This is a genomic window from Alicycliphilus sp. T452 (assembly GCF_054512775.1).
The window spans coordinates 112,400-168,165 of sequence record NZ_JBTNEH010000009.1; the positions used below are offsets into that span (position 1 = coordinate 112,400).

The 55,766-nt window shown below is 69.7% G+C and carries 48 protein-coding genes and 1 riboswitch (2 of these 49 running past the window's edge); of the genes, 16 read left to right on the top strand and 32 right to left on the bottom strand.

What is annotated here, in order from left to right:
• The 3 genes in view from ACX12L_RS10395 to ACX12L_RS10405 are tightly spaced (at most 39 nt apart) and all read right to left on the bottom strand, a layout consistent with a single transcriptional unit that may run on beyond the window.
• On the bottom strand, positions 1-505 hold the beginning of the coding sequence (locus tag ACX12L_RS10395) for an acyl-CoA dehydrogenase family protein (protein ID WP_459262468.1). 653 nt of this gene lie to the left of the window's left edge; the window shows 505 of its 1,158 coding nt (coding positions 1-505); it begins with the start codon at positions 503-505; its stop codon lies off the left edge, out of view.
• Positions 506-544: 39 nt separating this feature from the next.
• Complete coding sequence (locus ACX12L_RS10400) at positions 545-1,540, bottom strand: asparaginase (RefSeq protein ID WP_459262469.1); 996 nt, start codon at positions 1,538-1,540, stop codon at positions 545-547.
• Between the two features lie 7 nt (positions 1,541-1,547).
• Positions 1,548-2,540: a tripartite tricarboxylate transporter substrate binding protein gene (locus tag ACX12L_RS10405; protein ID WP_459262470.1), complete on the bottom strand. Its 993-nt coding sequence runs from the start codon at positions 2,538-2,540 to the stop codon at positions 1,548-1,550.
• Between the two features lie 132 nt (positions 2,541-2,672).
• Between ACX12L_RS10405 and ACX12L_RS10410 the strand changes: the two genes are divergently transcribed.
• A complete protein-coding gene (locus ACX12L_RS10410) occupies positions 2,673-3,554 on the top strand; it encodes a LysR family transcriptional regulator (RefSeq protein WP_459262471.1) in 882 nt (293 codons plus the stop codon).
• Positions 3,555-3,660: 106 nt separating this feature from the next.
• On the opposite strand, the gene ACX12L_RS10415 is transcribed toward ACX12L_RS10410, so the two are convergent.
• From ACX12L_RS10415 to argH, 4 genes are read right to left on the bottom strand one after another with little or no spacing between them, the layout of a single operon-like run.
• Positions 3,661-4,743 (bottom strand): metallophosphoesterase, encoded by a 1,083-nt coding sequence (locus ACX12L_RS10415; protein ID WP_459262472.1) that lies wholly within the window; start codon positions 4,741-4,743, stop codon positions 3,661-3,663.
• A 34-nt stretch (positions 4,744-4,777) separates the two neighbouring features.
• Positions 4,778-10,723, bottom strand: coding sequence for an alpha-2-macroglobulin family protein (locus tag ACX12L_RS10420; protein WP_459262531.1), 5,946 nt, complete (start codon positions 10,721-10,723; stop codon positions 4,778-4,780).
• 49 nt (positions 10,724-10,772) lie between these two features.
• Complete coding sequence (locus tag ACX12L_RS10425; RefSeq protein ID WP_459262473.1) at positions 10,773-11,747, bottom strand: Bug family tripartite tricarboxylate transporter substrate binding protein; 975 nt, start codon at positions 11,745-11,747, stop codon at positions 10,773-10,775.
• Positions 11,748-11,772: 25 nt separating this feature from the next.
• Entirely contained in the window at positions 11,773-13,233 is a 1,461-nt protein-coding gene (argH, locus tag ACX12L_RS10430) for an argininosuccinate lyase (protein WP_459262474.1), read from the bottom strand.
• Positions 13,234-13,283: 50 nt separating this feature from the next.
• Between argH and ACX12L_RS10435 the strand changes: the two genes are divergently transcribed.
• Together ACX12L_RS10435 and ACX12L_RS10440 are read left to right on the top strand one after the other, a co-directional pair.
• On the top strand, positions 13,284-14,348 hold the full coding sequence (locus ACX12L_RS10435) for a sensor histidine kinase (RefSeq protein WP_459262475.1): 1,065 nt from the start codon (positions 13,284-13,286) through the stop codon (positions 14,346-14,348).
• Positions 14,349-14,484: 136 nt separating this feature from the next.
• Positions 14,485-15,270 carry a MetQ/NlpA family ABC transporter substrate-binding protein gene (locus tag ACX12L_RS10440; RefSeq protein ID WP_459262476.1) on the top strand — a complete coding sequence of 262 codons (786 nt, stop codon included), beginning with the start codon at positions 14,485-14,487 and terminating at the stop codon, positions 15,268-15,270.
• 130 nt (positions 15,271-15,400) lie between these two features.
• On the opposite strand, the gene ACX12L_RS10445 is transcribed toward ACX12L_RS10440, so the two are convergent.
• The 4 genes from ACX12L_RS10445 to ACX12L_RS10460 all read right to left on the bottom strand — a co-directional run bounded on the left by ACX12L_RS10445 (position 15,401) and on the right by ACX12L_RS10460 (position 21,055).
• Positions 15,401-17,029, bottom strand: coding sequence for a SpoVR family protein (locus ACX12L_RS10445; protein ID WP_459262477.1), 1,629 nt, complete (start codon positions 17,027-17,029; stop codon positions 15,401-15,403).
• A complete protein-coding gene (locus ACX12L_RS10450; protein ID WP_459262478.1) occupies positions 17,026-18,294 on the bottom strand; it encodes a YeaH/YhbH family protein in 1,269 nt (422 codons plus the stop codon). The genes ACX12L_RS10445 and ACX12L_RS10450 overlap by 4 nt, the downstream gene beginning before the upstream one ends.
• A 45-nt stretch (positions 18,295-18,339) precedes the next feature.
• Positions 18,340-20,262 carry a PrkA family serine protein kinase gene (locus ACX12L_RS10455; protein ID WP_459262479.1) on the bottom strand — a complete coding sequence of 641 codons (1,923 nt, stop codon included), beginning with the start codon at positions 20,260-20,262 and terminating at the stop codon, positions 18,340-18,342.
• Positions 20,263-20,419: 157 nt separating this feature from the next.
• Positions 20,420-21,055: a LysE/ArgO family amino acid transporter gene (locus tag ACX12L_RS10460; protein WP_459262480.1), complete on the bottom strand. Its 636-nt coding sequence runs from the start codon at positions 21,053-21,055 to the stop codon at positions 20,420-20,422.
• A 70-nt stretch (positions 21,056-21,125) separates the two neighbouring features.
• On the opposite strand from ACX12L_RS10460, the gene ACX12L_RS10465 reads away from it, so the two are divergent.
• Positions 21,126-22,025, top strand: coding sequence for an HTH-type transcriptional regulator ArgP (locus tag ACX12L_RS10465; protein WP_459262481.1), 900 nt, complete (start codon positions 21,126-21,128; stop codon positions 22,023-22,025).
• A gap of 47 nt (positions 22,026-22,072) precedes the next feature.
• On the opposite strand, the gene ACX12L_RS10470 is transcribed toward ACX12L_RS10465, so the two are convergent.
• Complete coding sequence (locus ACX12L_RS10470) at positions 22,073-22,564, bottom strand: RrF2 family transcriptional regulator (RefSeq protein WP_459262482.1); 492 nt, start codon at positions 22,562-22,564, stop codon at positions 22,073-22,075.
• A 93-nt stretch (positions 22,565-22,657) separates the two neighbouring features.
• Here ACX12L_RS10470 and ytfE point away from each other — a divergent pair, with 93 nt between their 5' ends.
• Both ytfE and ACX12L_RS10480 read left to right on the top strand, forming a co-directional pair.
• Positions 22,658-23,380: an iron-sulfur cluster repair protein YtfE gene (ytfE, locus tag ACX12L_RS10475; protein WP_459262483.1), complete on the top strand. Its 723-nt coding sequence runs from the start codon at positions 22,658-22,660 to the stop codon at positions 23,378-23,380.
• A 2-nt stretch (positions 23,381-23,382) separates the two neighbouring features.
• On the top strand, positions 23,383-23,760 hold the full coding sequence (locus ACX12L_RS10480) for a group III truncated hemoglobin (protein WP_459262484.1): 378 nt from the start codon (positions 23,383-23,385) through the stop codon (positions 23,758-23,760).
• Here ACX12L_RS10480 and ACX12L_RS10485 read toward each other — a convergent pair.
• The 7 genes from ACX12L_RS10485 to ACX12L_RS10515 form a co-directional block, all read right to left on the bottom strand.
• Complete coding sequence (locus ACX12L_RS10485; RefSeq protein ID WP_459262485.1) at positions 23,748-23,984, bottom strand: DUF3820 family protein; 237 nt, start codon at positions 23,982-23,984, stop codon at positions 23,748-23,750. The genes ACX12L_RS10480 and ACX12L_RS10485 overlap by 13 nt on opposite strands.
• Positions 23,984-24,424: a CopD family protein gene (locus tag ACX12L_RS10490; protein ID WP_459262486.1), complete on the bottom strand. Its 441-nt coding sequence runs from the start codon at positions 24,422-24,424 to the stop codon at positions 23,984-23,986. Before ACX12L_RS10490 ends, ACX12L_RS10485 begins: the two co-directional genes overlap by 1 nt.
• Positions 24,425-24,426: 2 nt before the next feature.
• The gene (locus ACX12L_RS10495; RefSeq protein ID WP_459262487.1) at positions 24,427-25,428 is read right to left on the bottom strand and encodes an aldo/keto reductase; all 1,002 of its coding nucleotides are present in this window, start codon (positions 25,426-25,428) and stop codon (positions 24,427-24,429) included.
• A gap of 77 nt (positions 25,429-25,505) precedes the next feature.
• Positions 25,506-25,706, bottom strand: a complete 201-nt coding sequence (locus ACX12L_RS10500) for a SlyX family protein (protein ID WP_094437941.1) — start codon at positions 25,704-25,706, stop codon at positions 25,506-25,508.
• 1 nt (position 25,707) lies between these two features.
• Complete coding sequence (locus ACX12L_RS10505; RefSeq protein WP_459262488.1) at positions 25,708-26,901, bottom strand: aminotransferase-like domain-containing protein; 1,194 nt, start codon at positions 26,899-26,901, stop codon at positions 25,708-25,710.
• 236 nt (positions 26,902-27,137) lie between these two features.
• On the bottom strand, positions 27,138-28,124 hold the full coding sequence (locus ACX12L_RS10510) for a Bug family tripartite tricarboxylate transporter substrate binding protein (RefSeq protein WP_459262489.1): 987 nt from the start codon (positions 28,122-28,124) through the stop codon (positions 27,138-27,140).
• A 35-nt stretch (positions 28,125-28,159) separates the two neighbouring features.
• Positions 28,160-29,623, bottom strand: coding sequence for an amidase (locus ACX12L_RS10515; RefSeq protein WP_459262490.1), 1,464 nt, complete (start codon positions 29,621-29,623; stop codon positions 28,160-28,162).
• A gap of 110 nt (positions 29,624-29,733) precedes the next feature.
• On the opposite strand from ACX12L_RS10515, the gene ACX12L_RS10520 reads away from it, so the two are divergent.
• Both ACX12L_RS10520 and nth read left to right on the top strand, forming a co-directional pair.
• The gene (locus tag ACX12L_RS10520; protein WP_459262491.1) at positions 29,734-30,687 is read left to right on the top strand and encodes a LysR family transcriptional regulator; all 954 of its coding nucleotides are present in this window, start codon (positions 29,734-29,736) and stop codon (positions 30,685-30,687) included.
• Positions 30,684-31,322, top strand: a complete 639-nt coding sequence (gene nth / locus ACX12L_RS10525; RefSeq protein ID WP_459262492.1) for an endonuclease III — start codon at positions 30,684-30,686, stop codon at positions 31,320-31,322. The genes ACX12L_RS10520 and nth overlap by 4 nt, the downstream gene beginning before the upstream one ends.
• Before the next feature lie 91 nt (positions 31,323-31,413).
• Here the strand turns inward: nth and ACX12L_RS10530 are convergent, their stop codons facing one another.
• The 6 genes from ACX12L_RS10530 to cbiB form a co-directional block, all read right to left on the bottom strand.
• A complete protein-coding gene (locus ACX12L_RS10530) occupies positions 31,414-31,917 on the bottom strand; it encodes a macro domain-containing protein (RefSeq protein ID WP_459262493.1) in 504 nt (167 codons plus the stop codon).
• A 95-nt stretch (positions 31,918-32,012) separates the two neighbouring features.
• On the bottom strand, positions 32,013-33,074 hold the full coding sequence (gene cobT / locus ACX12L_RS10535; RefSeq protein ID WP_459262494.1) for a nicotinate-nucleotide--dimethylbenzimidazole phosphoribosyltransferase: 1,062 nt from the start codon (positions 33,072-33,074) through the stop codon (positions 32,013-32,015).
• A gap of 84 nt (positions 33,075-33,158) precedes the next feature.
• Positions 33,159-33,920, bottom strand: coding sequence for a 5,6-dimethylbenzimidazole synthase (gene bluB / locus ACX12L_RS10540; protein WP_459262495.1), 762 nt, complete (start codon positions 33,918-33,920; stop codon positions 33,159-33,161).
• Between the two features lie 48 nt (positions 33,921-33,968).
• Positions 33,969-34,161, bottom strand: a riboswitch (cobalamin riboswitch).
• A 21-nt stretch (positions 34,162-34,182) separates the two neighbouring features.
• Positions 34,183-35,673: a cobyric acid synthase gene (locus ACX12L_RS10545; RefSeq protein WP_459262496.1), complete on the bottom strand. Its 1,491-nt coding sequence runs from the start codon at positions 35,671-35,673 to the stop codon at positions 34,183-34,185.
• Positions 35,670-36,665 (bottom strand): aminotransferase class I/II-fold pyridoxal phosphate-dependent enzyme, encoded by a 996-nt coding sequence (locus ACX12L_RS10550; protein WP_459262497.1) that lies wholly within the window; start codon positions 36,663-36,665, stop codon positions 35,670-35,672. Before ACX12L_RS10550 ends, ACX12L_RS10545 begins: the two co-directional genes overlap by 4 nt.
• Positions 36,658-37,632, bottom strand: a complete 975-nt coding sequence (gene cbiB / locus ACX12L_RS10555) for an adenosylcobinamide-phosphate synthase CbiB (protein WP_459262498.1) — start codon at positions 37,630-37,632, stop codon at positions 36,658-36,660. Before cbiB ends, ACX12L_RS10550 begins: the two co-directional genes overlap by 8 nt.
• Positions 37,633-37,749: 117 nt before the next feature.
• On the opposite strand from cbiB, the gene ACX12L_RS10560 reads away from it, so the two are divergent.
• The 8 genes from ACX12L_RS10560 (at position 37,750) to ACX12L_RS10595 (ending at position 48,163) form a co-directional block, all read left to right on the top strand.
• Positions 37,750-38,310, top strand: coding sequence for a GspH/FimT family pseudopilin (locus ACX12L_RS10560; RefSeq protein WP_459262499.1), 561 nt, complete (start codon positions 37,750-37,752; stop codon positions 38,308-38,310).
• 16 nt (positions 38,311-38,326) lie between these two features.
• Complete coding sequence (locus tag ACX12L_RS10565; protein ID WP_459262500.1) at positions 38,327-38,902, top strand: GspH/FimT family pseudopilin; 576 nt, start codon at positions 38,327-38,329, stop codon at positions 38,900-38,902.
• Between the two features lie 5 nt (positions 38,903-38,907).
• Positions 38,908-39,522 (top strand): type IV pilus modification protein PilV, encoded by a 615-nt coding sequence (gene pilV, locus ACX12L_RS10570; RefSeq protein ID WP_459262501.1) that lies wholly within the window; start codon positions 38,908-38,910, stop codon positions 39,520-39,522.
• Between the two features lie 926 nt (positions 39,523-40,448).
• Positions 40,449-41,264, top strand: a complete 816-nt coding sequence (locus ACX12L_RS10575) for a pilus assembly PilX family protein (protein WP_459262502.1) — start codon at positions 40,449-40,451, stop codon at positions 41,262-41,264.
• Positions 41,265-41,316: 52 nt separating this feature from the next.
• Complete coding sequence (locus ACX12L_RS10580; protein ID WP_459262503.1) at positions 41,317-44,922, top strand: pilus assembly protein; 3,606 nt, start codon at positions 41,317-41,319, stop codon at positions 44,920-44,922.
• 34 nt (positions 44,923-44,956) lie between these two features.
• On the top strand, positions 44,957-45,385 hold the full coding sequence (locus tag ACX12L_RS10585) for a type IV pilin protein (protein WP_459262504.1): 429 nt from the start codon (positions 44,957-44,959) through the stop codon (positions 45,383-45,385).
• 31 nt (positions 45,386-45,416) lie between these two features.
• Entirely contained in the window at positions 45,417-46,529 is a 1,113-nt protein-coding gene (ribD, locus tag ACX12L_RS10590; protein ID WP_459262505.1) for a bifunctional diaminohydroxyphosphoribosylaminopyrimidine deaminase/5-amino-6-(5-phosphoribosylamino)uracil reductase RibD, read from the top strand.
• Between the two features lie 23 nt (positions 46,530-46,552).
• Positions 46,553-48,163, top strand: coding sequence for a phospholipase D family protein (locus ACX12L_RS10595; protein ID WP_459262506.1), 1,611 nt, complete (start codon positions 46,553-46,555; stop codon positions 48,161-48,163).
• On the opposite strand, the gene ACX12L_RS10600 is transcribed toward ACX12L_RS10595, so the two are convergent.
• The 7 genes from ACX12L_RS10600 to moaE form a co-directional block, all read right to left on the bottom strand.
• Positions 48,123-49,130 carry a tRNA dihydrouridine synthase gene (locus tag ACX12L_RS10600; protein WP_459262507.1) on the bottom strand — a complete coding sequence of 336 codons (1,008 nt, stop codon included), beginning with the start codon at positions 49,128-49,130 and terminating at the stop codon, positions 48,123-48,125. The genes ACX12L_RS10595 and ACX12L_RS10600 overlap by 41 nt on opposite strands.
• A 55-nt stretch (positions 49,131-49,185) precedes the next feature.
• Complete coding sequence (locus tag ACX12L_RS10605) at positions 49,186-50,325, bottom strand: methyltransferase (RefSeq protein WP_459262508.1); 1,140 nt, start codon at positions 50,323-50,325, stop codon at positions 49,186-49,188.
• A gap of 25 nt (positions 50,326-50,350) precedes the next feature.
• On the bottom strand, positions 50,351-50,872 hold the full coding sequence (locus ACX12L_RS10610; protein WP_459262509.1) for a GNAT family N-acetyltransferase: 522 nt from the start codon (positions 50,870-50,872) through the stop codon (positions 50,351-50,353).
• A 123-nt stretch (positions 50,873-50,995) separates the two neighbouring features.
• Positions 50,996-52,432: a coniferyl aldehyde dehydrogenase gene (locus ACX12L_RS10615; protein WP_459262510.1), complete on the bottom strand. Its 1,437-nt coding sequence runs from the start codon at positions 52,430-52,432 to the stop codon at positions 50,996-50,998.
• Positions 52,433-52,545: 113 nt separating this feature from the next.
• Complete coding sequence (locus ACX12L_RS10620) at positions 52,546-52,860, bottom strand: hypothetical protein (RefSeq protein WP_459262511.1); 315 nt, start codon at positions 52,858-52,860, stop codon at positions 52,546-52,548.
• A 63-nt stretch (positions 52,861-52,923) separates the two neighbouring features.
• Positions 52,924-55,527, bottom strand: coding sequence for an ATP-dependent chaperone ClpB (gene clpB, locus ACX12L_RS10625; protein WP_459262512.1), 2,604 nt, complete (start codon positions 55,525-55,527; stop codon positions 52,924-52,926).
• 67 nt (positions 55,528-55,594) lie between these two features.
• On the bottom strand, positions 55,595-55,766 hold the end of the coding sequence (gene moaE / locus ACX12L_RS10630) for a molybdopterin synthase catalytic subunit MoaE (protein WP_459262513.1). The gene runs 305 nt beyond the window's last position; the window shows 172 of its 477 coding nt (coding positions 306-477); its start codon lies off the right edge, out of view; the stop codon is at positions 55,595-55,597.

Here is a 55,766-nt window from a genome sequence, read left to right on the forward strand (position 1 = left end):
AGATCAGGAACAGGTCGGCTTCCAGGCCGTGCGAGGAGAACACCTTGGAGCCATTGATCACGTACTCGTCGCCTTCCTGGCGCGCCGTGGTCTTCAACTCGGTGACGGCCGAACCGGCCTCGGGCTCGCTCATGCCCAGGCAGATCAGCTTCTGGCCGGACAGCAGGCCTGGCAGGAAACGCGCCTTCTGCTCGGGCGTCGCGTACTCGACGAAGGTGCGGATCGGGCCGAAGTTGCCGACCTGCACGATGTCCGCGCTGCGCGGGCACGCCAGCGCCACCTGCTCGATCGCCAGCACCGCGTGCATCAGCGTGCCGCCCTGGCCGCCATCGGCTTGCGCAAACGCGATGCCCAGCAGGCCCTGCTCCGCGATCAGCTGGCCGGCCTCGTAATCCCACTCGTGCGAATGCGCGCGCCGCAGTGCCCCCGCGGCCAGCTTCTCGCGTGCGAAGCGCGCCACCGAATCGGCAAAGGCCCGTTGCTCTTCGCTCAGTTCAAAATCCATGTTGCAGTCCTGAAGGAAAGGCGCGTCGCCGCGCCGGGGTCATTGATCGAACAGCCTCGCCAGCTCGGGAGCGGGCACCGGCCCGCGCTGCAGCGCCAGCATCAGCACGATGCGCGCTTTCCAGGGCGAGAGGTCGCCGGCAAGCACGGCGCCGGCCTCGACCAGCCGCTGCGACGAGCCGGGGAAACCGTAGCCCGCGCGCGTGCCGCCACGGGGAATGCGCGTGGAGACGGCGACGGCGACGCCGCGCGCCAGCACGGCGCCGATCGCACCGGCCATCGCCTCGTTGACATGGCCGGAGGCGACGGCCTGCACGACGATGCCGCGGGCGCCCGCATCGGCGGCGGCCGTGATCAGCGCGCCGCTCGCACCGGGATACATCGAGACGATCTCGACCGGCGGCAGCGCGGAGGCCGCGAGCGGGATGTGCAGCCGGCGAGCCGGCGCGCGATGGAACGTGACCCTATCGTTCACCACCGAGCCGAGGTAGCCCCACTCGCCCGACTGGAAGGTCTCCACGTCGACGGTGTGGGTCTTGGTCGCCTCGCGCGCCGCGTTGACGTGCTCGTTGAGCGCGACCAGCACGCCCAGTCCGCGCGCCGCCGGAGCGCGGCAAATCTTCAATGCCGTGAGCAGGTTGCGCGGGCCATCGAAGTCCGGCGCCGACGCGTTGCGCTGCGCGCCGGTCACGACGACCGGTTTTTCGGTGCGCAGCACGAGATCGAGGAACCACGCCGTGTCCTCCAGCGTGCTGGTGCCGTGCGTGACGACGATGCCGGCGACGTCCTCGCGCGCGGCAAGCGACTGCGCGAGCGCCGACAGTCCCACCCACTCCCGGGGACCGATGTGCGGCGACGCGACGCGGCAGAAGTCGTGCACCTCGACCTCGCCCGGGTCGCCGTGGCCACGCAGCGTGCTCAGCAGCTCGTCGCCTGACAGCACCGGCATCGCCAGGCCGGTGGCCGGGTCGATGCGCGAGACGATCGTGCCGCCGGTCGTGATCAGCGCGCAGCGGTGCGGTTCGATGGGCGGCATAGGCGGCTCACTCCAGCGCGAAGCCGGCGGACTGCACCACCGCGCTCCAGGTCTGGATCTCCGAGTTGACGAACGAAGCGAACTCCTCCGGCGTGCCGCCGACCGGATCACCACCGAGCGACTGCAGTTGCTTCTTCACGTCGGGCAGCGCGAGGATGCGGTTGACTTCCCTGTTCAGCTTCTCGACGATCGCCTTGGGCGTCTTCGCCGGCGCGGCCAGGCCGTTCCACGACAGTACCCAGAATCTGGGCAGGCCGGCGTCCTCCATCGTCGGCACGTCCGGCATTTCCGGGCTGCGCTTCGGGCTGGCGATCGCGATCGCGCGAAGGCGTCCGCTTTCCAGATATGGCACCAGGCCCAGCGCCGTCATGAAGCCCATCGACACGTTCCCGGCCAGCAGGTCGTTGAGTGCCGGGCCCGCGCCCTTGTACGGGATGTGCACGATGTCGATGCCAGCGCGCATCTTCAGCATCTCGCCGGCCAGGTGCGGCGAGCCGCCGACGCCGGTGGACGCGTAATTGAGCTTGCCCGGCTCCGCCTTCGCCAGCGCGATCAACTCCTTGAGGTTCTTCGCCGGCAGCTTGGGGTTGACCACCAGCACGCTGGGCGCGGCCATGAACTGGACGATCGGCACCAGGTCGCGCTTCGTGTCGTACTTGAGGTTCTTGTAGACCGACATGTTGGTCGCGTTGGCGATCGTCTCCACCAGCAGCGTGTAGCCGTCGGGCGCGGCGCGCACCACCTGCTCGGTCCCGATGTTGGAGCCCGCGCCCGGCTTGTTGTCGACGACCACGGGCTGGCCCCAGGCCTGCGACAGCTTGGTCGCCACCACCCGCGCGACGATGTCGGTCGGGCCGCCGGGCGCGAAGCCAACCACGATGGTGATCGGGCGCGATGGATAGTTCGCCGCATCGTCAGCAGCGAGCGCCGGCAGGCCGGCCGCGCCAGCGAGCGCGCCCGCAAGGGCGGTGTTGAACGTTCTGCGGGTGGGATGCTTCATGGTGTCTCCTTGGTATATCGCGACGTCGTGCAGGCTTGCTTCGGGCCGGTTGGTGCGCGTCGAAAAAAATTCTAGTGACCCGGGTCACTTCACAAAAGCTATATTTCGGCAACTAGCAGTGAAGGAAAACTGATGAAGTTCTCGTTTTTCGACACCCTGGAAGCGGTGCTGCGCAGCGGCAGCCTGGCGGGCGCCGCGCGCCTGATGAACGTGACGCCCAGCGCGGTGAGCATGCAGATGAAGCAGCTGGAGGCCCATTTCGGCCGGCCGCTGTTCGACCGCGCCGGACTCACCGTGCGGCCGACGCCGCTCGCGCGCGAGATCGTCGAGGTGATGCGCGAGCCCATGCAGCGGGTCGAGGCGCTGCGCCGCCGGCACGGCGCGCAGGTCGACGGGCTGATGCGCCTGGGCGTCATCGAGACCATGCAGTCGGCGCTGCTGCCCGGGGTGGTCGCGTGGCTGCGCGCCCACCACCCGGCGCTGCAGGTGCGGCCGGTGCGCGGGCGCAGCGTGGAACTGCTGGAGTCGGTCAAGGCCGGCCGGGTAGACGCCGCGATCCTCGTGCAGCCGGCCACCGGCGCCTCGCGCGGGCTCGTGTGGTACCCGCTGCTGCGCAAGGAGCTGGTGCTGCTCGCACCACCGGACAGCAGCGAATCGCGGATCCCGGCGCTGTTCCGGACGCACGACTGGATCCGCTTCGACCCCGAGACCAACGCGGGCCGGCTGACGGCGCGCTGGATGCGCAAGCACGTCCCGGGCGCGCGCCCGGCGATGGACCTGCAGTCGGTGCAGGCCGTGGTGGCGATGGTCAGCGCGGGCCTGGGCGTGTCGATCGTGCAGCAGCCGGACGCGCACATGACGCAGCCGCTGCCGGTGCGCATCCTGCGGCTGGGGCGCGACGCTCCGTCCGTGCAGGTAGCGCTGATGGCGCGCCAAGCCGACGCGGGCAGCCGCAAGCTGGAGGTGCTGCGCGACGCGGTGGCGTCGGTGCCGGACCCGACCGCCGCCCGCTGATGCGCTTCGGGTGCCGTGCCGCGTTCACGGCAGCGGCCTGCCGCTGCAGCCAGTCGTGTGCCGCATGTCCTGCGCCGGGTGCGTGGTCGGCAGCCTCCGGAGAGAGCTAAGCCTGCGCATCGGCGGGCGTGCCAAAACCCTCCGTCGCCGCCTGCACGCCGTCGTCGAACACCAGCGTGCGCTCGGGCCAGCGCAGCGCCGCCAGCTTGAAGCGGCGCCCCGGCTCCTCGCCATTGCGGCGCGCCACCCAGCGCGCGCCCACCGAGTAGTCCACGCAGAACACATTGCCGTGCAGGCCGTGCCAGGACAGCGGCGGGGTGTGGCCGAACAGGTTTTCCGCCTGCGGTCCATGGGCCGCCGCGTCGCCCTCCAGCAGACGGCGCCAGTAATGGCCCACGACGACGGCCTGGGCGTCGGCGTATTCGTTCCACCAGGCCACGCGCTGCACGAAGCGCCATTTGCCGCCCGCGTAGAACGGGGTGCGGCATTCGCGCTCCACCCCGGCGGTCAGCACCTTCAGCGGGTTGACCATGGATTTGCCCAGCTCGCGCTCGCTGTGCGCGGGCAGGAACGGCGGGTGCCTGCCATGGTCTTCCAGGCTGTGTGGCCAGCGCCGGCGCTCGTCCTGCATGCGCCGGGCCACGTCGCTGGCCTGGGCCTGGCGGGCCGCCACGTCCTCGTAGTGGTCGTAGGCGCCGCGTACGATGCCGGCGGGCAGGCCGCGGGCCGTGGCGATCTGCGGCTCGCACCAGGCGGCATGCACCACGCGCAGGTCCTCGCGCTCCAGCGCGATCGGCAGCCGGCCCAACTGCGCCAGGATGGCCGGCGCCTCGTCCATGGGCATGCACGCGAACGGGGCGTACTTAGGCTCGTCGGACGCGCGGCGGCTGTCGAAGTACCAGCCCGAGCCGTCCTTGGCGTCCCCGCGCAGCAGGTTGATCTCGTGGTTGCCCAGCACCGCCAGGGCCTGCCCGCTGGCGAGCATGGGCATGAGCAGGCGCAGCACCGCGGGGCTGTCGGGGCCGCGGTCGCAGAAGTCGCCGACGAACACCAGGCGGCGCCCCTCGGGGTGCCTGCCCGCGCCGTCATAGCCCAGGTGCGCCAGCAGCTGCTCCAGGGCCGCAATCTCGCCGTGGATGTCTCCGACGATGTCGAGGGGGCCCGCGGGCAGGCGCTGGACGAGGCTCATGGATTCGGATGTTGGCATGGAAGTCGAGCGATTGTCAGGGCTGCACCACCTTCACCCGCGCGTTGGGCGCCTCGCCGAACATCTCGGGCGCGTAGAGCGCCTCCACGCGGCTCGGCGGAAGCTGGAACTCGCCCGCGTTGTTCAGGCGCAGCGTGTACTGCATCTTCACCGTGCCCTTGGGCAGGTATTCGTAGTAGCCGCGGAAGGACTCGAAGCCGCGTTCCTCGAACGCGGGCCAGCCCCAGCCCTCGCGCTTCTCGCCCTGGGTGGCGATCTCGGAGTCGCGCCCCAGGCCACCGCCCAGGATGGTGGCGCCGGCGGGCACCGGGTCGGTGATGGCCACCCAGGCCATGTCGGCCGCGCCCGTGACCTCCAGCGTCACGCGCAGCACGTCGCCGCGGCTGTAGGTGCCCGGGGGCAGGCTCTTGTCGGCCTGCTCGATGGGCGTGACGCTGCGGCGGATGCCGTAGCCGGCGTTCATGGGCGCCTGCAGCGCCACGGCGGCGACGGACTGCAGCGTGAGCCAGGGCTTGCCCGGCCCCTGGTGGGTGACCGTGAGCTGCCCACCGCCGCCCTCCGCGCCCCAGGGCAGGAACAGGGTGTTGTTCTTCCAGCCGCCGGGGGCCGCCGGCGCGCCGAACCAGGTCGTCTGGTGCATGGCGCCGCCGTCGTCGCCGGTGCCGGCACGCACCACCTTGCTCCAGTCCACGCTGGCCTGCCGGCCGCCCATGGCGGCGCGCGTGGTGCCGGCCACGGGCGCGGCCTCGTATCTGGCGCCGAACTGCGCCAGCGCCAGCGCGCCCCACAGGTTGGCGGTGGTGGTGCGCCAGGCGCCGCCCTGCTGGCGCGCGATGAAGCCGCTGGCCAGGCGGCCCATGTCGCCCTGCCAGGCGGGGTCGTCCATCACGGCCAGCATGAGGCGCGCGGCGTTCACGTCGCCGCCCTTCATCAGCCACCACCAGGCGTCGTCCTGCTCGGTGCTGAAGGCGAGCCTGCTGCCCTGGTAGGACAGGCGGGCGCGCAGGATCTGCGTGGCCTCCTGCAGGCGCTGCGCGCGCTGGGGCAGGTCGGGCATGCGCCGCAGGATGTTGAGCCAGTCGATCACCGCGTGCGTGGGCCACTGGCTTGGCGCGATGTTCAGGCTGGTGAGCCAGCGCGCCTGGGCCTTGCCGTAGCGCGACAGCGCCTCGATGGCGGCGAGCTTGCGCAGGTCCAGGTCCTTGCGCGGGCTCCAGAAGTCGCGCTCTATGCGCCCTTCGACGAAGGCGGCGAGGCCGCGCTCCAGCGGCTCGCGCGTCCCGGGCGGCAGCGCGAATTCGGGCGACAGGCGCGCCGCCTCGTGCGCGGCCGCGAGCAGGTAGGCGGTGAGCGTGTCGCTGCCGCGGTCGGCGCCGCCGGCCTGCGGCGGGAAGTAGTACGCCAGGCCGTCGGCATCCAGGTAGGTGGGCAGCCTCGCGACGACGGACTGCCACTGCCTGGCGTCGCCCATGCCGATGGCCTTGCTGGCCTGCTGCTCCAGGCAGGCATAGGAGTAGCGCGCCCACCAGTCGCGCACGCCGGGCAGGCCGTCGGCCAGCCCGGGCTGCAGCGCGAGCTTGAGGCCGCCGCGCCCGGGCAGCGCGCCCGCGGGCGGCGCCACGTCCACGCGATAGCTGCCATCGACCTGCACCAGCATGGCCTGCTGCACGGTGAGCGGCACCGCGGGAACCAGCCGCTGGCTGGCCTTGAGCGCGTCGCGCGCGCCCTGCGCGCCGCCGAGCGTGTCGCGCGCCTCTATCTCCCACAGCAGGGCCTGCGCGCGCGTCTGCCCGGGCTGCGCGGGCGCGGTGACGTTCCAGGCCAGCTCGCGGGCCTGGCCCGCGGGGATGTCCACGGTCTGCCTGTCGAGCGCAAGCAGCGTGGCGCGCGGCGCCACCTCCACCTTCATGGCCCGGGCCGTGGTGTTGCGCAGCGTGACCTGTGCGCGGAACTGGTCGCCCTCGCGCACGAGCGGCGGCAGGCCGCTGATGATCTGCAGGTCCTGCGTGGCGCGGATGCTGGCGCTGCCGGTGCCGAACAGGCCCGTGCCCGCGTCGGCCACGGCCACGATCTTGAAAGTGGTGAGCGCGTCGTTGAGCGGCACCGTCACCCTGGCCTGCCCCTGCGCGTCGAGCCTGACCGCGGGCTGCCACAGCAGCAGCGTGTCGAGCAGTTCGCGCGTGGGCGCGCGCCCGCCGCCGCCGCCCGCGGGCACGGCCTTCCTGCCGTAGTGGCGCCGGCCGACGATCTCCATCTGCGCGGTGGACGTGGCGACGCTCCAGGCGCGGCGCTGCAGCATGGCGTCGAGCAGATTCCAGCTGGTGTTGGGCATCAGCTCCAGCAGCGCCTGGTCCACGGCGGCCAGCGCCACCTCGGCGCCCGCGGCGGGCTTGCCGTCCGGCAGCGTGGCCTGGATGGTGACCTGGGCCTTGCCGCGCACGGGGTAGCTGTCCTTGTCGGCCTTGACCTGCACCGCGATGCGGTGCGCCTGGTCGCCCACGCGCAGCTCGGCCAGGCCCAGGCGGTAGGCGGGCCTGGACAGGTCCACCATGGCCGTGGGCGCCACGTACTCGCGGCCCTCGTACCAGAAGGCGTTCCACCATTCGCGCGGCGCCTTGAAGCCCCAGGTGAAGAAGCTGTACCAGGGCACCTCGCGCAGGCGCCCGCGCAGCGCCAGCACGCTCACGTACACGTTGGGCGCCCAGCCTTCCTCGACCTTGATCTGCACCGTGGGGTCCTGGCCGCTGAGCTGCACCACGCGCGTGCTGATCACGCCCTCGCGCTCCACGCTGACCAGGGCCGTCGCCTGGCGGAACGGCATGCGCACCTGCAGCCTGGCGGTCTCTCCGGGCTGGTAGCTCTTCTTCTCGGGCAGCAGGTCGATGCGGTCGTGGTCCTCGCCGCCGAACCAGAGTTCGCCGCGGCGCGTGACCCAGACGGAGGACGCGGCCTGCGCCTCGTTGCCGTCCTTGTCGCGCGCGCTCACGACCAGCTCCACCTCGCCGGGCTCGTCGAGCCTGGCGTCGCACAGCAGCAGGCCGCGGCCGTCGCTCTTGCCGGTGCAGACGGTGCCCAGGTCCTTCGTCTCGGTCTTGTTGTCGTAGCTGTAGAAGCCGCCCACCATGCGCTTTCGGCTCGTGGTGGTGGTGCGCGCGATGGCCTGCACGGCCAGCGGCACGCCCTCCTGCGGCTTGCCGTCCAGCGACAGGGCCAGCGCCTGCAGGCGCACGCGGGAGCCGCTGGAGACCCAGCCCTCGGCCTTGACGCCCGCCACCACGGCCGCGGGCCACAGCGTGTGCGTGCCGCGCAGGGTCTGCACCTCGCCGTTGGGGTCGGAGTAACTGGCCTCCAGCACCAGCTCCTGTGCCCTGGGTGCCTGGGGCACGTCGTCGATGGCGATGCGGCCCGCGCCGTCCTTGTCGAGCGTGAGCGGCAGCTTGTCGGCGATCACGCGCGTGTCCTGGCCCGCGGACTCCTCCTCGTCGTCGCCGCCGCTGTGGGCATCGCGCTTGCGCGGGGGCTGGAAGCTGAAGGCGTCGAAATCGGCGAACTGCAGCGATTTGGCCCGCACCATGGCCGACACGCGCACCGGCAGGCGCGCCGCGCCGCCGCCCGACACGTAGCTGACCTGCACGTCGGTGGGCACGCTGCGCGCGCGCACCAGGGGCTTGCCGTCCACGGGGGCGATGCGGCCCTCCAGCACGGGCAGGCGGAATTCCTCCACGCGGAAGCTGCCGGATTCGAAGGAGCGCGCGCCGTCCCCGCCCTCGCCCCCGCGCAGCTCCACCTGGTACAGGCCCAGCCTGGCGGCCGGCGGCACGGCGAATTCGCTCTCGGCGGAAAGCCCTCCCGTGGCCGTCTTGCGCCATTTCAAAGGCTGCGTGAACTGCTGGCCGCTGCCCACGTGGGTGATGGCCAGCTCGGCGGGGCGCGCATCGGGCAGCCCCAGGCCTCGGCCGGTCTGCGTGCGCAGCAGGTGCTTCATGGACAGGGTCTCGCCCGCGCGCAGCAGCGTGCGGTCGAAGATGGTGTGGGCCACCTCGTCGGGGCGCGGCGCGCTGCTGGTGGGCACGTTGAAGCGCCAGGGCTCTATGCCGCGCTGCCAGTCGCTCCAGGTGAATGCCAGTTCGTCCTGCGCGCGCGCGCTCACGAAGTAGGCGTTGCGCCATTCGTCCCCGCCGCCGCAGGCCGGCGGCTCGCTGGACAGGCCCTCGAACCGGGCCACGCCATCGTCGCCCGTGGTGGCCGTGGCCAGTGGCCTTCCGTCGCAGGCGGACACGCGCACCTGCGCGCCGGCCACGGGCCGGCCCTTGTCCAGCGTGGTCACCCAGGCCACGGCGTTCTCGCGCCCGAGCTTGAAATGCACGCCCAGGTTGGTGACCAGGGCGCTCGTGCGCACGTACATGGTGCGCGACGCGCCGTGGCGCTCGTCCAGCAGCGACCGGCCGAGCAGGGGCGAGGCGATCTCCACCACCGAGAACCCGGGCGGCAGCGGGATGCCCACGACCTCGAAGGGGCGCGGGTCGTCCTTGGCGGGCCGGGGCAGGTCGAGCTTCTTCACGCCGGCCTGCCCCTGGAGCAGCGAGAGCATGCGTGTCTGCACCCGGTCGCCGTCCCGCTCGTCGAGCGCCGCGGGCAGCGGGCCGCGCGCGTCGCGGCGGGCCTGGGCGCGGTCCACGGTGGCTTCGTCGTAGCGCTGCACCTTGCGCAGCCAGGCGATGATGTCGGCGTCGCTGTCGGGCCGCAGCGTGCTCACCTTGCCGCCCTGCGCGCCGGCGCCGGGCTGCAGGCCCTGCACGTCCAGGCCGGCCTCCACCCTGCGCAGCGTGACGGGCAGCAGCGCCGGGCCGTCGGACCCTTCGGCGAAGCGTTCCACCACGCCGAACGGCGCCGCGGCGAACTTGGCCAGCGGCGGCATGGCGCCGGTCGCCACCTTGAGCGGGAAGCTCTGCGCGTTGGCCAGGGGGCGGCCCGATGCGTCCTTGAAGCCCGAGGGCAGCTCCAGCGTGAACTGCGTCTGCGCCGCGAGCGGCGCGGCAAAGCGCACGCCGTTGACCAGCGCATCGCCCTCCTGCGACCCGTCGATCTCCGGCGCGAGCGTCTGGCCGCCCCCCTTCAGGCGTATGCCCTGCGCCAGCTTGCGCGCCACGGGCGCGTTGAAGGCCAGGTGCATGGGCCGCACGGGCAGGCAGTCCGAGCGGGCGTTCTCGCGCTCGCAGCCGAACTCGGCGCTGAAGGGCTGGCGCACCTTGTAGGCGAAGCGCCGCTCCGCCGCGTTGGCCACGCCGCTGGGCGTGGCCACGCCCCGGCCGTACACCAGCTGCATCTGGCTGCCCGCGCTCAGCCGGCGCCCGCAGGCCAGCGTGGCGTAGCGCAGCGGCTCCCTGGCCGCCGCCTTGTCCAGGTGCAGGGACTGCAGCAGCGCGGCGCGCGGCGCGCCTTCGACCAGGCGCACGGGCACGCGCTCGCCCACGCCGTCGGCCACGCACCACATGTGTTCGAGCAGGCTGGCCTGCGTGGCCGGGCCGTTGAGCTGCAGCACGAAGAACTGCTCCTCGTCGATCTCCTGCCAGGTGCCGGGCCGCACGCTCTGCACGAACGGGCCGCCGGTATTGAATTGATAGCTGCCACCACCCGCCAGCTGGGCGCCAGAGGCCGATTTGAATCCAGGTTTCACGCTGACCGTGCAGCGCACGCCGGGCGGCAGGTCCTGCGCGAACTCGTACACCCACTCGCGCTCGCCGGTCCAGCGGGCCTGGCCCATGGCGGCGTCGGCATCGCTGCAGGCCACCGTGAACGGCGCCGACGCCTGCGGGTCGCCCAGGCGCACGGCCGGGGCGTCGAACTTGGCCACCACCTGGCGCACGCGCGCCACCTCGCCCTGGGGCGACAGGCTGGTCACCACGAAGGCCTGCGCCACTCCTGCGGCCAGGAAAAGCAGGGCGGCGGCGGCCCTGCGCATGGAATGCGTGCTCGTCATGCGTCTCACGGAAAAATAGTGGGTGGCCGCATCACTGCGGCTTGAAGCCGCTGTCCTGGATGATGCGCTGCCACACCGCCGTATAGGCCCGCTCGCGCGCGGCCAGCTGCGCGGGCGTCATGAAGCCCACCGTGAGGCCCATGGCGGCGAGCTGCTCGCGCACCTGGGGCTGCGCCACGACGCGGGACAGCGCCTCGGCAAAGCGCGCGAGCACGGCCTCGGGCGTGCCCGCCGGGACGTAGAAGCCGTAGTACGGCGTGTCCTCGAAGCCGGGCAGGCCTAGCTCGGCGAAGGTGGGGACCTGGGGCAGCGCCGCCTGGCGCCTGCCGCCCAGCACGGCCAGCACGCGCAGCTTGCCGGCGCGGTGGTTCTCGATGAAGTCCTGCACCGAGCCGATGCCGGCCGCGATCTGGTTGCCCAGCATGTCGCCGATCATGGGCGCGCTGCCGCGGTACGGCGCAGCCACCAGGTCCAACTGGTAGCGCTGGCCCAGCAGCCGGACCAGGAACTCGGGCGTGGAGGCCGGCGCGGGAATGCCCACGGCGCTCTTGCCGCCCTGCTGGCGCCTGACCCAGTCCACGTACTCCGCGAAGCTCGCGGCCGGCGTGCCGGGCGAGACGGCCAGGCAGTTGACGAAGGTGGCGAAGCCGCCCGCGGCCGCGAAGTCGCGCGCGGGGTCGAAGCCGGGGTTCTTCACCACCTGGGGCAGGATGGAGATGGTGTGGTCGTGCGTGAGGAACACGGTGCTGCCGTCGGCCGGCGCGCCCTTGAGCGCCTGCGCGGCGATCTGCCCGCCCGCGCCGGGGCGGTTCTCCACCACCACGGGCACGCCCAGCGCGTCCTTGAGCTTGTCTGCCAGCAGCCGCGCGATGGCGTCCGAGCCGCCGCCCGGCGGGAAGCCAACCAGCACGCGCAGGGTCTTGGGCGCATCGGCCCGGGCGGGCAGCAGCGGCAATGCGCCAGCGGCGAGGGCGCTGGCCAGCAGGTGGCGGCGGGACAGGGTCATGATCGCTTCCTCATTCGGGATGGATTCAGGCGGCCAGCCGCGCCCGGTGGCGCGCCAGCTGCGCGCGCACCTGCGCGGGCGCCGTGCCGCCCAGGGTGTTGCGCGCGTTCAGCGAGCCCTCCAGGCTCAGGGCGTCGAACACGTCTTTCCCGATCGCGGGGTGGAAGCCCTGCAGCACGGCCAGCGGCAGCTCCGACAGGTCCACGCCGTGCGTGGTGGCGGCCTTCACGGCGTGGGCCACGGTCTCGTGCGCGTCGCGGAACGGCAGGCCCTTCTTGACGAGGTAGTCGGCCAGGTCGGTGGCCGTGGCGTAGCCCTTCTGCGCGGCGGCGCGCATGGCCTCGGCGTTGACGGCGATGCCGCCCTCCTTCGCGCCCGTGGCGGGGTTGACCTGGCCGCCGATCATCTCGGCGAAGATGCGCAGCGTGTCCTTCAGGGTGTCCACGGTGTCGAACAGCGGCTCCTTGTCCTCCTGGTTGTCCTTGTTGTAGGCCAGGGGCTGGCCCTTCATCAAGGTGATCAGGCCCATGAGGTGGCCCACCACGCGGCCGGTCTTGCCGCGCGCGAGCTCGGGCACGTCGGGGTTCTTCTTCTGCGGCATGATCGACGAGCCGGTGGTGAAACGGTCGGCGATGCGGATGAAGCCGAAGTTCTGGCTCATCCAGATGATGAGCTCCTCGGACAGGCGGCTCACGTGCACCATGCACAGGCTGGCGGCGGCCGTGAACTCGATGGCGAAGTCGCGGTCGCTCACGCCGTCCAGGCTGTTCTGGCACACGCCTTCCATGCCCAGCGTGCGCGCCACGCGCTCGCGGTCCAGCGGGTAGGTGGTGCCGGCCAGCGCCGCGCTGCCCAGCGGCAGCACGTTCACGCGGCGGCGCGCGTCGCGCATGCGCTCGGCGTCGCGCGCGAACATCTCCACGTAGGCCAGCAGGTGGTGGGCGAAGCTCACGGGCTGCGCCACCTGCAGGTGGGTGAAGCCGGGCAGGATGACCTCGACGTTGCGCTCGGCCACCTCCACCAGCGAAAGCTGCAGTTCCTTGAGCAGGCCGTCGATCAGGTCGATCTCGCCGCGCAGCCACAGGCGCACGTCGGTGGCCACCTGGTCGTTGCGGCTGCGGCCGGTGTGCAGGCGCTTGCCGGCGTCGCCCACGAACTGCGTGAGGCGCGCCTCGATGTTCAGGTGCACGTCCTCCAGGTCGAGCTTCCAGTCGAACTGGCCGGCCTCGATCTCCTGCGTGATCTGGGCCATGCCGCGCTCGATGTCGGCATGGTCCTGCGCGCTGATGATGCCTTGCGCGGCCAGCATCTCGGCATGGGCCAGGCTGCCCGCGATGTCGGCCTGCCACAGGCGCTTGTCGAAGAACACGCTCGACGTGTAGCGCTTGACCAGGTCGCTCATGGGCTCGGAGAACAGCGCCGACCAGGCCTGTGCCTTGGTGGCGAGCTGGTCGTTGGAAGGTTGCGATGCGGGGGTATGGGGCATGGGGGCAATAATCCGGGGGGTTACGACAGCCGGAACGCCCGGATGCCGCGATGCAGGAAACGCAAATTTTATCGACCCACCCCGCCCCCCTGCCCGAAGCCGCGCCGCGCGGCACCGTGGCGGGCCGCGCGCTGGTGTTCGACGCCTGCCAGGTCGGCGTGGTGCTGCGTGCCGTGCTGTTCGTGGAAGCGGTGCTGGGCGTGGGCGCCATGTTCGGCACCGCCGGCCCCGGCGAATGGCTGGCGCGGCTGGCCCTGCTCACGGGCGGCGCCCTGCCGGCCACTCTCGCCTGGCTGGTCACGGCCTGCAGCCTGAAAAAAGCGCTGCAGCGCCTGCGCGAACCCCTGCAATACGCGGCCGGCGTGCTGTTGGGCATGCTGGCCGGCCTGTACGCCTGCGCCATGCTGGTGCTGGCCGCCAGCGCCACGGACAACCCGCCCTGGCTGGCCTGCGCCGCCAGCGGGGCGCTGCTGTCGGCGCTGCTGGTCACCGCCCTGCGGCTGCGCGCGCGCGCCCGCGCCCCCGCGGCCACCACGGCGCGCCTGGCCGAGCTGCAGTCGCGCATACGCCCGCACTTCCTGTTCAACACGCTCAACAGCGCCATCGCCCTGGTGCGCGACGAGCCCGCCAAGGCCGAGGCGCTGCTGGAGGACCTGGGCGACCTGTTCCGCCACGCCCTCGTGGAGCAGGGCGAGTCGGCCACACTGGAGGACGAGATCGCCCTGGCGCGGCGCTACCTCGACATCGAACAGGTGCGCTTCGGCGAGCGCCTGCGCGTGCAATGGCAGCTCGACCCGCGCGCCAACGCCGCGCGCCTGCCGCCGCTGCTGCTGCAGCCGCTGGTGGAGAACGCCGTCAAGCATGGCGTGGAACCCAGCGCGCGGGGAGGCAAGCTGCGCATCACGGCCGAGCGCCGCGGCAGCCGCGTGGTGCTGACCATCACCAACACCCTGCCGTCCGAAAACGCGGGCGCCGGGCCCCGCGCGCGCGGCCACGGCATCGCCCAGGCCAACGTGCGCGACCGCCTGCGCCTGCTGCACGACGTGGACTGCGACTTCCACGCCGGCGTGCGCGACGGCCTGTACCTGGTGCGCATCGCATTACCTGTGCAATAAGAAACCCCATCGTTATATCGATATGAATTTAATTACGTCGTAGCCCCAGGTACAAGCCCGTAAACTACGCCTCACGCCGCGCCCACACCGACCCGGTCCTGGGCGCTTTCTGTTGACCCACCCAAGGTTGCATCCGATGCTCAAGCAAACCCTCTCCGCCCTGGCGATCGCCGCCCTGGCCTTTTCCGCGCAGGCCGCCGACGTGCTCAAGGTGGCCGCCACGGCCGTGCCGCACGCCGAGATCCTGAACTTCGTCAAGCCCCGGCTCAAGGCCGAGGGCGTGGACCTGCAGGTCAAGGAATTCAGCGACTACGTGCAGCCCAACATGGCCGTGGAGGACAAGCAGCTGGACGCCAACTTCTTCCAGCACCAGCCCTACCTGGACAGCTTCAACAAGGACCGCAAGACCAGCCTGGTGACCGTGCCCGACGGCAAGGTGCACGTGGAGCCCTTCGGCGCCTACTCCAGCAAGATCAAGAACGTGAAGGACCTCAAGGACGGCGCCACCGTGGCCATCCCCAACGACCCGTCCAACGGCGGCCGCGCCCTGATCCTGCTGGCCAAGCAGGGCCTGATCGAGCTGAAGGACCCCAAGAGCCTGACGCCCACCCCGCTGGACGTGGTGAAGAACCCCAGGAAGCTCAAGTTCAAGGAGCTGGAGGCCCCGCTGCTGCCGCGCGCGCTGGCCGACGTGGACCTGGCCCTGATCAACACCAACTACGCCATCGAGGCGAAGCTGAACCCGACCAAGGACGCGTTGTTCATCGAAGGCGCGGACTCGCCCTACACCAACATCGTGGCCGCCCGCGCCGACCGCGCGAACGACCCCAGCATCGCCAAGCTGATGAAGGCCCTGCACCAGCCCGAGGTGAAGAAGTTCATCCAGGACAAGTACAAGGGCGCCGTGGTGCCGGCGTTCTGACCCCGCGAAGCCCCTTCGTCCGACAAGAAGCGCTGCCCACGGGCAGCGCTTTTTTGTTTTTACTACCGTTTCAGTAGCTGCCGGCGCTTGCGGGACGGTCGCTGGAGGCCAATTTCGGTAAAAACGCGCTTCAGGCCGGCGGCGGCGCCACGCTGTGCAGCAGCACCGGCATTTCGCCGTCGCCGCCGACGGTCTCCAGCTGCACGCCGAAGCCCCACAGGCGCGCCACGTGCTTGAGCACCTCGACCGCGTCGTCGGCCAGCGGCCGGCCCTGGTACTGGGTGTGGCGCAGGGTCAGGCAGCGGTCGCCGCGCAGGTTCACGTTCCAGACCTGGATGTTGGGCTCGCGCACCCCCAGGTCGTACTGCTGCGACAGGGTCTGGCGCAGCTGGCGGTAGCCGTCCTCGTCGTGGATGGCGCTGACCAGCAGTTCGCGCTCGCTGGCGTCGTCGTGGATGGCGAACAGGCGCATGTCGCGCATCAGCTTCGGGCTCAGGAACTGGCCTACGAAGCTCTCGTCCTTGAAGTTCTGCATGGCGTGGTGCAGCGCCGGCAGCCAGGGCGTGCCGGCCATGTCGGGGAACCAGCGCCGGTCTTCCTCGGTGGGGTCCTGGCAGATGCGCCGGATGTCGCGGTACATGGAAAAGCCCAGCGCATAGGGGTTGATGCCGCCGTAGGCGCGGTGCCCGGCGGGCGGCTGGTAGATCACGTTGGTGTGCGACGAGAGCCATTCGATCATCACGCCGTCGGTGAGCCAGCCCTCGTCGTACAGGGTGTTGAGCAGCGTGTAGTGCCAGAAGGTGGCCCAGCCCTCGTTCATCACCTGGGTCTGGCGCTGCGGGTAGAAGTACTGGGCGATCTTGCGCACGATGCGCACGATCTCGCGCTGCCAGGGCTCCAGCAGGGGGGCGTTCTTTTCGATGAAGTAGAGGATGTTCTCCTCCGGCTCCTTCGGAAAGCGCTCGCTCTCCTGCGCCGCGCTGTCCTTGCCCGGGCGCGCCGGCAGGGTGCGCCACAGCACGTTGACCTGCTGCTGGGCGTAGGCCTCGCGCCGCTCGCGCTCGGCGCGCTCGCGCGCCAGGCTTTTCTTGGACGGGCGGTGGTAGCGGTCCACCCCCAGGTTGGACAGGGCGTGGCAGGAGTCGATCCACTGCTCCACGGTATCGAGGCCGTAGCGTTCCTCGCACTGGGCAACGAAGTCGCGGGCATAGACCAGGTAGTCGATGATGCTGCCCGCATCCGTCCACATGCCGAACAGGTAGTTGCCCTTGAAGAAGCTGTTGTGCCCGTAGGCCGCGTGGGCGATCACCAGCGCCTGCATGGCGGTGGTGTTCTCCTCCATCAGGTAGCTGATGCAGGGGTTGGAGTTGATGACGATCTCGTACGCGAGCCCCATGTGGCCGCGCCGGTAGCGCCGCTCGGTCGCCAGGAACTCCTTGCCGTAGCTCCAGTGGCGGTAGCCCACGGGCATGCCCACGCTGGCGTAGGCGTCCATCATCTGCTCGGCCGATATCACCTCCAGCTGGTTGGGATAGGTGTCCAGGCCGTAGCGCTCGGCCGTGGCGGCGATGGCCGCGTGGTAGCGCTCGATGAGCTCGAAGGTCCAGTCGCTGGGGTCCGGCAGGGGGTGCTCGGGGCGCTTGGCCGCAGGCAGCGGGGCGCGGGGCACGCCGCGCTGGTGGCGTTCCCCGGCGACGGCCTGCTTCCAGGAATGGTGGCCCGCGCGGCGCTGCAGCACGGGGTACTGGGAGAGATTCATGCCGCGGCCCCCTCTTTCTTGAACAGGTCCCGGAACACGGGGTAGATGTCGCCCGGCCCGGACACCTTGCGCATGGCGAAGTGCGGGAACAGCGGCGGCAGCTGGCTGTATTCATCCCACAGGTTCTGCTCCTCCTGCGCCACCTGCACGTAGGCGAAGTAGCGCACCAGGGGCAGGATCCTGTCGGCCAGCAGGCTGCGGCAGTTGCCGCCATCGTCGTGGAAATTGTCGCCATCGCTGGCCTGGGCCACGTAGATGTTCCAGTCACCCGCAGGATAGCGCGCGCGCATGATCTGGTCGAGCAGCACCAGGGCGCTGCTGACCACGGTGCCGCCGCTCTCGGTGGAGTGGAAGAACGCGTCCTCGTCCACCTCGGCGGCCTGGGTGTGGTGGCGTATGAAGACGATGTCGATCTTCTCGTAGTGCCGCGTGAGGAACAGGTACAGCAGGATGAAGAAGCGCTTGGCCAGGTCCTTGCGCTCCTGGTCCATGGAGCCGGAGACGTCCATCACGCAGAACATCACGGCCTGGCTGCTGGGCACGGGGACCTTGGCGCGGTTGCGAAAGCGCAGGTCTATGGGGTCGAGGAAGGCCACCTTGTCCATGCGCTCCTTCAGGGCGCAGATGCGCTGCTGCAGCTCGGCCACGGCCTCGCTGGTGCCGTCGTCCTGCGCCAGCAGCGCGTCGAGCTCCTGCTGCAGCGCCTGCAGCTCGCGGTGCGGCGCCTTGGTCAGGGCGATGCGACGGCCCAGAGCGCCGCGCATGGTGCGCAGCACCGCCAGGTTGTGCGGCGTGCCGTCGTGGCTGTAGCCGGCGCGGCGCGTCTTGTACTGCGGCGTGTCGCCCAGGTGCGTGCGCAGCATGCGCGGCAGCGCCAGGTCCTCGAAGAAGAGCTGCATGAACTCTTCCTTGGACAGGGTGAAGGTGAAGTCGTCCTCCCCCTCCCCGCTGTCGCTGGCCTGCGAGCCCGCCCCGCCCGCGCCGCCCAGGGGCCGGGCGATGCGGTCGCCGCGCACATGGTCGCTGTTGCCCGGATGCACGGTGTCGCGTATGCCGCCGGGACCGTGGCGGAACACCGGCTCGCGGATGTCCTTCCTGGGGATGGAGATGTTCTCGGCCTGCTCGATGTGGCGGATGTCGCGCTTGTCCACGGCGCGGCGCACCGCATCGGCAATCTGCTGCTTGTAGCGGCGGATGAAGCGCTCGCGGTTGCCCACCGACTTGTTCTTGCCTGCGAGCCTGCGGTCGATGATATGCAATGCCATCTGTGCCCCCCATGCATGGCCCGGCGCGTCGGTGCCGGGCCCCTGTCAGCTGCTCTTGCGCACGCGCAGATACCACTCGCACAGCAGGCGCACCTGCTTGGAGGTGTAGCCCTTGGCCACCATGCGGGTGACGAAGTCCTCGTGCTTGCGCGCATCCTCGGCACTGGCCTTGGCGTTGAAGCTGATGACGGGCAGCAGCTCCTCGGTGTTGGAGAACATCTTCTTCTCGATCACCAGGCGCAGCTTCTCGTAGCTCGTCCAGCTCGGGTTCTTGCCCTGGTTGTTGGCGCGCGCGCGCAGCACGAAGTTGACGATCTCGTTGCGGAAGTCCTTGGGATTGGCGATGCTGGCGGGCTTCTCGATCTTCTCCAGCTCGGCGTTGAGCGCGTTCCTGTCGAACACCTCGCCGGTGTCGGTGTCGCGGTACTCGCTGTCCTGGATCCAGTAGTCGGCATACGTCACGTAGCGGTCGAAGATGTTCTGGCCGTACTCGCTGTAGCTCTCCAGGTAGGCGGTCTGGATCTCCTTGCCGATGAACTCGGCGTAGCGCGGCGACAGGTATTCCTTGATGTAGCCGGTGTACTTGGTCTCCAGCTCGGCCGGGAACTGCTCGCGCTCGATCTGCTGCTCCAGCACGTACATCAGGTGCACGGGGTTGGCCGCCACCTCGGTGCTGTCGTAGTTGAAGACCTTGGACAGGATCTTGAAGGCGAAGCGCGTGGAGATGCCCGACATGCCCTCGTCCACGCCGGCATAGTCGCGGTACTCCTGGTAGCTCTTGGCGCGCGGGTCCGTGTCCTTGAGGCTCTCGCCGTCGTAGACCTGCATCTTGCTGAAGATGCTGGAGTTCTCCGGCTCCTTCAGCCGCGTGAGCACGGCGAACTGGGCCATCATCTTCAGCGTGCCGGGCGCGCACACGGCCCGGGCCAGCGACGATTCGCGGATCAGCTTCTCGTAGATCTTCACCTCCTCGGAGACCCGCAGGCAGTAGGGCACCTTGACGATGTAGATGCGGTCCAGGAACGCCTCGTTGTTGCGGTTGTTGCGGAAGGCCTTCCATTCGCTCTCGTTGCTGTGCGCCAGCACCAGGCCGTCGAACGGTATCGCGCCGAAGCCCTCCGTGCCCTTGTAGTTGCCCTCCTGCGTGGCCGTGAGCAGCGGGTGCAGCACCTTGATGGGCGCCTTGAACATCTCCACGAACTCCAGCAGCCCCTGGTTGGCCAGGCACAGGCCGCCCGAGTAGCTGTAGGCATCGGTGTCGTCCTGGGCGAAGTTCTCCAGCTTGCGGATGTCCACCTTGCCCACCAGGCTGGAGATGTCCTGGTTGTTCTCGTCGCCCGGCTCGGTCTTGGCGACGGCGATCTGCTTGAGGATGCTGGGGTAGCGCTTGACGACGCGGAACTGCCGTATGTCGCCGCCGTATTCCTCCAGGCGCTTGACGGCCCAGGGCGAGAGCACGTGCTGCAGGCAGCGCCTCGGGATGCCGAACTGCTCCTCCAGCACCGGGCCGTCCTCCGCCACGTCGAACAGGCCCAGGGGCGACTCGTTCACCGGCGAACCCTTGAGCGCATAGAACGGCACCTTCTGCATCAGATGCTTGAGGCGCTCGGCGATCGAGCTCTTGCCCCCGCCCACCGGGCCCAGCAGGTACAGGATCTGCTTGCGCTCCTCCAGCCCCTGGGCGGCATGGCGGAAGAAGCTCACCACCTGCTCGATCGCGTCCTCCATGCCGTAGAACTCGGCGAAGGCGGGGTAGCGGCGGATCACCTTGTTGGCGAACAGGCGCGACAGGTGCGGGTCGTTCCTCGTATCCACCATCTCGGGCTCGCCGATGGCGGCAAGCATGCGCTCGGCGGCGCTGCCGTAGGCCATGGGATCGCGCTGGCACAAGGCGAGGTACTCGTCGATCGACATCTCCTCTTCGCGCAGGCGGACATAGCGTGCAGCGTAGTTGCTGATGGCATCCATAAGGGCCTCCTGTGGCGGCACCCCGGTGACGCGGGCAGTGCCGCAAAGTTGCTCGGCATCCATTACCGTACCGGGCCGTTGTAGCACCTTGCCCCGGCTTTGAACAGGTAAATAAATCCGACAATGGCGTCCGCTCGCAACGCCGGGACAACCGGGGTCAGGCGCCCTGCCAGACCCACCAGGCCAGCACGAGCATCATGGCTCCGGTCAGGGCGTCGAGCACGCGCCAGGCGCGCGCATGGGCAAACAGGCCCTGCAGCCGCCGCCCCGCCAGCGCCAGCGCGGCGAACCAGGCCAGGCTGGCGCTGGCCGCGCCCAGCACGAACACCGCCTTGAGCCAGCCATGCTGGCGCGCGCCCATGGAGCCGATCAGCACCACGGTGTCCAGGTACACATGGGGGTTGAGCCAGGTGATGGCGGCCAGGCCTCCCACCACGCCCAGCAGGCCGCGCGCCACGCGCTGGCCGCCCGCCGCGCCCGGCCCCGCGCCCCGCGCGAAAAACGCCCGGCGCCAGGCCAGCAGCCCATAGGCCAGCAGGAACAGCGCGCCGCCCCACTGCAGCCATTGCGCCAGCGTGGGCGAAGCGCCCAGCAGCCGCGCCATGCCCGCCACGCCCAGGCCCACGAGCAGCACATCGCTGGCCACGCACCAGGCGATGCAGGCGCGCACATGCTCGCCCCGCACCGCCTGGCGCAGCACGTAGAGGTTCTGCGCTCCGATGGAGGCGATCAGCGACAGGCACACGGTAAAGCCCGCGAGCCAGGAAGAAGCGGCGGCAGCATGGTTCCACATGCGTCCGATCGTAGGGATGCACGTGGTTTACGTAAACTTCAAATTCCTAAGCCATATTTAGCAAAACTGCATGTTCGACTATCCCGGACTCGAAGCCCTGGCCGCCGTCCTGCGCGAAGGCAGTTTCGAGCGCGCGGCGCGGCGCCTGCATGTCACGCCCTCGGCCGTATCGCAGCGCATCAAGCAGCTGGAGGAGCGCCTGGGCCAGGTGCTGGTGCAGCGCGGCACGCCCTGCACGGGCACCGACGCGGGGCGGCGGCTGTGCCTGCACGTGGAGCAGGTGGCGCTGCTGGAAGGCGAGCTGCGCCGCAGCAACCCCGAGCTGCTGCCCGATATGCCCACCCCCACGCTCAAGCTGGCGGTGAACGCCGATTCGCTGTCCACCTGGTTCATGGACGCCATGGCCGCCTTCACCGCCGGCGGCAACGAACTGCTGGACCTGCGCATCGACGACCAGGAACACACGGCCCAGCGCCTGCGCGAGGGCGAGGTGATCGCCGCCGTGACCGCCACGGGCACGGCGATAGCGGGCTGCAACACCTGGCCGCTGGGCACCATGCGCTACGTGGCGGCGGCCAGCCCCGCCTTCGTCGCGCGCCACTTCGCGGGCGGCGTGACGGCGGCCGCGCTGGCGGGCGCGCCGGTGATGATCTACGACCGCAAGGACCGGCTGCAGGACCGCTGGATGCAGGCCGGCGGCCTGGCCTCGCGCACGCACGCGCCGCGGCACTTCATGCCGTCCAACCACGGCTACGTGCGCGCCTGCGAGGTGGGCATGGGCTGGGGCATGCACCCCACGGCGCTCATCCGCCGGCAGCTGGCCGAAGGCGCCCTGGTCGCCCTGCTGCCGGGCAGCGCGCTGGACGTGCCCCTGTACTGGGCCCACCCGCGCAGCGCGCAGCAGGCACTGGAGCGGCTCACGCGGTGCGTGATGGCAGCGGCACGGCAGTGGCTGGAGATTGCTACTTAAAGCATAGCTTTCAGCGCTTCATACACGGGCGCCACAGCCATTTTTCTTCAAAAACCACGCAAGGCCTGCGGCAGGCCCGGCACCCAGCGCATGGCCTGGGCGGCGGCCCTGGCGCCCGGGTTGCCCGCCGGCAGCGGCGCCACCAAGTCGGCCACGCTCAGCCCGTCGAGCACGGCCAGGTAGGCGCGCGTGGCCTCCGTCAGCACGGCCTGCAGCCGGCAATGGTTGCTCATGCGGCATTGGTTGAGCTCGGCGTTGAAGCACTCGACCATGTCGAAGTCGGTCTCGGTCATGCGCACGATCGCGCCCAGGTTGATCTCGTGCGCGGGCTTCATCAGCCGCATGCCGCCGCCGCGCCCGCGCGTGGTGTCCAGCAGGCCCTGGGCGGCCAGCTGCTGCACGATCTTCGTGAGATGGCTGCGCGAAATGCCATGCGCCTCGGCCACCTCGCTGATGGTCACGGGCTGCTCGCGCTCCTGGCAGGCCGCGCAGTACATCAGCACGCGCAGCGCGTAATCGGTCCACTGGGTCAGTCGCATGGTGTTGCCGCAAACGGCCCAAAAGGTTCACACACGATGAATTTTAAAGAATAAAATATGCAAATCAAATGAATCTTTAGGACGAGTGCCACCATGAACGCCATTGTCGCCGCCGCAACCTCCCCCATCGACCCCGGCCAGGCCATAGGCCAGATCGCCGTGCAGCTGCCCGGCGCCACGGCCGTGTTCCGGCGCCTCAAGCTCGACTTCTGCTGCGGCGGCCAGGTGAGCCTGCGCCAGGCCGCCGGCGAGAAGGGCCTGGACCTGCAGGCCGTGGTGGACGAGCTGTCGGCGCTGCAGCGCCCCAGTACCCTGCCCGACGCGGGAACGCCGTCCGAGCTGGTCGATCACATCGTCGCACGTTACCACGACGTGCACCGCGCCCAGCTGCCCGAGCTGGTGCGCATGGCGCGCCGCGTGGAGGCCGTGCACCGCGGCAACCCGAACACCCCGCATGGCCTGGCCGACGCGCTCGAAGCCATGGAACAGGAGCTGGCGGCGCACATGCACAAGGAAGAGGCCGTGCTGTTCCCCATGCTGCGCGCCGGCGGCAACAGTTTCGTGAGCCAGCCCATCGCCATGATGCGCCACGAGCACACCGACCATGGCGAGGCGCTGGAGCAGATCGCCCGCCTGACCGACGACATCACGCCGCCCCGCGAGGCCTGCAACACCTGGCGCGCGCTGTATGCCGGCCTGGCCCAGTTCAGCGACGACCTGGTCAACCACATCCACCTGGAAAACAACGTGCTGTTCCCGCAGTTCGAGGCCGCGGCGCAAGGCGGCTGCGGCTCCTCGGGCTGCGGCTGCAGCTGAGCATGGACACCGCCACCACCGCCAAGCGCCCGCTGGATTCGGAGAGCATCGCCGCGCTGGTGCACGGCTTTTATGCCGACGTGCGCGCCGACGCGCAGCTCGGCCCCCTGTTCGACCGCGCCATAGGCGCGCACTGGGACGCGCACCTGGCGCGCATGGTGGACTTCTGGAGCACGGTGGCGCTGGGCGCGCGCAGCTTCAAGGGCGACGTGTTCGGCAAGCACATGGCCGTGCAGGGCGTGGAGCCCGGGCATTTCGCGATCTGGCTGCGCCTGTGGGGGCAGCAGACCGACGCCCTGTTCGAGCCCGAGGTGGCGCGCGAGCTGCAGCAGGCCGCCCAAGGCATCGCGCGCAACCTGTTCCGCGGCTATTTCGGCTGAGCGCCCCTGAGCGGCGCGAGCAGCTCGCGCAGGCCGTTGTGGTCGATTTCGTACATCAGCGCCAGCAGCTGCCCGATCTCGCCGCGCGGAAAGCCCTCGCGCGCGAACCAGTGCAGGTAGTTGGCGGGCAGGTCCGCGATCACCGTGCCGCGGTGCTTGCCGAACGGCATCTCGCGTTCCAGCAGCAGCCGCAGGCGCTCCGCGGTGCAGCCGGCGATCTCCATCACAGCCCGCCGTAGCGGAAGCTGATGCCCGTGAGCACGAAGCCCACCGACAGCAGCGTGACCGCCGCCACGTGCCAGGCCATGAGCGGCAGCGTCCGGGCATTGAGCCGGGGGATGACGCGCAGGCGCGCATGCGCGGCCACCAGCGCCGTGCCGGCCAGCAGCGCCAGCTTGACGGATACGGCGCGTTCGAGCGCCGTACCGGGGCTGAACCATTGCCCCCAGTCGGGCACGAGCTGCAGCGCCATCCACAGGCCCGACGCCACCTGGATGGCCAGCGCCGGCATGCCCAGCTTTTCGTAGCCCTGCTCGAAGTCGAGCAACACCTGGGGGTTGCGCCGGCGCAGCGCGCGCGGCAGCACCGTCAATGCCAGCACCAGGTGGCCGCCGGTCCAGACCGTGGCGGCCAGCAGGTGCAGCGAAAAGATCCAGGGATACATGCCTACACCCTGCGCGCCTGCAGCGGGTAGGCCGGGTCGGTATAGCCCGGCGTGGACGGATGGCCGGGCGCGACCAGCCCGTCGACGAGCGCCTCGTCCTCGGGCGTGACCGTGTAATCCAGCGCGGGCAGGTAGTCCTGCCACTGCGCCAGCGTGCGCGGGCCGGCGATCACGCTGCTCACGCTGCGGTGCGCCAGCACCCAGGCGGTGGCGAACTGCGCCAGCGTCACGCCGCGCGCCTGGGCATGCTGCATGAGCGTCTGCGCGACCTGCAGCGACTCCTGGCGGAACTCGGTCTGGCCCATGCGCCGGTCGCCGCGCCCGGCCCGCGAGCCGGCCTCGGGCGCCTGGCCCGGCAGGTACTTGCCGGTGAGCACGCCGCGCGCCACGGGGCTGTAGGGCGTCACGCCCAGGCCGTAATGCCGGCAGGCGGGCAGTATCTCGACCTCGGGCATGCGGTTGAGCAGGTTGTAGTACGGCTGGCACACCGTGGGGCCGGGCATGCCGATGCGGCGCGCGCCGTGCACCAGTTCGGCGATGCGCCAGGCGCGGAAGTTGGACACGCCCCAGTAGCGGATCTTGCCCGCGCGCAGCAGCGCCTCGATGGCGTACAGCGGCTCCTCCAGGTCCATGTCCTCGTAGTCGCGGTGCAGGTAGACGATGTCCACGTGGTCGGTCTGCAGGCGCGCGAGGCTGGCCTCCACCTCGCGCAGCATCCAGGCGCGCGAGTAGCGGCTCTCGTTCACGCAGTCGGACATCTTGTTGCCCAGCTTGGTCGCCAGCACCCAGTCGTGGCGCTGGCCCTTGAGCAGCTTGCCCAGCATGGCCTCGGACGCGCCCTTGGTGTACACGTCGGCCGTGTCCATGTAGTTCACGCCGTGCTCGCGCGCATGGGCGACGATGGACGCGGCCTCGGCCTCGTCCGTCTGGTCGCCGAACATCATGGTGCCCAGGCACAGGGCGGAGACCTGGAGCTGGCTCTTGCCGAGAAAGCGGTATTGCATGGCGAACCTTTCACTATCGAAAAAAGAGCTTGTAGCGCTTGCTGGGCGGGCGCTGGAGGCCAATTTTGCTCAAAACCTCAGTAATGCGGCGGCAACTCGTCGCGCAGGCTGCGCACGGCCGCGCCACCGCCCTCGGGCACCTGCTGGCGCAGTTGCGCCACCTCGCGCAGCAGTTGGTCGATCTGTTGCTGCTGGCGGTAGATGGTCAGGTTGAGCTGGTCGAGCAGGTCTTCGGCGTAGGCCGCCTTGACCTCCAGCGCCTCCAGTCGGTCCTTCATGTCAAGCCACCGCCTGCCCCAGGCGCGCCACGCCCTCGCGGATCTTGTCCACGCCGGCGGTGGCGAAGGACAGGCGCAGCGTGGCGCGGTCGGGGTTGGCGCAGAAGAACGGCGCGCCCGGCACGAAGGCCACGCCCTTGTCGATGGCGCGCTTGGCGAGCACGTCGCCGTCCGCCACCGCGCCGTTCGCGCCCGTGAGGCGCGCCCACACGAACAGGCCCCCCTGCGGCTGCACGAACTCCACGGCCGCGCCCAGCTCCCGGCGCAGCGCGTCGCCCATGGCCTGGGCGCGCTCGGCGTACACGGCGCGCACGTGGGCCAGGGTGCCCGGCATGCGGCCGGCCTGGAGGTACTGCGCGGCCGTGGCCTGGGCGAAGGTGCTGGTGTGCGCGTCGGAAAACTGCTTGCACATCGTGGCCTTGGCCAGCAGCTCGGGCGGCGCGGCGAGCCAGCCCACGCGCAGGCCGGGCGAGAGCACCTTGCTCAAGGACCCGCAGTGCGCCAGCAGCTCGCGGCTGCCCGGCACCTGGGGCGAGAGCGCGAGCAGGCTGGGCGGCGGCGCCTCGCCGAAGTACAGGTCGCCATAGGGGTCGTCCTCGACGATCAGCGTCTGGTACTTGACGGCCAGCTCCAGCACCTTCCTGCGCCGCTCCAGGCTCAGCATGGCGCCGCTGGGGTTGCCGAAGGTGGGGATCAGGTAGACGAGCTTGGGGCGGTGCTCGGCGATGAGCCGCTCCAGCTCGTCGGTCTTCACGCCCTGCCCGTCGATGGGCGCGCTGACCAAGTCGGCGCCGTAGAGGCGGAAGCACTGGATGGTGGCCAGGAAGGTCGGCCCCTCGACGATCACCTTGTCGCCGGGGCCGATCATGGTCTTGCCCAGCAGGTCCAGCGCCTGCTGGCTGCCCGTGGTGACGATGAGCTGGCCGGGCGCCACGTCCTTCGCGCCCTTGGCGGCCATGAAGGCCGAGAGCTGCTCGCGCAGCGGTTCGTAGCCCTCGGTGGCGCCGTACTGCAGCGCACCGCCGGGCTCCTCGGCCAGCGCGCGCTGGCTCGCCTCGCGGATGCCGTCCACGTCGAACATGGCGCTGTCGGGAAAGCCGCCCGCGAAGCTGATGATGCCGGGCTTGCCCAGCAGCTTGAACAGCTCGCGGATGGCGGAGGTTTCTACGTTGTTCAGGCGGTCGGCGAATTGCATGGGGTGTTGATGGCGGGTCGGCAAAACCGCCATTGTCGCCAATGCGCCGCACCCCTGGCTTGATCCCAGTTTTCCCCGATGCTGCGCATCACCCGCGCCGCATAAAACTGGCGCCCGCCAAGCGCGGGCAGCCAAGCAAGGGCCGCCCCGCAGCGAGGGCTGCGTCCCCCTGCCCGCATTGCGCAGCAATGCGAGAGCGGGGGGAAGGCGCGAAGCGCCTCAGGGGGGTGTTCCCTTCAATCCACGCGGATGCCCGAGCGCGCCGCCACGGCGCGCATCTGCGGCAGCTCGCGCTCCACGCGCTCCGTCACCACGCTGCCCGGGCCCCATGCGGGCGTGAGGCCCACGTCCACCAGCCTGGCGCGCACCGCCGGGTCGGCCATCACGTCGGCCAGGGCCTTCTCGACCTTCTGGCGCACGGGTACGGGCAGGCCGGCGGGCGCGAGGAAGGGGAACCAGGTGTCCGCGCTGAAGCCGGGGTAGCCGCTCTCGGCCACCGTGGGCACCTGCGGCAGCAGCGGCAGGCGCTGCGCGCCCAGCGTGGCGATGGCGCGGATCTTGCCCGCCTTGATGAGCGGCGTGGTGGCCACCACCGTGTCCACCGCCAGCTGCACCTGCCCGCCCATGAGCGCGGTCAGGCTCGGCGAGCTGCCGTTGAACGGCACGTGCATCGCCTTGAGCCCCGTGGCGGTCTTGAGCATCTCGCCGCCGAAGTGCACCGACGAGCCCGTGCCGAAAGAGCCATACGAGAACTTGTCCGGCTCGGCCTTCGACAGCGTCACCAGCTCCTGCAGGGTCTTGCCCGGCGTGGCGTTGTTCGCCACGAGCACCAGGCCCATGTCGGCCACCATCGCCAGCGGCGTGAAGCTGTGCAGCGGGTCGTAGGGCAGCTGCGCGCGGATCGCCGGGTTGTAGGTGAGCGTGGAGCTGGCCCCGAGGAACAGCGTGTAGCCGTCCGGCGGCGCCTTGGCCACGAGGCCGCCCGCCACCACCGTGCCCGCGCCGGGGCGGTTCTCGACGATCACCGGCTGGCCCAGCTTGTCCGACAGCCCCGCGGCGAGCAGCCGCCCCAGGATGTCGGTCGCGCCGCCGGGCGCGAAGGGCACGATGAGCTTGATGGGCCGGTCGGGGTAGCCCTGCTGCGCGAACGCGGCGGGCGCGGCCAGCGCCGCGGCGCCCGCGGCGAGGCACGACAGGAAGCGGGAACGGGTGAGCGAGGTCATGGCGCTGTCTCCTTTTATGTAGATGGATGAGCCGTTCAGCCCAGCAGCGGGCTGCGCCGGCGCGCGTAGCCGCTGGCCTGGTCGTAGGCGTGGCCGATCTGCAGCACGGCCAGGTCGGCCTGGGCGGGGCCGATGATCTGCAGGCCCGCGGGCAGCCCCTGCGGGCCGAAGCCCGCGGGCGCGGCCAGCGCGGGCAGGCCGGCCATGGTGGCGGGCACCACGGCCTGCATCCAGCGGTGGTAGGTGTCCATTTCGCGCCCGCCCACGGCGTGCGGCCAGTCGAGCGCGGCGTCGAACGGGAAGACCTGCGCGGCGGGCAGCACGAGGAAGTCATACGTGGCGAACAGGCGGCGCAGCGCCTCGTACCAGGCCGAGCGCACGCGCGCCGCGTCGTACACCCGCATGGCGCAGAGGGCGCGGCCGCGCTCTATTTCCCATAGCGCCTCGGGCTTGAGCAGCGCGCGCTTTTCCGGGTCTTCATAGAGAGCGCCATTCGCGCCCGCCACGCTGAAGCTGCGCAGGTCGAGCCAGGCGCGCCACAGGCTCTCGAAGTCGAACGCGGGCAGCGCATCGTCCACCGTGCAGCCGATGTCGGTGAAGTGACGCAGCGCCGCGCGGCAGGTGTCTAGCACGTCCGGCTCCATGGGCAGGTGCCCTTTCAAATCGCCCAGCCAGCCGATGCGCGCGCCACGGAAGTCGCGCACCAGCGCCGCGCCCCAGTCGCGCGGCCCCTCGCCGCGGCGCGTGAGGGGCAGCCGGTCGTCGAAGCCCGCCTGCACCGAGAGCAGCAGCGCCAGGTCGGGCACGTCGCGCGCCATCGGCCCGGCCACGCTGAACTGCTGGAAGAACACCTCCTCGCCCGGCCCGTGCGGCACGCAGCCCACCGAGGTGCGCAGGCCGTAGACGTTGTTGAACGCGGCCGGCGTGCGCAGCGAGCCCATCATGTCCGAGCCGTCCGCCACGGGCAGCATGGAAAGCGCCACGGCCACGGCCGCGCCGCCGCTGCTGCCGCCGGCCGAGCGCGTGGTGTCCCAGGCGTTGCGCGTGGTGCCGTAGACGGGGTTGTAGGTGTGGCCGCCCAGGCCGAATTCGGGCGAGTTGCTGCGCGCCACGAACAGGCAACCGCCGGTGCGCATGCGCTCGAACACCACGCAGTCGGCCTGCGAGACCTGGCCCGTGAAGAGGGGCGAGCCCCTGGTCGTCACCATGCCGGCCACGGGCATGATGTCCTTGGGCGCCTGCGGAAAGCCGTGCAGCGGCCCCAGGCTTTCGCCGCGCGCGAGGCGCTCGTCCAGCGCGCGCGCCAGCTGGCGCATGGCATCGCGGTCGGCGAACGCCACGAGCGCGTTGACCACGGGGTTGAGCCGGTCGATCTGCGCATAGCAGGCGTCGAGCACCTCCACGCAGGACACTTCGCGCGCATGGATCGCGCGCGACAGCGCCACGGCGCTCATCCCGGCAATGCCGGCCGCGGCGGGGGACTGGGGTTGCTGTGGCATGGAAATCTTTCGGTCGCGTGACGGAACGGGGCAGGATACGCAGCCGCCCCGCTTTCAACAATCGCCGATTTCTTGATTTATCGTTGCGTTTTTCGCAAACCTGGCCACCCATGATCTCCCACCGCCTGCAAGACACCGCGCTGCGCTACTTCCTCGAAGTGGTGCGCAGCGGCTCGGTCAGCGAGGCCGCCGCGCGGCTGAGCGTCTCGCCCTCGGCCGTGAGCCGGCAGGTGGCGGGGCTCGAAGACCTGCTGGGCCTGCCGCTGTTCGAGCGCCGCCCGCGCGGCATGGTGCCCAGCGCCGCGGGCGAGCTGCTGGCCGCCCACGCGCGGCGCGGCGCGCTGGAGGCCGACCGCGTGGTCTCCGACATCCAGGCGCTGCGCGGGCTGCGGCGCGGGCTGATCCGCGTGTGCGCCTCGGGCGGCTTCGCGGTGGAGTTCCTGCCGCGCGCCATGGCGCTCTTTCGCGCCGGGCACCCCGGCATGCAGTTCCACATGCGCGCGGCCGCGCCCGCGGCGGTGACGCAGGCGGTGCGGGACGGCGACGCCGACATCGGCCTGACCTACAGCCGCGCGGCCGAGCGCGACATCGAGGTGCAGCACCGCCAGGTCTCGCCCGTGATCGCCATCATGCGGCCCGACCACCCGCTGGCGCGCCACGCGAGCGTGACGCTCGCGCAGATGCACCCCTACCCCATCGCGCTGCCCGACGGCGACAACACCGCGCGCCAGCTCTTCGACATCGCGTGCAGCCAGCGGCGCCTGGTGTTCGAGCCCGCGCTGGTCACCGGGCAGTTCGAGGCGCTCACGCACTTCGTGCTGCACGGCGGCGGCCTCTCGCTCGCGGGCGAGGTCACGGTGCGCGAGCGCGTGCGCCGCGGCGAGCTGCATGCCGCGCAGATCCGCGAGCGCGCGGTGAACGGCCGCGCGATCGAACTGCAGACGCTCGCGGGCCGCACGCTGCCCGAGGGCGTGCACGCCTTCCTGAACCACCTGCGCGCGCTGCTGCCCGCGCCGAGGGCGGCGACAATCCCGCCCGACCCGCAGAACGACACCCCGCCATGAAGACAGAAGACATAGAACCCTTCTTCGCCGCCCTCAAGGCCGCGAACCCGCAGCCCAACACCGAGCTGGAATACACCAGCGTGTTCGAGCTGCTCACGGCCGTGCTGCTCTCGGCCCAGGCCACCGACGTGGGCGTGAACAAGGCCACGCGCCGGCTGTTCCCGGTGGCGAACACGCCGCAGGCCATGCTGGATCTGGGCCTGGAGGGGCTGGAGAGCTACATCAAGACCATCGGCCTGTACCGCAGCAAGGCCAGGCACCTGATGCAGACCTGCCGCATCCTCGTGGAGCGCCACGGCGGCCAGGTGCCTCGCACGCGCGAGGCGCTGGAGCAACTGCCCGGCGTGGGCCGCAAGACGGCCAACGTGGTGCTGAACGTGGCCTTCGGCGAGGCCACGATGGCCGTGGACACGCACATCTTCCGCGTGGGCAACCGCACGGGCCTGGCGCCCGGCAGGAACCCGCTGGAAGTGGAAAAGCGGCTGCTGGAGCGCGTGCCGCCGCAGTATCTGGTGGACGCGCACCACTGGCTCATCCTGCTGGGCCGCTACGTGTGCCAGGCACGCAAGCCGCGCTGCTGGGAATGCGTGGTGGCGCCGTACTGCGGCTACCAGCCCAAAACCCCGGCGCCCTGAGGAGCCGAGGCACCGCGCCCCAAAAAACAAGGCCCGCCAAGGCGGGCCCGGGTACGAAGCGCGGCGGCCGGGGCCGCGCGCTCCGGGGCGGTCACAGGCCTTCGTCGGCCTGCACGTCCTTGCGGTAGGTGCTGTAGACGATCACGGGGATGTTCAGCTCGCCCAGGTACTGGGTGATCAGGGGCTTGACGTCGTCCCACGCCAGGCCGCCCACGCCGGTGGCCAGGCGGGGCAGCGCCACGCTGGCGATCTGCTCCTGCCGGATGAACTTGGCCAGGCCCTGCAGGGCGGCGCGCACGTTCTCGACGCTGGCCTTGCCCGGCTTGGCGGCGGGGCCCTGGCCCATGGTGTTCTGGGTGACCAGGTTCACGATGCGGCGCACGCCGCCGCCTTCCTGCACGCCCGCCCACGCCCACACCTCGCCGGTGCCGATGGCCTTGGAGTGGGTGTCGTGGCGGTAATCCTTGACCAGGGAGGGCCAGCGCTCGCGCAGCGCCAGGGCCAGGCCGCTGTCGAAGGGGTCATAGGCCGAAATGCCGTGTGCGAGCAGGTCCGCCTTGCTGAGCAGGATATCGCCGGTAACTTCTTTGATCATTCGCTGTTCCTTTCAGTGATGAATACGGGTAATACCTATTGCCCATACTTCGAAGAAACATTAAAGCGTTTACGGTTTTGTTACATTGATGCAGGTCAATGCTGGCTCGGCCCGGCCACCCCGGCGGATTCGAAGCTCGCCATCTCGCGCAGCACGCGGCAGGCCGATTCGAGCAGCGGCCAGGCCAGCGCGGCGCCCGAGCCCTCGCCCAGGCGCAGGCCCAGGTCCAGCAGCGGCTCGGCCTGCAGCGCCTGCAGCATGCGCACATGCCCGCGCTCGCCCGAGCGGTGGGCGAACACGCAGCGCTGCAGCACGGCGGGCGCCAGGCGCGCGGCCACCAGCACGGCGGCGCCGGTGATGAAGCCGTCCACCAGAATCACGCGGCGCTCGGCGGCGGCCTGCAGCACGGCGCCCACCATGGTGGCCACCTCGTAGCCGCCGAGCGCGGCCAGGGCTTCGAGCGGCGTGGTGGCTGCTGCGTTGGCGTCCAGCGCCTGCTGCAGCACGGCGCGCTTGTGCTCGATGCCGGCCGCATCCAGCCCGGTGCCCGCGCCCGTGCATTCGTCGATGGGCAGGCTGCACAGGCGTGCCAGCAGCAGCGAGGCCACCGAGGTGTTGCCAATGCCCATGTCGCCGAGCAACAGCACGTTGCCCGGCAGCTCGCGCACCAGCGCCAGGCCGTGCTGGATCGCCTGGGCGCACTGCCCGGCGCTCATGGCCGGGCCGCTGCTCGCGTCCTGCGTGCCGGGGGCCACCTTGCGCAGCAGCAGGCGCGGCTGGCCGGGCGCGGCCTCGCGCGGGGCGACGTCGCGCGCCACGCCGCAATCGACCACGGTGAGCGCCAGGCCGTGCTGGCGCGCCAGCACGCTCACGGCGGCGCCGCCGGCGAGGAAGTTCTCCACCATCTGCCAGGTCACGTCGCTCGGGAAGGCCGAGACACCGCGCGCGGCCAGGCCGTGGTCGCCGGCAAAGACAACCATCTGGGGCTGCTCCAGCCGGGGCGATGCGGTGCCCAGGATCTGGCCGATGCGCAGCGCGAGTTGCTCCAGGCGGCTGAGCGAGCCCTGCGGCTTGGTCTTGTTGTCCAGCTTGTGCTGCAGGGCCTGGGTGAGCTGCGGATCGCAGAGGTCGGCAAGGGTGGGCAGGGGGGCGTTCATGACGTACTCGACTTTCGATGAGGGTTCGGCGCGGCCCGCGTGCGCGGGCCTGCGCGTGGGGTAGCCGCCTGGCTACGGGCAAGATCAGGCTTGGGCGATGTGGCGGGCGCGCTGCGCGGCCGCCTGGTCGCGCCGCAAGTGGGCGAGGAGCGGCTGCTGGTCGTCGCGCTGGCCCCATTGCTCGAAGTACACGAGGTCTTCCATGCGCAGGCGCGGCAGCCAGCCGGCGGTTTCCAGCTCGGGCTTGTCGTGAAAGTGGCTGACGTAGCCCACGCACAGGTAGGCGATGGGGGTGATGCCCTTGGGAATGCCCAGCGCCTGCTGCAGGTCGGCCTGGTGGAAGATGCTGACCCAGCCCACGCCCAGCCCTTCGGCGCGCGCGGCCAGCCACAGGTTCTGCACGGCGCAGACGCTGCTGTACAGGTCCATGGTCTTCATGTGGGTGCGGCCCACCACCACGGGGCCGGTGCGCTCACGGTCGCAGGTGATGCAGATGCCGATGGGCGACTCCACGATGCCTTCGAGCTTGAGCTTTTGGTACGCCGCACGCTTGCCGCCCTCGAACATGCCGGCGGCTTCGGCATGCGCCTTGGCGAAGGCATCGTGCACGCGGCGCTTGGTCTCGGGCGACCGCACCACCAGGAAGTTCCAGGGCTGCATGAAGCCCACCGAGGGCGCATGGTGCGCGGCGGTGAGGATGCGGCTGAGCACCTCGTCGGGCACCGGCGTGGGCAGGAACTGCCCGCGCACGTCGCGGCGTGAAAAGATGGTGTGGTAGATGGCGTCACGGGCCTCTTGCGTGAAGGCGTGAACGCTCTGCGTGGCTTGCGCCTGCGCGGTATTCATGGCAGTCCCCTGTGCTTGAATAGGAAGCACGCTGCCCGGCCTTGCAGCGCGATGACGAACGTTCAGGCCGGTCTTCTGGCTTGGATTCATCTGACCCGCCACGCCTTCCCGGCCTTGGCGGCCAGTGGCACTTCGTGGGGGACATCGTCCTTACAGCGTTGGGCACGCGGCGGATTCGCACCGCCTTCCCGATTCTCCCTTTGCCATCGCGGCATTGGGCACCTGAGGGGCGGGATGATAGCAGCCGCCCACTGCGCAACGCTTATGCGATCAGCGCGTCCAGCACGCCAGGCTCCATGTGCCGGGCAATGCAATCGGCCAGCCCGTCGAACACGGCGTCGAGCGTGGGAGCATGGGCGCCAAAGAGGGCCTTCAGCACGGCCGGGTCTTCGAACAGGCCGTGCAGGTACACGCCGAGCACGTTGCCAGCCGGGTTCTGCCAGGCGATGCCCGGCATGGCTTCGCGCGCCACGTCGCCCTTGGCGGCCATGGCCGGGTGCTGGGCGGTCTGGCCGTGGTGGATTTCGTAGCCTGCGGCGCGCACGCCCGAAAGCGGCGCCCAGGCGCCCGCCAGCGGCCCGAAGGCCGCGCTGGTGCACTGCACGGTTTTGGCGGGCTCGAACACGGTGACCAGCGGCAGCAGCCCCAGGCCGGGGGCGTTGCCGTCGATGCCGGCGGGGTCGATCAGCGCCTCGCCCAGCATCTGCAGGCCGCCGCACACGCCGAGCACGGTGCCGCCCCGCGCCGCGTGCGCGGCTATCGAGCCGTCCAGCCCCTGCGCGCGCAGCCAGGCCAGGTCGGCCGCCGTGGCCTTGGAGCCGGGCAGCACGATCCAGTCGCCGGGCCGCAGCCCTGCGACGTCGGCCGGGCTGCGCACCCATTGCAGGCGCAGGCCGGGCACGTTCTTGAGCGGCTGGAATTCGTCGAGGTTGCTGATGCGCGGGTAGGCCACGACGGCCACCGTGGTGTGCACGGCGCCAGGCGTGGTGCTGCGGTCGTCGAACACGCCGTCCTCCTCTGGCAGGCCGTGCTGCCAGCGCATGGGGATGGTGGCCACGGTGGGCACGCCGGTGCGCTCCTGCAGCTGCTGCGGCGCGGGCGCGAGCAGGCTGGCGTCGCCGCGGAACTTGTTCAGCACGAAGCCCTGGATCAGCGCGCGCTCGTCCTCGGGCAGCAGTGCCCAGGTGCCATACAGGTGCGCGAAGGCGCCGCCGCGGTCGATGTCGGTCACCAGCAGGCAGCGCGCGCCCGCGTGCCGCGCCACGCGCATGTTCACGATGTCGCTGGCGTGCAGGTTGATCTCGGCCGGCGAGCCCGCGCCCTCGATGACCACCACGTCGTTCCCGGCGCGCAGTTCGTCCAGCGCGGCGGCGATCTGCGGCCACACGCGCGCGCTGCGCCCGCGCCAGGGCATGGCCGACAGCGGCTCGCTCACCTGCCCCAGCAGCACCACCTGGCTGTGCGTGTCGGCCTCGGGCTTGAGCAGCAGCGGGTTCATGCGCACGTCCGGCACGGCGCGCGCGGCCAGGGCCTGGAAATACTGGGCGCTGCCGATCTCACCCTGCCCCCCGGCGGGCGTGGCGACGACGCGCGCGTTGTTGCTCATGTTCTGCGCCTTGAACGGCGCCACCTTCAGGCCCTGGTTGCTGTAGTGGCGGCACAGCGCCGTGGCCAGCCAGCTCTTGCCGGCGCCGCTGCTGGTGCCCAGCACCATGATGCAGCGCGCCGGGCCGGGTAATGTCTTGGTCTTCATGCCCTGCATTGTCGCCACGCCGCGGCCAGCGCCTGCTGCGCGGCGGGCGCCAGCACGCCCAGGCGCACATGGCCGGGCAGGCCGAACGACGCGCAGTCGCGCAGCTTGATGCCCTGGGCGCGCAAGGCCTGCAGCGCGCCCGGCAGGTCGCCCGCCGGCGGGCGCGCCGTGAAGAAGTTGGCCAGGCTGCCCGGCAGCACGGCCCAGCCCAGGCCGGCACACAGGCGCAGCTGGGCCGTCTTCCAGTCGCGCAGCGTGGCCAGCGACCGGGCCAGCCACTGCTGCGCGTCCTCCCGCGTCCAGGCATCCAGCAGCGCCACCCCGTCCGCCCCCACGGGCCAGGAGGGCGCCAGCGCCTGCACGGCCGCCACGCCGCCGTCCGCCACGGCGGCGGCTGGCGCGATGGCATAGGCCGCGCGCACGCCCGTCAGGCCCAGGGCCTTGTTGGGCGAGTACAGCAGCCAGGCGGCTTCGGGCTGCGCCGTGGCGCGGCCGTCCAGGCGCAGCGGGGCATAGGCGCAGTCCAGCACGCGCAGCGCGCCATCGCCCGGCCCCGCTGGCGTCCATGCCGCCAGGGCCGCATCGGCCGTGCCCAAGGGGCTGGCCGGCTCGCAGGCCCAATGCAGCGCGGGCGCGGCGGCGGGGCCGCAATCGAGCCCCCAGAGCCGCGCCGCGCGCCCATAGTCGCCATAGCCATGCGCGGGCAGCACGGCATGGCGCAGGCCGCTGCGCGCGGCATGGGCGCTGATGCGGTGGATGAACTCGCTGGCGCTGGCCGCGATCACGATGCGCGGCACCGCCACGCCATGCAGTGCCGCCAGCCGCGCGCGCAGCGCGGTATAGGCCGGGTCGGGATAGTGGCGCCTGTCGGCGTGCTGCAGCGCGTGCAGCGCCTGCGGACAGGGCCCGCAGGCATTGGCGTTGGTGGAAAAGTCGTGCAGCGGCACGCCCAGCGCATCCGGGCCGCCATGCAGCGGGGCTGATTCAGACATGGGTGCGCACTATAGCTATCAATACAAGAGCTCCCAGCGCAAGTGGAATAAGCGCTGCGATCGATTTTCGTGCCAGACCAGTGGCGCGCCGCGTGTCCTCCGCCCGCGCCGCGCGGCCCGTGGCGTTGAGCGCATACACGCCGGGCTTGGACAGCCGCACGCCCAGCGCCAGCGCCATGGCGCCCATGGGCCAGCCGCCGTTGGGCGACGGTGTGGCGCGCGCCTGCACGCGCAGATCGCGCCAGCGCACGGCGCCACGCGCCGCCAGCCACAGCAGCCAGGCCGTGAGCCGCGCCGGCAGCCACGACAGCGCATCGTCCACCCGCGCCGCCCACTTGCCCGCCCACTGCCAGTAGCGCCCGCCGCGCATGCCAGGGTAGCCCCACATGGCGTCGGCGGTATTCGCGAAGCGGTACAGCGCCGCGCCCGGCAGGCCCAGCAGCACGAACCAGAACAGAGGCGCCACCACCGAGTCGCACAGGTTCTCGGCCAACGTTTCTATGGCGCTTTCGCGCACCTGCGCGTCGTCGAGCCGCTGCACGTCGCGGCTCACCAGCCAGGCCAGGCGCGCCCGCCCGGCCGCGAGCGACTCGCCCAGCGCCGCCTCCACCGCCAGCACCTCGGCGCGCAGCATGCGCCAGGCCAGCAGGGGCTTGAGCAGCAGCCCCAGCACCAGCGCCCCGCCCCAGGCGGGCAGATGGGCCAGGGCAGCCCATTGCAGCACGCCAGAAACTACCAGAACAATAGCTGCAAGCGCACACCAGGCAAGCGCTGCAAGCCAAAAAGACCATAAATCACGCCCCGTGGCCCGCGCCGGCGCCACGCGCGCACCGCACGCGTCCAGCGCCCGCCCCATCCACACCACGGGGTGCAGGGCCGCTGGCGGCTCGCCCCACCAGCGGTCGATCGCCAGGGCCAGCAGCAGGGCAGCGGCCGGCACGGCGGCGTCAAACATCCAGGTCCACATGCGGCGAGCCTACCAGTGACGCAAGAAAGCCACTCCCGCGCGCCGCCTGTCCCTGTCCAAGCGCCGTTCATCCGGCCGGCTGGCGCCAGATCATTTTGTTACAGCTAGCATCAAAACATGCAATCTCTGCACGTTCGTTACCTTTCGCGCGCGCGGCGGGGCCGTCCCAACGGCGCATCCACGCGCGGCTTCACGGCCATCGAGCTCATGGTCACCGTGGCCATTCTGGCCGTGCTGGCCGCCCTGGCGGCCCCCAGCTTCACCCCCATCGTGGAGCGCTGGCGCGTGCGCGGCACGGCTGAAGAGCTGCAATCGACCATCTACTACGCCCGCTCCGAAGCCATCAAGCGCGGGGGCAGCATCACCATAGTGGCCAACTCCGGAGGCTGGGCCAACGGCTGGAAAGTCACCTTCAAGCAAGGCGCGACCACCACCGAACTCCAGCAGTACGCCGCCCCCAGCACCACCGGCATCAGCCTGGCCAACAACGATAACGACACCATCAGCGTGGACCGCTGGGGCATGCTGTCGCACGGCAGCACCCCTGGCGCAGCGACGGCCATCGACTTTCACGTCTACCCGGGTGCCAAAACCGACTCCCCCAATGCTTCGCACCTGTGCGTCGGCTCCGGCGGGCGCGTGCACCAGACCAAAAGCAACACCGCCTGCCCCACCTGACCCCGGGAGCTCCACCATGCGCGCCGCAGCCACAACAGCCTTGTACGCCGGCCTGGCAACCGCCGGGGGCTTCACCACTGTCGAGCTCATGGTCACCGTGGCCATCCTGGCCGTGCTGGCCGCCCTGGCCGCCCCCGGCTTCACGCCCTTGCTGGAAAGCTGGCGCGTACGCCAGGCCGCGGAGCAGTTGCGGTCCACCCTGCACTTTGCGCGCTCGGAAGCCATCAAGCGCGGCGGCAAGGTCGTCATACAGAAAATCAGCAACAACACCAACGGCTGCACCAGCGCCACCGGCGCCAGCGATTGGGACTGCGGCTGGTATGTCTGCGAAGACAGCAACGACAACGGCAGCTGCGGCGCCTCCGAGCCGGTGCTGCAGCGCGTGGACGCGCCAGCCAGGGTACAGGTCACCCGCACCGGCGGCGGTGCCAGCATCAAGCTCAACCGCTGGGGCCTGGTGGCGGGCACCTACGTCGGCTTCAGCCTCGTCCCCCTGGACAAGAACCTCTCCCACCCCGGCGCACGCGGCCTGTGCATGACCTCGGGCGGGCGCATCCGCATCATCTCCGACCCACCATGCACATCGGGCTGAAAGTCATGAGAACCACCGCTCCACGCCGCCGCCAGCGCGGCATCACCCTGATCGAATCGCTGGTCGCCATCGTAGTCATGGCCCTGGGCATCCTGGGCATCCTGGGCGTGCAGATGCGCACGCTCACCGACACACAGGCGGGCGTGCGGCGCGCCCAGGCCATCCGGCTGATCGAAGACCTGGGCGAACGCCTGCAGAACAACCCCGATGCCCTGGGCAACCTGAGCGCATACACCGCCACACCCGCATCCAGCGACGACTGCGCAAGCACCGCCTGCGCGCCCGACAAGTTGGCCACCTACGACATCAAGCAGTGGCGCACCAGCGTGAGCGACGCCCTGCCCGGCAGCCAGGCCATCGTGTTCATCCCCAAAGGCGGCCCGCGCCAATTGGGCGTATTGATTGGATGGAACGAGAACCGCTACAACCAGAACGGCCAGAGCTTCACGGCCGCGGACAAGACCGCTCTGGCCGCCCCACTGACGGTAGCCGGGACGAACTCCGCCGCCGCAGCCGTGGACTGCCCTGCCAGCCTCACCTGCCACCTGCAGTACATCCAGCCCACCCAGCGCTGCACCCCCTGGGGCCTGGGCGGCGGCGCCCTGTACTGCCCGAATTGAGCGCGCGCCCATGCAACACCACCTCGTCCCCACCATGACCGTCGCCCCCTTCCACGCAATCAGCCAACGGCGCGTCCATCCATCTTTTGGCCAGCAAGGCGTGACGCTGGTCGAACTCATGGTCGGCATTGCCATCGGCCTGCTGGTCGTGGCCGTGGCGCTGGGCGCGCTCATGACATCGCGCGGCATCACCGGCACGGTGTCCGAAGCCACTTCCATGCAGCAGCAGGCAGCCTATGCCTTCCGGGTGATCGGCCAGCAGATCCGGCAGGCCGGCAGCATGGAATTGAACCTCAACCCCAGCATCGTGCTCACCCCCGCCTCAGGCACCAATCCCGCCATGAGCCCCGTAGCCTTCGATGCGCCCGACCCCACCGGCGCACGCCCTCCCTTCGTCCGCGCGTCCAGCACCCTGGCCGGCAGTGCCACACCCCTGAGCTTCACCATGGGCTACCAGAACTACACCGAAGCCACCGTGGCGGCATCCGACACCTCCCTGCTGCGCGACTGCCTGGGGCAGAACCCCGCGCTCGCCGCCAGCGGCAGCCTGGGCGCCACACCCGTGCTCACCAGCAAATTCGAACTCGACACCACCAAAAACGAACTGGTGTGCACCAGCGCCGGCAGCAGTGGCAAGCAGGCCATCATCGGCAACGTCACCGACATGCGGGTGCGCTACGTAGAGCAGGCTCCCGGCACCACCACCCTGAAATACCTCCCTTCCAGCCCGCTCCCCAGCAACTGGAACAACATCTATGCGATAGAGGTGTGCCTCGAACTCACGGGCACCGAGCCGGTCTCCACGCCAGGCGCCACATACAAGAATTGCAGCGGCTCCGACACCTCCTATGGCGACCGTCTCAAGATGGTCTTCCGCAACGTCTACCAGATCCGAAGCCAAGGGCAGGTATAGGAAAGCCGCCGCCATGCAAACCACCCCCACCCCACCAGCGCGCTCCAGGCTCCGCAGCCAGCGCCAGCGCCAGCGCCAGCGCGGCGTAGCGCTGTACGTCGTCATCGTTTTCGTCATGCTGTCCATGCTGCTGGCGCTGTGGGCCGCGCGCAGCGCGCTGTTCAACGAAATCCTCGTGGGCAACGACGCCGACTACCGCCGCGCCTTCGAGGCTGCCCAGGCCATGCTGCAAGACGCGGAATTCGACATCCGAGGCGTCAAGCCCGATGGCGCGGCATGCACCCCCACGCCCGGCAATGTCGATCTCTGCCGCCCTGCGCCACAAGCTGGCGACAACAGCGCCACGCCACCCATTCCCCCCACGGCCGGCGCCGAGGTGTACTTCGACATTGAAACCAAAGACCTGGAAAACCTGCTGTCCACCATAGAAACCAACCAGCCCGCGACCAAGTGCTACAAGGGCATTTGCCAAAAACGCACCGGCGCGCAGGACTTCTGGAACGACAGCACCACCCTGAGCGCCATGATCGCCGATGGCGTAGGCGCACGCTATGGCCAATTCACCGGCGCCAGTGCCGAAGCGACAGCCAACCCCATCCTGGCCGACAAAAGCGCCGGCAAGGGCGCGTGGTATTGGGTGGAAGTGATGCCCTACGTGGACCCGAACGTATCGCTGCTGGCCAGCATGCCCCCTGGCTCCAACGTCGAGCGCTTTGCCCCGACGCGCAAGAAACTCTTCGTCTACCGCATTACCGCCCTGGCCCGTGGCAACAAGCCAGGCAGCGAAGTCGTTTTGCAATCCACTCTTTCGCTGCAGGTCGCTGAATAGCCGCTGCAATACTTTCTCGATTCATTTCGATTTTCTGCACTGGAGTCTTGCCATGCGAATCGCTCATCACCCGCAACGCACCGCCCTCGCCATTTTTATCGCCGCCATTGGTGCGCCGGGGTTCACATGGGCAGCGCCATTAATTCTTGCGCAATACCCCGCCGGCACGGCGTATAAAGCACCGATTCCCAACGTCATCCTGACCGTTGATACCTCAGGAAGCATGGGGACCACGGACTCAGGGCAGAGCAAGAGCCGCCTCGCCTATGTGATAGAAGGACTCCAGGGAACACTGGTCAATAGTTCGAAATATGACGATCAATTGCGGCTGGCGTGGCAGTCTTTTACCTGCAACGACATCCCATCGAATAACGGAAATTGCGACGGAAAGAATGCCATTGGCAAATTCTCCGGCACCCACAAAACCGATTTTGGAACGTGGGTATCCAAACTTAAGACAGGCACATCCCCCGGCACAACCAATACACCATCTCATATGGTCGTCTGGAATGCCGGAGAATATCTAAAAACCACAGGCAGCAACAGCCCATGGAATACCGACCCAGGAACAACGGACAACAACCCATTGACCTGCCGGCGAGCCTATCACATCTTCCTGACTGATGGCGGCTGGAATTACAGCACCCCCGCCACTTATTACCCATCCAATCCGCCCAGCAAGGCCGGGGCCGCAGATGGATTTTCGTTCAATACCAAAATAAAAGCCACCGATCCGTTGGCCCAGGCAATGCAAAATGCCGATGGAAAGGCTGCAACCTTCCCCGACAGCACCAATTACACCGTCACAAGCACCAACGCGCAAACCCAAATTTACAGGGATGACTATGGCGGCAATAGAGTCATAAACAACAAAAGCGACAAAATCGACTACGCATACCCCACCTTGGCCGATATGGCATTTTATCATTGGGCAACGGATTTGCAGCCAGGCATATCGGATGGAGTCATCAAGAAGATAAGAAAATCAGGCCAGGAGACCTTCACATCCACGCTTACCAATGGCTCGCAAAAATCCGTAACCATTGACGAGTATTGGAACCCGAAAAATAATCCCGCCACATGGCAGCACCTGATTCAGTACACCATTGGCTACGGCTCTGCCGCCAGTAATCTAAAAAAATTGGTTGACACGTCACCTCAATTTACAGGCGGCACGTACGGCATGTACAGCTCCGGTTTTTCTGATCTGATTACAGGCAAGACCACCTGGGATGACCCCACATCCACGGCCGCCGATTCGTACTACGACAACTATCGCCCACAGGAAATGTGGCATATGGCCATCAACAGCCGGGGAAAATTCTATCCAGTCTCCGGCGGGGATTTAACCAGCGTTTTCTCAGACATTTTCGACGATATCATCGTCGATACCACGGCACCCATCACCGGTTTTACCTCCGCATCCGGCTCGGTAAGCCGCGTGGGCACCCAGTCTTACCAGACCAGCTATACCGCCGCCGACGATGCAAATTCCAATGACAACCGCTGGTATGGCTATGTGACGTCCGACTCCATTTCCACCTCGGGCAGCACCAGTCCCAACCCGGATTGGGGCACGAATGCGAGTACCGGCAAGAACTCATCCACCGCCGACAAGCTCGATGCGATCCCTGCAGCAAACCTCAACAACCGGCTGATACTGACCTACGATAAATACAGCGCCACCCCCCAAGGGGTTTCCTTCAAATGGGCCAACCTGACCGATTCCACGACGGGGGCATCGCAACGCATGTGGCTCAATAAAGGGGAGATAGGCACAGGTACGGCCGCCCAGATCGCCACGGCCATCGCAGGGGATGGCAAAGGCGAAAACCGGCTCAACTTCATTCGCGGCGACCGCACCAAGGAAGCCAGCCAATCCGGCGGCGAGTTCCGCAACCGGAAAAGCCGCCAGGGCGATATCGTCAATTCAGCCATCTGGTACGTGGGCGCCCCGGCCAATGGGTACATCGTTTCCAGCTACAAATCGTTTGCCGGCACCCACCGCGGCCGTCTGCCCATGCTGTACGTGGGCGGCAACGATGGCATGCTGCATGGCTTTTCCGCCAAGGATGGCACGGAGAAAATCGCCTACATCCCCCATGGCGTGGTGCAGAACCTGGCCGCGCTCGCCGATACGAACTACACCCATAAGTACTATGTGGATGGTTCGTCTTTCTCGGGCGACATCGACATAGGCACCGCCACAGCCGATTGGCACACCTACCTCGTCGGCACGCTGGGTGCAGGCGGGCGTGGCTATTTCGTGCTGGACGTGACCCAGCCGGGCGCAGACCCTTCCTTCACGGGCACGTCCGCTCCGACCACCAACTTCTCGGAAACCAATGCGCCGAACCTGGTGGTGATGGACAAGACCGCCGCCCCCGCAAGCGATGCCGTCCCCCCCAGCAAGCCCGCGGACCCGAATGCCGATCCCGACATCGGCCATATTTTCGGAAACCCCGTAGTGGCCGAAAGCAACCAGCAGCGCGCCCTGCAAATCACGCGCACCAACGATGGGCGCTGGGCGCTCGTCACAGGCAACGGCTACAACAGCGCCAACGAACGCCCTGTGCTGCTGATCCAATACCTGGACGGCGACAAGTCGCTCAAGAAGATCATCGCGGCCGACAAGGATGCCACGCCGGCAGTGAACGCCAGCGAGGCAGTGGGCAACGGGCTCTCCACACCCCAGTTCCTGGACGTGAATGGCGACGGCACGCCGGACTTCGTCTATGCCGGCGATCTGCGCGGCAATATGTGGAAGTTCGATATTTCCAGCAGCTCTGCCACCGATTGGAAGGTGGCGTTCAATAGCAGCCCTCTGTTCACGGCGATCTATTCAAGCGGCACCGGCAGTTCCAGCCGGCAGCCCATCACCGCGCCTCCCGTGCTGCGCCCCAATCGCACCGTCGGAGGTCTGATGGTGGCCTTCGGAACCGGCCAGAACCTGACCGAAAACGACCGCGCCGACACGTCCGTGCAAACGGTGTATTCCGTTCTGGACAATACCCGCTATGAAATCGAAGACACGGGTAGCAACAAAGGCAAGGTCAAGGTGAAAACTTCCAGCCCCACCCCGGCCACCGTGAGTGGGCGCAGCGATCTGCAAGCGGAATCCGTCACCGGTGGCACGGGCAGCGGCACCGCTGGCGCCGGCGCCAGTGCGGGCCGCTCGTTCTGGAAGCTCTCCAGCACGGAGGTCGTCTACTCTTGCGAAGGCGTCACCGGCAGTTGCACGGCCAAGAAAGGCTGGTACATGGATCTGCCGGTGGCCGGCGAGCGCGTGACCACGAGCTTCGACTTCTACGACGGCGGCAACATCCTGGAGATCATCAGCGAGAAGCCGGCCTCCGGCAGTGCCACGGCCAGCGGCGAGGAAGTCTGCGCACCCCAGCCCCAGGCTGCCAAGCCATTCCGCACGCTCATCAACATTGCCTCGGGTTCGCCTGCCAAGCCCCCCATCATGGATGTGAATGGCGATGGTTTATACAAAGCCGCGGACGATGGGGGCTATGCACGCATGACGGCATCGAGCAAGGAACTGCGGTTCGGCACCAAAGACAAGCAGATTCGCCAGGGTAACGATGGCAAGACGGACAAGCTGGCCAAGCTGCCCGAGCTGATGCTGCGGCCGGGCTGGCGGCAATTGAAATAATGGAAAGACCACACTGCACATGACAGGAAGCCTTATGCATCGCCCCCCACCACGACACGCCCGCGGCTTCACCCTCATCGAGATGATGATCGTGGTGGCCGTCGTGGGCATCCTCTCAGCCATTGCCTACCCCAGCTACACCGAGTACGTGCGGCGCGGGCACCGTGCCGATGCACGCGCCGGGCTGCTGCAAGCGCAGCAATGGCTGGAGCGCGCGGCCACCGCCACAGGCGTTTACCCCACAACGCTGCCCGCCGCGCTCACATGGTCAGCCGACACGAGCAAGCGCTACACCATTGGTTTCAAAGGCGCGGCCACCACATCCGCCTATACCCTCATCGCCACGCGCAAGGGCGCCCAGACCGGCGACAAATGCGGTGACTACACTCTGATGAACACCGGGACGCGAGGCAACGACAACCTCGGCACCGGCACGACGACTGCCGACTGCTGGGGCAAGTAAGCGGGCATAGGGCGCTACCATCGCAAGCGCCATGACAGACCCTCACCCCTTCACCACCCAAGCGCTTGGGCTCGCCGCCCAGGCGCTTTTTCTTTCCAACCCCAATCCGCGCGTGGGCTGCGTCATTGCGGCCAGCGATGGCACGGTTCTGGGCCAGGGCTTCACCCAGCAGGCCGGCGGCCCGCATGCCGAGGTGGTGGCGCTGCGCGACGCGGCGGCCCGCGGCAATGACGTGCGCGGCGCGACGGCCTACGTGACGCTGGAGCCCTGCGCGCACCAGGGGCGCACGGGGCCGTGCTGCGACGCGCTGATACAGGCCGGCATAGGGCGCGTGGTGGCGTCCATCGAGGACCCGAACCCCCTGGTGGGCGGGCAAGGCTTCGCGCGGCTGCGGGCGGCGGGCATCGACGTGCAGGTGGGGCCGGGCGCGCAGCAGTCGCGCGAACTCAACATCGGCTTCTTCAGCCGCATGGTGCGCGGCATGCCCTGGGTGCGCATGAAGGCCGCGGCCTCGCTCGACGGCGTGACGGCGCTGGCCAACGGCGCCAGCCAGTGGATCACCGCGCCCGCCGCGCGCGCGGACGGCCATGCCTGGCGCGCGCGCGCCTGCGCGGTGCTGACCGGCATCGGCACGGTGCTGGAGGACGACCCGCTTCTGAACGTGCGCGAGTTGGCCACGCCGCGCCAGCCGCATCTGGTGGTCGTGGACAGCCGGCTGCAGACGCCGCCCGGCGCGCGCCTGTTCGACGTGCCCGGGCGGCGCGTTTTCATCTACGCCGCCGACGGCCACCCCGACCGGGCGCAGGCGTTGCGGGCGCGCGGCGCCACGGTCATCGTGCTGCCCAATGCGCGCGGCAAGGTGGACCTGCCCGCCATGCTGCGCGACTTGGGCGCGAACGGCGTGAACGAACTGCACCTGGAGGCGGGCCACAAGCTCAACGGCTCGTTCCTGCGCGAGGGGCTGGTCGATGAGCTGCTGCTGTACCTGGCGCCCCTGCTGCTGGGCAGCGGCGCGCATGGACTGGCGAGCTGGGGGCCGCTGCAGGCCCTGGCCGATGGCGTGCGCATGGAGTTCCACGGCATGCAGCAGCTGGGCCCGGACCTGCGGCTGATCGCCCGCGTGGCGGGACGGGCCGATTTCTGACGGCACGAGCCGCCACGCCACCCATGCCCGCAGCAACCACGCTTCCCAGCCCCGCCGCACGCGCCCCGCGGCGCTGGTGTGCCATCGCGTGGCTGGCGCTGCTCTGCGCGGGCTGCGCCGGCCTGCCCAAGGAGGTGGACAGGCCCGTCTCCACTGCCCTCGATGTCGCGGCGCAGCCCACGGCGCTGGCGCAACTGGTGCAGGAGCGCCGCCAGGCGGCAGGCTCCCGCTACGCCTCGGGCTTCATGCTGCTGAGCGGCCCGCAGGAGGCCTACGGCAGCCGGCTGGCCCTGGTGCAGGCGGCGCAGAAGACGCTGGACCTGCAGTACTACGCGATCCATGCCGACGAGAGCTCCGCGCGCCTGCTGCGCGGCGTGGCGGCGGCCGCGCGGCGCGGGGTGCGGGTGCGCATACTGCTGGACGATTTCCACAGCACGGGGCGCAACGCCCTGGTCATGGGCATGGCGTTCGTGCCGAACGTCGAGATGCGCATGTTCAACCCCGTGGCGGGCCCGCGCGCCTCCGCCCTGGGGCGGCTGTGGGGGTCGCTCGCCGACTTCTCGCGCGTGCAGCAGCGCATGCACAACAAGCTGTTCATTGCCGACAACACGATGGGCGTGACGGGCGGGCGCAACCTGGGCGATGCCTACTTCGGCAGGTCGCAGGCCGAGAACTTCGTCGATCTCGACGTGCTGGCCGCCGGCCCCATCGTGGCCGACATGTCGCGCAGCTTCGACAGCTACTGGAACAACCCGCGCGCCTACCCCGTGCAGTCGCTCATCACCCGCGAGGAGCTGGAGCGCCTGCGCGCGCAGGTGCAGCCCGAAGGGAATGGCTCGCCCGTGGCGGACGCGCCCGCGCAGGGGCGGCCGGCCCATGCATGGGACTCGCAGCCCATGGACCTGCGCACCGCGCAGTTCACCTGGGCGCCGGCCGCGATGCTGGCGGACAAGCCCGCCAAGATCCCGCTGGACGGCGACGAAACGCAGGAGTTCGGCGACACGGTGGTCGACGGCCTGCTCGACCTCATGGCGGGCACGCAGCGCGAGCTGCTCGTCATCTCGCCCTACTTCGTGCCGGGCGACGACATGCTGCGCGCCTTTGCGGCGGCACGCGCGCGCGGCGTGCGCGTGCGCGTGCTGACCAACTCGCTGGCCTCCAACGACGCGCCCATCGCCCACGTGGGCTACGCGCGCCACCGCGAGGCCCTGCTGGCCATGGGCGTGGAGCTCTACGAGCTGCGCAGCGAGCAGGCTGGCCTGCGCTCGGCCCTGGGCAGCTCCGGCGGCGCGGCCGGCGCGTCGCGCGCGATGCTGCACTCCAAGGTCATGGTGGTGGACGGCAGGCTGCTGGTCGTGGGCTCGATGAACCTGGACCTGCGCTCACAGTTGCAGAACACCGAGATCGCCCTGCTGATCCGCAGCCGCAGGCTGGCCGCCGAGGCGGCCGGGCAGATCGACGCGGCGATGCGCCAGGGCGCCTGGCGCCTGGAGCGACAGGAGGACGGCCGGCTGGTGTGGCACCCGCCCGAGGGCAGCGGCCTGCAGGACGCCCACACCGACCCCGACAGCAGCCTGGGCCTGCGCCTGCTGCTCAGGCTGCTGGGCCCGCTGGCGCCCGACCACCTGCTGTAGCGGCCCGCGCCACCCAGGCGCCGATGGCGCGCTGCTCGGTCATCACGCGCACCTCGTCGAAGGCCTGCTGGGCCTCGGGGTAGCGCCGGCGCAGCAGGTTCAGCCATTGCTTGAGCCGGCCGGCACGCTGGCGCGGCTCCAGGTCTTCGCACACCAGCTGCCAGAAGCGCGCCAGCTGCGGCAGCAGGGCCGCCCAGGGCAGGGCAAAGGCGCCCTGCCCCGCGTCCTGCGCGCGGATGGCCAGCGCCAGCCCCGGGTCGGCCACCATGCCGCGGCCGAGCATGAGCGCGTCGCAGCCCGATACGCCGCGGCAGCGCAGCGCGTCGGCCACGGTCCAGATCTCGCCGTTGGCCACCACGGGAATGCCCACCGCCTCGCGGATCGCGGGGATCCGCTCCCAGTACGCGGGCGGGCGGTAGCCGTCGGCCTTGGTGCGCGCGTGCACCACCAGCTCGCACGCGCCGCCCTGCTCCATGGCCTGGGCGCATTCGCGCGCGCGGCCGGCGTCGTCGTAGCCCAGGCGCATCTTGGCCGACACGGGCAGGTGCGCGGGCACGGCGCGGCGCACGGCGGCCACCACGGCGGCGATGGCCTCGGGCTCGCGCAGCAGGGCCGCGCCGCCGCCGTGGCGGTTCACGGTCCTGGCCGGGCAGCCGAAGTTCAGGTCTATGCCCTCGGGGCCCAGGGCCGCCAGGCGGGCGGCGTTCTCGGCCATGCTGACCGGGTCGGAGCCCAGCAGCTGGGCGCGCACGGGCACGCCGGCCAGCGTGCGCCCGCCGTTCCTGAGCTCGGGGAGATAGCGCATGAACACCTTGTCGGGCAGCAGGCTGCCCGTGACGCGGATGAACTCGGACACGCACCGGTCCACGCGGCCCACGCGCGTCAGCACGTCGCGCAGCACGAAGTCCAGCAGCCCCTCCATGGGGGCGAGCAGCAGGGGCTTGTGGACTGGTACTTTGGTACTCATTTTGACCTCTAGCGCTTTACCATCAAGCGCCAGAAGCTATTTATTAAATAGCAAACTACGCAGCGGCACCCAGCCGCCACAGCGAGGTGACCTCGGCCGCGCGCGCGGCGTGCAGGGGGTCGCCGGCATCCTGGGCCTTGCCGTGGCGCGGGCGCGTGTCCAGGCGCCCCAGCACGTGCAGGCCGGCCGCGGCGATCCAGCCGAGCAGGTCGTCGCGCGAGCGCAGACCCAGGTGCTCGGCCAGGTCCGACAGGACCAGCCAGCCCTCGCCGCCGGGCTCCAGGTGCTCGCGCAGCCCGGCCAGGAAGCCCTTGAGCATGCGGCTGCCCTCGTCGTACACGGCCTGCTCTATGGCCGAGCTCGGCCGCGCCGGCAGCCAGGGCGGGTTGCAGACCACGAGCGGCGCGCGCCCGGGCGGGAACAGGTCGGCGGCCAGCAGCCCGACCCGGTCCTGCAGGCCCAGGCGCCGCAGGTTGTCCTGCGCGCAGGCCAGGGCGCGCGGCGCCAGCTCGGTGGCGACGACGCGGCGCACGCCCCGGCGCGCGAGCACGGCCGCGAGCACGCCGGTGCCGGTGCCGATGTCGAACGCCAGATCCGTGCCCGGCAGCGGTGCCTGCGCCACGAGGTCGATGTACTCGCCGCGCACCGGCGAGAACACGCCGTAGTGCGGGTGGATGCGGCCGCCCAGCGCGGGGACTTCCACCCCCTTCTTGCGCCATTCGTGCGCGCCCACGACGCCCAGCAGCTCGCGCAGCGCGACCACGCTGGCCTCGCCGCTGGCCGGGCCCCAGGCCTCGGTGCAGGCGGCGCGCCAGTCGGGCGCGCGGCGCAGCGCAATCGAGTAGTCGCCCTCGACCGGGATGAGCAGCGCGCCAAGGATGCGCGCGCGCTGCGCCTGCGCCTGGCGGTGCAGGTGGAAGCGCTCGGCCGGGCCGGCCTCGGCCATTTTCTGCGCCGCCCGGGCCGCGGCCTTCGCGCTCTTGCGGTCGGCGCGGCGCGTCAATGCCTGCAGCAGCTGGCGCGCGTTCTGGAAGTCGCCGCGCCAGAGCAGGGCCGTGCCCTCGCAGGCCAGGCGGTAGGCGGCGTCGGCCGCCACGGTGTCGTCCACCGGCTGCACGCGCCGCGGCGCCGCGGCGCCGCTCTCCGAGCGCCAAAGCGCGCGGCGCGTCTCGCCCCGCTCGCTCCATTCGATCATCGCCAGGCCCGCCAGGGAAAAGACTTCAGTTGAGGGAGCGCTTGAGGCGCACCTCTTCCACCTTCACGCCGCCGACCACGGCGGTCTTGGCGGTGGTCATCTCGCGCTTGAAGCCGGCCATCTCGTGAAAGCGCAGGGCGCGCTCGTTGCGCAGCGGCACCCAGGCCGTCACGGTGGTGCAGCCCTCCTCGTGCAGGCCGTCGCGCGCGGCGTCCCACAGGGCCAGGCCCACGCCCTTGTTCCAGTGCGAGGGGGCGGCGTAGATGGCCCAGATCTCGCCCGTGGTGTTGCGGGTCTTTTCATCGCGCGAGCGGTCGAAGCCGACGAAGCCGACGATCTTGTCGCCGTCCACGGCCACCTGGACCTGGGGCTCGCAATACTCGATGGCCTCGCGCCAGTAGGCCTGGCGCTTCTCGACCGAAGACATGGATTTCAATTGATCGTCCGGCAGCAGACCCCGGTAAGCTTCCATCGCGGCAATGGTGTGGACCTGGGCAATGGCTTTGGCATCGCGAAGTGTGGCGGGACGAACCTGGATACTGGACATGGGAAACGGAAACGGGTGAATTTCGGGAAAACCCAGGATTCTCGCGCAAATGCCTCCCGGCACGCTAGCCCCCCCGATTCCAGCCCGCCTTTCCAAGCCCTCCCGCCCGTGGCGTGCGCCGCCCTACATCAAGCGCCGCAGCAGCGCCATGACCCTGTCGAAGCGCGCGCCGTAGGGCGGATACAGCAGATGCCCCAGGGACCAGCGCGACTGCGCCAGCACCGGCTTCTGGTGGGAAAAGCGCAGGAAGCCGGCCTCGGCGTGGTACGCCCCCCAGCCGCTGTCGCCCACGCCGCCGAAGGGCAGGTTGTCGTGCGCGATGTGCATCAGCGTGTCGTTCACCGACACGCCGCCGCTCACGGTGCGGCGCAGCACGTCGCCCTGCACCGCCTCGCTGCGGCCGAACCAGTACAGCGCCAGCGGGCGCGGGCGGGCGTTGATGTGGGCGATGGCGTCGTCGAGCCGCTCGTAGCTGAGCACCGGCAGCACGGGGCCGAAGATCTCCTCCTGCATGAGCTGCATGCCCGGCGTGGCGCCGAACACCAGCACCGGCGCCATCTGCCGGCCCACGCCGTCGCCGATGCCCTGGGGCGGCGGCGGGGGCGAGCCCGGCACGGGCTGCATGGCATGCACCTCGGCGCCCAGGGTCTGGGCCTGCTGCAGCATGGTGCGCAGCCGCGCGAGGTGGCGCGGGCTGATGATGGAGGCGTAGTCCGGGTTGCCCTCGAAGTACGGGAACAGCCGCGCCACCGCGGCGCGGAAGGCCTCGGCAAAGGCGGCTTCGCTGCCGCGCGGCAGCATCACGTAGTCCGGCGCGATGCAGGTCTGGCCTGCGTTGAGCAGCTTGCCGTGGGCGATCTTGAGCGCTGCGTCCGCCATGTCGCAGTCCGCGTCGATGATGGCGGGCGACTTGCCGCCCAGCTCCAGCGTGGTGGGCGTGAGGTTGGCCGCCGCCGCCTGCGCCACCCTGCGGCCCACGGCGGTGGAACCGGTGAACACCAGGTGGTCGAACGGCAGCGAGGCCACCAGCGCGGCGGTGGCCGCGTCGCCCTGCACCACGCAGAACTCGTCGGGCGCGAAGAACTGCGACACCAGGGCCGCGAGCTGCGCCGAGGTGTGGGGCGTGAGCTCGCTGGGCTTGAGCATGACGCGGTTGCCCGCCGCCAGCGCGCCGATGGCGGGCGCCAGCGCCAGCTGCACGGGGTAGTTCCAGGGCGAGATCACGCCCACCACGCCCAGCGGCTGGCGCTCGATCCAGCCGCGCGCGGGCTGCAGGAACAGGGGCGTGCGCACCCTGGCGCGCCGGCACCAGCGCGCGAGGTGGCGCAGCGTGTGCGCGAGCTGGGCGCGCAGCACGAACAGGTCGGCCACCTCGGTCAGGCGCGGCGAGCGCATGCCGAAGTCGGCCTGCACCGCGGCCGCCAGGGCGGGGCCATGCTCGTCGAGCAGCTTGCGCATGCGCAGCAGGCGCTCGCGGCGCACCATGAGGGGCACGTCGGGCTGGGCGCGGCTGGCCTGGTGCTGCAGGTCGAAAAGGTTGCGGATGTCGTCAGGCGTCATGGCACCCCATCATAAAAAAAGAAAGCCGCGCGGGCCTGCCTGGGCAGGCCGCGCGGCGGTGCATGGAAGGAAAAGGGGCAGCCGGCAGCGGCCGGCGGCCCATCGACCGGGCTTCAGGGAATCTCGCGCGGCACCACGTCCGTGATGTCGTGCACGCCGCCGGCCTCGCCGCGCCGGCGCTCGGACGAAGCCTGTGCCGTCCAGCGCGCCGTGCTGCGGTAGACGGTGCTCCAGCCGGTGCGAGGGTCCATGCGCATGGTCCACGGCATGGCCGGCCTGCCGGTCAGCCGCGCCCAGAGGGCGCGCACGCCCCACACCAGCGCCAGCACCGCGGCGGCCACCACCAGGCTCAGGAACAGAACCACGCCCATGGCAAAGACCACCAGACGCAACGCCCACCGGATCACTCCGGCCACAACTTCATTCAAACCATGCCCCTTTCTGACATCCGGGCGCGCGGGCCAGGGCCCGCGCATGCCCTATGGTAGGGCTCAGCCCGCCGCGCGGGCCTCGCCAAAGTGGAATACCCCTGGATCCTTCACAGGATCGACGTCCACCGGAATCACGCTCTTGGGCGGATAGCGCCCTTCGAGCAGCAGCCTGGACAGCGGGTTCTCGATACGCTGCTGGATCGCCCGCTTGAGCGGCCGCGCGCCGAACACCGGATCGAACCCCACCTTGGCCAGCTCGCCCATGGCGGCCGCAGACACCTGCAGCGCGAGGTCCATCTTCGCAAGCCGCGCCTCCAGCAGCCGCAACTGAATGCGGGCAATCGCTTCGATGTGCTTCGCGTCGAGGCCGTGGAACACCACCGTCTCGTCGATGCGGTTCAGGAATTCGGGTCGGAAATGGCTCTTGAGTTCCCCCCACACCGCTTCCTTGATGTCCTCGGCGTCCTGCCCCACCATGGCCTGGATCAGCGGCGAGCCGATGTTGCTGGTCATGACGATCACCGTGTTCTTGAAGTCCACGGTGCGGCCCTGGCCGTCGGTCAGGCGCCCGTCGTCGAGCACCTGCAGCAGCACGTTGAACACGTCCGGGTGGGCCTTCTCCACCTCGTCCAGGAGCAGTACGGAATAGGGCTTGCGCCGCACGGCCTCGGTCAGATAGCCGCCCTCTTCATAGCCCACATAGCCCGGAGGCGCGCCAATCAAGCGCGCGACGCTATGCTTTTCCATGAACTCGCTCATGTCGATGCGCACCATGTGCTCTTCGCTGTCGAACAGGAAGCCCGCCAGCGCCTTGCACAGCTCGGTCTTGCCCACGCCCGTGGGGCCCAGGAACAGGAAGCTGCCCAGCGGCCGGTTGGGGTCCGACAGGCCCGAGCGCGAGCGGCGGATGGCGTTGGCCACGGCGGAGATCGCCTCGTCCTGGCCCACCACGCGCTCGTGCAGCTTTTCCTCCATGTGCAGCAGCTTGTCCTTCTCGCCCTGCATCATCTTGGCCACGGGGATGCCGGTGGCGCGGCTCACCACCTCGGCGATCTCCTCCGCGCCCACGTGGGTGCGCAGCAGCTGGTGCCTGGGCGCGCCGCCGCCGGCCTCGCTGTCCTGCGCCTCCTTCAGGCGCTTCTCCAGCTCGGGCAGCTTGCCGTACTGCAGCTCGGCCACGCGGTTGTAGTCGCCCTTGCGCTTCAGGTCCTCGATCTGGATGCGGATCGTGTCGATGTCCTTGCGGATCTGCTCGCTGCCCTGGGCGCTGGCCTTCTCGGCCTTCCAGACCTCTTCCAGGTCGGCGTATTCGCGCTCGGCGTTGGCCAGCTCTTCCTCGATGAGCTGCAGGCGCTTCTGCGAGGCCTCGTCGGTCTCCTTCTTCATCGCCTCGCGCTCGATCTTGAGCTGGATCATGCGGCGTTCGAGCTTGTCCAGCGCCTCGGGCTTGGAGTCGATTTCGATCTTGATGCGCGCAGCCGCCTCGTCGATCAGGTCGATGGCCTTGTCGGGCAGGAAGCGGTCGGTGATGTAGCGGTGGGAGAGTTCCGCCGCGGCGACGATGGCCGGGTCGGTGATGTCCACGCCATGGTGCGCCTCGTAGCGCACCTGCAGGCCGCGCAGGATGGCGATGGTGTCCTCCACCGAGGGCTCCTCGACCAGCACCTTCTGGAAGCGCCGCTCCAGCGCCGCGTCCTTCTCGATGTACTTGCGGTATTCGTCCAGCGTGGTCGCGCCGATGCAGTGCAGCTCGCCGCGCGCGAGGGCGGGCTTGAGCATGTTGCCCGCGTCGATCGCGCCCTCGGCCTTGCCGGCGCCGACCATGGTGTGGATCTCGTCGATGAACAGGATGATGCGGCCCTCGTCCTGCGCCACTTCCTTGAGCACGGACTTCAGGCGCTCCTCGAACTCGCCGCGGTACTTGGCGCCGGCCAGCAGGCCCGCCATGTCCAGCACCAGCACGCGCTTGTTCTTGAGCGTCTCGGGCACCTCGCCCGCGACGATGCGCTGGGCCAAGCCCTCCACGATGGCGGTCTTGCCCACGCCGGGCTCGCCGATCAGCACGGGGTTGTTCTTGCTGCGCCGCTGCAGCACCTGGATGGCGCGGCGGATCTCGTCGTCGCGCCCGATCACGGGGTCGAGCTTGCCCATGCGCGCGCGCTCGGTCAGGTCCAGGCAGTATTTCTTCAGGGCCTCGCGCTGGCCCTCGGCCTCGGCGCTGTCCACCTTCTGGCCGCCGCGCACCGCGTCGATGGCGGACTCCAGGCTCTTGCGCGTGAGGCCGTTGTCCTTGGCGATCTGCGCTGCCTCGCCCTTGCTGTCCACGAGGGCCAGCAGGAACAGCTCGCTCGCGATGAACTGGTCGCCGCGCTGGATGGCCTCCTTCTCGGTCGCCTGCAGCACGCGGCCCAGCTCGGGGCTGGCCTGCACCTGGTCATGGCCCTGCACCTGGGGCAGGCGCTTGACGGCGGCCTCGGCCGCCTTCAGCAGGCCGGGCACGTTGGCGCCGGCACGCTCGAGCAGCGCGCGCGGGCCGTCCTCCTGGCGCAGCATGGCGGCCAGCAGGTGCACGGGCTCGATATAGGCATTGTCATGGCCCAGCGCGAGCGACTGGGCGTCGGACAGGGCTTCCTGGAATTTCGTGGTGAGTTTGTCAAGACGCATGTAAGACCTCCAACTTGTCGCTAGCTAAGGCTGCAGCGCCCTGATTTCAAGCCATGGCGCGATAAATTCAGCCTGTCTGGGGCGGCGCCGCGATGCCCCAGCGCGCCAGCGCCGCGTCGTCGCTCACGCGCGCATCGACCCAGCGCGCGCCCTGCGGCGTGGCTTCCTTCTTCCAGAACGGCGCCTGGGTCTTGAGGTAGTCCATGAGGAACTCGCAGGCCTGGAAGCTCTCGCCGCGG

Bases quoted from the DNA above. Each gene is read 5' to 3' on its own strand.
- nth (WP_459262492.1), top strand. From the start codon at position 30,684: ATGAAGACAGAAGACATAGAACCCTTCTTCGCCGCCCTCAAGGCCGCG.
- ACX12L_RS10575 (WP_459262502.1), top strand. From the start codon at position 40,449: ATGCAAACCACCCCCACCCCACCAGCGCGCTCCAGGCTCCGCAGCCAG.
- cbiB (WP_459262498.1), bottom strand. From the start codon at position 37,632: ATGTGGACCTGGATGTTTGACGCCGCCGTGCCGGCCGCTGCCCTGCTG.
- ACX12L_RS10435 (WP_459262475.1), top strand. From the start codon at position 13,284: ATGCAGGAAACGCAAATTTTATCGACCCACCCCGCCCCCCTGCCCGAA.
- ACX12L_RS10615 (WP_459262510.1), bottom strand. From the start codon at position 52,432: ATGACGCCTGACGACATCCGCAACCTTTTCGACCTGCAGCACCAGGCC.
- ACX12L_RS10585 (WP_459262504.1), top strand. From the start codon at position 44,957: ATGCATCGCCCCCCACCACGACACGCCCGCGGCTTCACCCTCATCGAG.
- ACX12L_RS10405 (WP_459262470.1), bottom strand. From the start codon at position 2,540: ATGAAGCATCCCACCCGCAGAACGTTCAACACCGCCCTTGCGGGCGCG.
- ACX12L_RS10455 (WP_459262479.1), bottom strand. From the start codon at position 20,262: ATGGATGCCATCAGCAACTACGCTGCACGCTATGTCCGCCTGCGCGAA.
- ACX12L_RS10560 (WP_459262499.1), top strand. From the start codon at position 37,750: ATGCAATCTCTGCACGTTCGTTACCTTTCGCGCGCGCGGCGGGGCCGT.
- ACX12L_RS10515 (WP_459262490.1), bottom strand. From the start codon at position 29,623: ATGCCACAGCAACCCCAGTCCCCCGCCGCGGCCGGCATTGCCGGGATG.
- ACX12L_RS10450 (WP_459262478.1), bottom strand. From the start codon at position 18,294: ATGGCATTGCATATCATCGACCGCAGGCTCGCAGGCAAGAACAAGTCG.
- ACX12L_RS10415 (WP_459262472.1), bottom strand. From the start codon at position 4,743: ATGAGCCTCGTCCAGCGCCTGCCCGCGGGCCCCCTCGACATCGTCGGA.
- ACX12L_RS10480 (WP_459262484.1), top strand. From the start codon at position 23,383: ATGGACACCGCCACCACCGCCAAGCGCCCGCTGGATTCGGAGAGCATC.
- ACX12L_RS10595 (WP_459262506.1), top strand. From the start codon at position 46,553: ATGCCCGCAGCAACCACGCTTCCCAGCCCCGCCGCACGCGCCCCGCGG.
- clpB (WP_459262512.1), bottom strand. From the start codon at position 55,527: ATGCGTCTTGACAAACTCACCACGAAATTCCAGGAAGCCCTGTCCGAC.
- ACX12L_RS10485 (WP_459262485.1), bottom strand. From the start codon at position 23,984: ATGGAGATCGCCGGCTGCACCGCGGAGCGCCTGCGGCTGCTGCTGGAA.
- ACX12L_RS10470 (WP_459262482.1), bottom strand. From the start codon at position 22,564: ATGCGACTGACCCAGTGGACCGATTACGCGCTGCGCGTGCTGATGTAC.
- ribD (WP_459262505.1), top strand. From the start codon at position 45,417: ATGACAGACCCTCACCCCTTCACCACCCAAGCGCTTGGGCTCGCCGCC.
- ACX12L_RS10530 (WP_459262493.1), bottom strand. From the start codon at position 31,917: ATGATCAAAGAAGTTACCGGCGATATCCTGCTCAGCAAGGCGGACCTG.
- ACX12L_RS10520 (WP_459262491.1), top strand. From the start codon at position 29,734: ATGATCTCCCACCGCCTGCAAGACACCGCGCTGCGCTACTTCCTCGAA.
- ACX12L_RS10605 (WP_459262508.1), bottom strand. From the start codon at position 50,325: ATGATCGAATGGAGCGAGCGGGGCGAGACGCGCCGCGCGCTTTGGCGC.
- argH (WP_459262474.1), bottom strand. From the start codon at position 13,233: ATGCCCCATACCCCCGCATCGCAACCTTCCAACGACCAGCTCGCCACC.
- ACX12L_RS10550 (WP_459262497.1), bottom strand. From the start codon at position 36,665: ATGTCTGAATCAGCCCCGCTGCATGGCGGCCCGGATGCGCTGGGCGTG.
- ACX12L_RS10425 (WP_459262473.1), bottom strand. From the start codon at position 11,747: ATGACCCTGTCCCGCCGCCACCTGCTGGCCAGCGCCCTCGCCGCTGGC.
- ACX12L_RS10565 (WP_459262500.1), top strand. From the start codon at position 38,327: ATGCGCGCCGCAGCCACAACAGCCTTGTACGCCGGCCTGGCAACCGCC.
- pilV (WP_459262501.1), top strand. From the start codon at position 38,908: ATGAGAACCACCGCTCCACGCCGCCGCCAGCGCGGCATCACCCTGATC.
- ytfE (WP_459262483.1), top strand. From the start codon at position 22,658: ATGAACGCCATTGTCGCCGCCGCAACCTCCCCCATCGACCCCGGCCAG.
- ACX12L_RS10500 (WP_094437941.1), bottom strand. From the start codon at position 25,706: ATGAAGGACCGACTGGAGGCGCTGGAGGTCAAGGCGGCCTACGCCGAA.
- ACX12L_RS10400 (WP_459262469.1), bottom strand. From the start codon at position 1,540: ATGCCGCCCATCGAACCGCACCGCTGCGCGCTGATCACGACCGGCGGC.
- cobT (WP_459262494.1), bottom strand. From the start codon at position 33,074: ATGAACGCCCCCCTGCCCACCCTTGCCGACCTCTGCGATCCGCAGCTC.
- ACX12L_RS10440 (WP_459262476.1), top strand. From the start codon at position 14,485: ATGCTCAAGCAAACCCTCTCCGCCCTGGCGATCGCCGCCCTGGCCTTT.
- ACX12L_RS10505 (WP_459262488.1), bottom strand. From the start codon at position 26,901: ATGCAATTCGCCGACCGCCTGAACAACGTAGAAACCTCCGCCATCCGC.
- ACX12L_RS10580 (WP_459262503.1), top strand. From the start codon at position 41,317: ATGCGAATCGCTCATCACCCGCAACGCACCGCCCTCGCCATTTTTATC.
- ACX12L_RS10445 (WP_459262477.1), bottom strand. From the start codon at position 17,029: ATGAATCTCTCCCAGTACCCCGTGCTGCAGCGCCGCGCGGGCCACCAT.
- ACX12L_RS10610 (WP_459262509.1), bottom strand. From the start codon at position 50,872: ATGTCCAGTATCCAGGTTCGTCCCGCCACACTTCGCGATGCCAAAGCC.
- ACX12L_RS10410 (WP_459262471.1), top strand. From the start codon at position 2,673: ATGAAGTTCTCGTTTTTCGACACCCTGGAAGCGGTGCTGCGCAGCGGC.
- ACX12L_RS10465 (WP_459262481.1), top strand. From the start codon at position 21,126: ATGTTCGACTATCCCGGACTCGAAGCCCTGGCCGCCGTCCTGCGCGAA.
- ACX12L_RS10460 (WP_459262480.1), bottom strand. From the start codon at position 21,055: ATGTGGAACCATGCTGCCGCCGCTTCTTCCTGGCTCGCGGGCTTTACC.
- bluB (WP_459262495.1), bottom strand. From the start codon at position 33,920: ATGAATACCGCGCAGGCGCAAGCCACGCAGAGCGTTCACGCCTTCACG.
- ACX12L_RS10510 (WP_459262489.1), bottom strand. From the start codon at position 28,124: ATGACCTCGCTCACCCGTTCCCGCTTCCTGTCGTGCCTCGCCGCGGGC.
- ACX12L_RS10600 (WP_459262507.1), bottom strand. From the start codon at position 49,130: ATGAGTACCAAAGTACCAGTCCACAAGCCCCTGCTGCTCGCCCCCATG.
- ACX12L_RS10420 (WP_459262531.1), bottom strand. From the start codon at position 10,723: ATGCGCAGGGCCGCCGCCGCCCTGCTTTTCCTGGCCGCAGGAGTGGCG.
- ACX12L_RS10495 (WP_459262487.1), bottom strand. From the start codon at position 25,428: ATGCAATACCGCTTTCTCGGCAAGAGCCAGCTCCAGGTCTCCGCCCTG.
- ACX12L_RS10490 (WP_459262486.1), bottom strand. From the start codon at position 24,424: ATGTATCCCTGGATCTTTTCGCTGCACCTGCTGGCCGCCACGGTCTGG.
- ACX12L_RS10545 (WP_459262496.1), bottom strand. From the start codon at position 35,673: ATGAAGACCAAGACATTACCCGGCCCGGCGCGCTGCATCATGGTGCTG.